We start from the raw sequence: 53,606 nt of genomic DNA, 5'->3' as shown, positions 1-53,606 counted from the left end.
GCTCCACCCAAAACCAGAACACGCATCACAACTCCCTCCCCCGCCGACGCTACACTCCGCCGAATCCGCCACCCGCCGCCTCACCACCCCACGGGTATCGCGACCACCCACCACCGCCACGCTATACTCGGCCTCGGCCAGTCGAGGCTGGTCCCCCGCCTTCGTAGCTCAGGGGATAGAGCACCGCTCTCCTAAAGCGGGTGTCGCAGGTTCGAATCCTGCCGAGGGCACCAACCTGCGACAGCAGATTTCAGCAGGTCAGCACGTTTTCCGAGTCAGCACGCTCCCTCGCGAGGCAACTGCTGGGCGCAAAAGCCCAGGTGAGGTGTTGCAGGTTCGATTCCTGGGGTCACGAACCTGCGACCGGAGATTTCCCTGGTCAGCGAATCTCGGTCCGGTCTACCGGGAGAGCGGCGTCTACCCACTCGCCAGACGTGAACTCGTCGGAGATGCCCCGCCAGCGCGGGCCTGTCAATTATGGTGTGGCGACCTCGCGCCAGAGTCGGCGTCCGGCGGTTGCCTGTAGAGCCCAGGATCTCCCAACGAGGCTTCGCGCCAAAACCACGGCCGGCAGTCGGTTACGCGGCCACGAGTGCCGGGCCAGGTACTGGGGTGAGCCAGCCGTGGGAGGAGGGGGCGGGCACGTAGCCGCAACCCACCGAGCCACCCAGTGTTATCGCGCTGACAATTCACCTTCCGCCGGGCGGGAATGTGCTGTCTGATCGATGGAGAGCCGAAACCAGGAGGTCAGTGGGCTGATGAAGCGCGCAGTATGGAACGGCGTGGTGCTCGCGGAGACACCACGAACCGTCCGGATCGAAGGTAACGACTACTTCCCGCCGGAGTCGCTGAACCGGGAGCACTTCTCCGACAGCCCCACGAGAACACTGTGCCCATGGAAGGGCATGGCCAGCTACTACAACGTCACGGCCAACGACGAGATCAATCCGAACGCGGCGTGGTATTACCCGCGGCCGAGTCCGTTGGCCCGCTCGATCAAGGGGCATGTCGCGTTCTGGAACGGTGTGCAGGTCGTCGGCGAATCCGAGAAGCCGACAGGCCGTGGCGGTCGAAGGTGGCTCGCTCGCTTCCGAAAGGAAGCGAACTCGGCGAACTCGGCGATCACGCCGATTCCGGTGTGGCGCATCGGAATTACTGGTGGGCTGGTCGGCATCGCGTGTTGTGTCGGCCCCACCGTGCTGGCATTGGTCGGAATCGTCAGCGGGGCGACCGCGCTGAGCTGGGCGACCGATCTCTACGACGACTACGCGTGGTGGTTCCGGCTGGGCGGCCTCGCGACTCTGGGCGGGTTGCTGTGGTGGTCTCTGCGTCGGCGTGACCAGTGCAGTATCGACGGCGCCCGGAAGCTGAAGTGGCGGCTACTGACCGTGCTCGCGATCGCGGTCGGCACCTATGTCGCGCTGTACGCGCTCACCACCTGGCTGGGCACTTTGGCTTGATCGCCCGTGTCGCGACACCAAGCCGGCTTGCCCGGTCATAGTGTCAGCGAGGGCACAGTGTTGCCGACGGACGCCGATTCGATCGACTGGGGTGGGACCACAAGCGACACAGATCGCCCATCGTCTGGTGGGCCGAAGCGGAGGTAGCGCGTGACATCGACCAGACAGGACCGCGACGAGGTCTTCCTCGAATACACCAAGAGCATCTGCCCGGTATGCAAGGTCGTCGTCGACGCCCAGGTCAATATCCGTGAGGGAAAGGTGTTCTTGCGCAAGCACTGCCGGGAGCACGGCCGGTTCGAGGCGCTGGTCTATTCCGATGCCGAGGCATACGTCGACTCCGCCCGCTTCAACAAACCGGGCACTTTGCCGCTGACCACCCAGACCGAGGTCCGTGACGGTTGCCCGTCGGACTGCGGTCTGTGCCCGGAGCACAAGCAACATGCCTGTCTGGGCCTGATCGAAGTGAATACCAACTGCAACCTCGACTGCCCGATCTGCTTCGCCGACTCCGGCCACCAACCCGACAGCTACTCCATCACCGTCGAGCAATGCCAGACAATGCTGGACGCGTTCGTCGCCGCCGAAGGCGAACCGGAAGTGGTGATGTTCTCCGGCGGCGAACCCACCATCCACAAGAACATCCTCGACTTCGTCGACCTCGCCCAGGCGACACCGATCCAGAACATCAACATCAACACCAACGGGATCCGCCTCGCCTCGGACCGCCGATTCGTCGCCGCACTGGGCGAACGAAATGGCCGCAACGGCAAGGCAGTCAACATCTATCTCCAGTTCGACGGGCTCGACGAACAGACCCATCGCAGCATCAGGAACCGGGATCTACGCGAAATCAAACAACGCGCTCTGGACAACTGTGCCGATGCCGGATTGACAGTGACGCTGGTCGCGGCGATCGAACGCGATGTCAACACCCACGAGATCGGCCCGATCGTGGCGTTCGGGCTCGAACACCCCGCCGTCCGCTCAGTGGCGTTCCAGCCCGTCACGCACTCAGGGCGCCACCTGGAATTCGATCCGCTGACCAGACTCACCAACCCCGACGTGATCGGTTTCCTCACCGAACAACTCCCCGACTGGTTCGTGGCCTCGGACTTCTTCCCGGTGCCGTGCTGTTTCCCGACGTGCCGCTCGGTCACCTACCTGATCACCGACGGCACCCCGGGTAGCTGGGACTTCAGCGTCATCCCGATCCCCCGGCTCGTGCAGGTCGACGAGTATCTGGACTACGTCACCAACCGGGTGGTACCCGACTACCGCATTCGTGAGTCGCTGGAAAAACTGTGGAGCGCATCGGCGTTCATGGGGACCGCGACGGTCGGCGAGAAGCTCACCCGCACCGCGGAGATCTTCGACTGCGGGCCCGGCGACGCGTGTGGTATCGACTTGCCCAAGGCGGCAAAGGAATTGGCTGATCGCGCATTCATGATCGTGGTCCAGGACTTCCAGGACCCCTACACACTCAACGTCAAACAGCTGATGAAATGCTGCGTCGAGCAGATCACCCCCGACGGCCGCCTCATCCCGTTCTGCGCCTACAACAGTGTCGGCTACCGCGAGCAAGTCCGCGCCCAGATGACCGGCGTTCCCGTCGCTGACATCGTCCCCAATGCCACCGAACTCGCCGGGGTGGTCACCGATTCACCCCATGGTTCCAAACAAGCAGCGAACGGACCGGGCCGAGAAAGTCGCGATGCGACCAACGTCGGTACACGAGCGGTGCCGCGATGACCGGACCCAATGATGCGCTCAAAGCGTGTTGCGCACAGGCCTATTCGCGTGACGCGGTAGCGCTGCTGCTCGGAGACTCCTACCGCCCCGGCGGGGTAGGGCTGACGCGTCATCTCGCCGGCGCGCTCGGTATCGAGGCGGGCGACCAGGTCGCCGACATCGCGTGCGGGCCCGGCCGGACCGCCCGCCTGCTCGCCGCGGAGTACGCCGCGCAGGTCGAGGCGATCGATCTGTCCGCCGAGACCGTCACCACAGCGCGTGCCACCGCCGAAGCAGCAGGACTGAAGCACCGGATCAGGTTTCAGGTCGGTGATGCGGAGTCGATCCCGTTGCCTGACAACAGTATCGACACGGTCCTTTCTGAATGCGCTTTCTGTCTGTTTCCCGACAAGCACGCCGCAGCAGCCGAGTTCGCCAGAGTCCTGCGACCGGGTGGGCGGGTCGGGATCACCGATGTCACCGTCGCCGACGCCGGATTGCCCCCGCAGTGGCACACGCTGACCGGCTGGGTGTCCTGCGTCGCCGATGCCCGCACCCTCGACGACTACACCCATATCCTCACCGAATCGGGTCTACGAGTATCTCTGGTCGAAACACACGATCACGTCGTCGCCGACATGCTCGGCCAGATCCGCGCCAGAGTCGGCCTGCTGGCGATCACGAGCACAGACCAACTCGCTGCCGCCGGCATCGACCTCGCCCTCGTCCGCGGCTACCTCGACATGGCTTGGCAGGCCCACCGCGACGGACTGCTGGGCTACGCCCTGCTCATCGCCGAAAAGGCAACCACTACCCACCGATGAACTTCCGTGACGTTGTCGCGTGGAGGCGCCTGCCATCTGAGGAGGCTGCTACGGATTGTTGGACATCTCTATCGCCCGGTGTAGGGCCGCCATCACCCGGTCCTGGGTCGGCAGGTCGAGACGGCACGCCGACACCGAAGACGCGGGTGCGGCCATGACGTCGAGGCCGTCGACGAGGACCGTCGGTGATGGAAAGTCGCCGATCCGGTGCACAATGTCGACGTCGAGGCCGAGCCGGGCCGAACAACGTCGCACCAGGTCCTCGGCGGCGGTCACATTGGGACAATCGGCGACGCTGCGAATTTCGACGACAACCATGGTCTCTCCTCACAACCGATCGCTGGTCACGCTCGGAATCTTGTCGCTCTTTCGTCGGCGACGGAGTCCGGCCGCACCGACCACGAGCACCACCAATGCGGCGGCCACGGCCAGCAACGTCACCGCGCCCATACGCTCGACCGCATCGGCCAGAATCTCCTGGATCCAGGCCGCGCCCTCGATGACCGGATCGTCGGCATCAGTGGCACCGGCGAACAGTCGCAGTTCGTACACGCCGCAATAGGCGACATACACACCGGCGACCACCATCAAGACTCCGCTGAGGCGCGACACATACGGCAGCACCTTGCGCATCCTCGTCACCGCCGCAGCACCCGCGAGGGCTACCACGAGCGCCAGAGTGCCCACGAGCAGCGCCATTCCGGCGGCATAGGCCAGATAGGCCGTGATGCCGCCGAGGACCGAGCCACTACGGAAGGTCGAACTCGTCACCGCGAGGAACGGGCCGATGGTGCACGACAGCGAAGCGATCGCATACGCGATGCCGTAGCCCAGCATCGACCCCAGCCGCGCGGTGGGGGCGCCGCGACCCGACTTGGGCAGCAGCACCACCAGTTCCCGCCCCGTCAGCAACCAGACACCGAGCCCGACCAGGGCTGCCCCGATCAGCACGGTGACCGCGGGCAGATACCGTTGCACCGTCGAGGTCAATGGTGCGATGAGCAAGCCGAATGTTCCGAAGACGAGCAGGAATCCCGTGGCCATCGCGGCGGTCGCGGTCACTGCCCGACCGAGGGCGGACACACGACTACGCTCGCCTTCGGTGCCGAACACCACCAGCGTCAGGTAACCGGGCAGCAGCGCGAATCCGCAAGGGTTCAGCGCCGCGACCAGACCGGCCGCGAACGCGAATCCCACTGTCTGACTGTTCATCTCATCCGTTCAGCCGCGATCGAGCTGCTGGATCCAGGTGGCCAGCTCCGACTCCGAGAGGCTGCCACGGAGCACGTCGACCTGACCATCTGCGCCGATGAACGCATAGGCGGGCTGTTGGGTGACGCCGAAGCGCTGCCACACCGTGCCATCGACATCGGCGAGATTCGGGAAGGACCCGAGATCGTATTTCGCGACGAAGTCGCGCATCGCGGGTTCGGAGTCCAACGCCGCCACCCCGACGAACCGCACATCGGAGTGCGCTTTCGCCGCATCGGCGATCCCCGGCGCTTCCCGCTGACAGGTCGGGCACCACGGCGCCCAGAACCACAACACCGCGGCCTCACCCGCCAACGACCCCCCCGAGAACTCACCACCGTCGACGGTGCGCGCGGTGAAGCGCAACTGCTCGGGAACCGCTGCACTCTGCGGCGCACTCGCCGACCCCGCTGGATCCGAGGCAGACACCGGCGGTGCCGGAGACTCGTTGCCGCCCGCCCCGCAACCCACCGTGAGCATCGCGGCGACCAACAGTCCCGCAGCCATCCGTCCGACCTTCACGAATCAACCTCCTCATCGTCGATCGACGCGCACGCCGACACCTCACACCGAGCATTGCAGCAACCCGCCCCGCTCGACGAGCACAGGCGAGTTGCCGCGATAGACGCAAGCTCAGCGGGTACCCGGACGGGCCGCGAGCAACAGACCCAAGGCACCACCGAAGAGCAGGTGCTCACCAAGGAAGGTCGGATAGCCGACCATGCTCGCCATGTCGGCGATCGGATCACCACCGCCGAAGATCGCCGCCGCCAGCGGCAAACCGATCCAGGCACTCACCGCGAAAACGACCGCACCCCACACCACCGCCGAGACGATCAGGGCCACGCCGTGCAAGCGCGCCATCCGGGCGATCACCGCGAACATCGCGCCGTACATCGCGCCGACCATCATGTGGATCACCGCGCCGAGCACGGCCGGACCGAACTCGAAGGTGAAAGTGGACCCGGAACCTGCTGCCATCATCGAGCTCATCATCGCGTCGGGCGCGATGAACGTCGAGGCGATGTGATAGAGCGGGGTGAAGAACCCGGTGTGCTGGTACGTAGCCGCCGCGATCATCGCGTACATTGCCATCACCAGCGACGCCACGACACCGGCGACAGCGCCGCGCAGGGCTGCGGTACCGATCGCGTGCACGCCGAGGCTTGAAGAAATCGGACTGCTCGAAGCCGAAGTTGCCATGACAGAACCCTCTCGATACGAAAACACGGTTGTGTAGTTCTCAGCCAATCGCGTTCGGTCGTCGAGGCGAGGACAATTGTCAGCGGGATGACAGGTTCACCCGCGAACCGACCAGGAGCCAGCGATGACCCCCGTCAACCGGACCTTCGACCATCTGATCCGCGCGATCGGCGGCGAGTCGTTCACCGACGACCAACTGCGCCACGCCGCCTGGGTCGCACGGTGCGTCGGCCGTGGGGCCGCCGCGCCACTGCACCCCAGCGACCTCACCGCGCTCGCCGACCGAATCGAACTCAAGACGATGGCCGCCGGGACCTCGGTGTTCGCGGCAGGCGCTCCACCGACCGGGGTGTGGATCGTGCGCCAAGGGCAAATGGAGTTGTCCGTCGGTTCGGGCAGACGACGAGCCGTCGTCGACGTGTTGCGCCCCGGCGACGTCGACGGCGACATCGCTCTGTTGCTCGACATGCCGCTGGCCTACACCGCGCGCACACTCACCGAATCGAGTTGCCTGTTCCTGTCGAACTCCGCATTCGAAGCATTGCTCGCCAGCCACCCCGCGATCGCGCGCCGATGGCTGTCCAGCGTCGCGCAACGCGTTTCAGCCAGCCAGGCACGGCTGATCAGCATTCTGGGTCGGCCTCTGCCTACCCAGGTCGCCCAGCTGCTACTCGACGAAGCCGTGGACGGATCGGTGCAGCTGGCCCAGCGCACCCTGGCCGCCATGCTCGGCGTGCAACGGCCGTCGTTGAACAAGATCCTCAAAGAATTCGAGCGAGACGGCCTGATCCGCCTGGGTTACGGAGCCATCGACATCGTCGATGCCGATCGACTCCGCGAGGCCTACCGAGCGCAATGACCCCGTCGTAAGGTCATTCGTCCCGTCCAGCGCCTCAGTGCGCACGACACCACGGGTGACACGGCCCTTCGGCGATGGCTCAGCAGCCCCGTCGATGCCACCAACGAGGCACTGAGGCGCCGTCACCGTGCACAGTCCGCAATACCTCGAGCGCACTCGGATTGACCATCGCCACCTCGCCGACGAACACCGTTGGTACCGTCTCGTTGCCGTCGGCGACCGATCGAACTCGTGCCGCGGCCTCGGGATCCGCCCAGATATTCACCTCCTCCAGCCGCAGATCGGTGCGCCGCAGCTGCCGCAGCAAGACCCTGCAGTACGGGCATCCCGGGCGCCAATACACCCGCACTACCTGCCGCGACGCACGCACATCGGTCATCGCTGCCTCCTTTCACTGCTCAGCCCTGGGCGGGCGACACTTCAGCACAACTGTCCGAGCAGGAATGCACACAGGATCTGTCGGCGCGCTGACACTTGTCGTGTGACGTCGGGACGCACGGTGGTTCACTGCGGATCGGCACAACGAACAGACCGATGGCAAGGAGCACGATGAAGCAACTGACCGGAATCGGTGACCGGATCGGCGAACTCGACTTGCGCGACGCCGATGGCGTACCCGTCGACCTCGACAGTCTGCTCACTTCCCCTGTGGTCATCCCCATGGTCCGCTACTACGGATGCATGCCGTGCCGGGACTATCTGCACCAACTCGAACGCCTGCACCCCGAGTTCGAAGCCGCCGGTGTAAGCCTTGTCGGGGTCGGCGGCGCCGCCGACTATCAAGCCCGCCACCTCATGGACAACGGCATCGGCTACCCACTGCTACTCGACCCGAACCACACCCTCTACCAAGCCGTCGACGTCCATCACATCGCCTGGTGGCAGATGCTGTCCCCACGAACCTGGTGGAAATACCTGTCCGCCGCCCGCCGGGCCCGCCAAGGCCGCATCACCGACCATCCGTTGCAGGCGCCCGGGCTGGTGATCGTCGGCCAGGACCGAACCGTGCAGATGCTGTACCGAGGGCGAACCCTTGGCGACTACCCGCCCGCCGCGGACGTGCTCGCGACGGCCCGACGAGTTGGCCAGCCCCGTCGCCCTGACTCACCGCCGAGCAACTAGTCGAGGTGCGTGGTTCTTCGACCCCGGAGGGAGGCTTACGCCGGGAGCGTTGTTGAAGGCACGAGCGCGAGTTTTCCCACTGTGGTGCGCGCTTCGAGGTCCTGGAGTGCTTGCGGGCCTTCCGACAATTCGCGCGCTGTAGGAGTGCCTGGGCCGAGGACCCCGCTCGCGATCAGGCCGAACATCTCTGCCATCACCTGGCCGAAGATGTGCGGTGCGGACTGGATCAGAATCCCGATGTTCAGCCCGATGAGGTGGACCTGGTGCTTGTAGACGAGGTCCCAGTTGGTGATCGAAGCCTGGCCGCTGGCGAGGCCGAACACGACGACGCGGCCAGTGATCGGCTTGGTGGCGTCCAGGCTCGCCTCGAAGGTGTCGCCGCCGACCGACTCCAGCACGAGGTCGACGCCCGCGCCGTCGGTCAGGCCAAGGACCTCGGTCGCAAGTTCGCTGCTGCGTGAGTCCAGGAAATAGTCGGCGCCCAGCTTCTTGACTACCTCGTGCTTGTCAGAGGACGCCACGGCGATCACCGTCGCGCCATAGTGCTTGGCCAGCCTCACGGCCACCTGGCCGGTTCCTCCAGCGGCCGCGTGGATCAGAACCGTCTGCCCCGACTCGAGCTGCCCCAACGGTTTCAGCGCGGCCAATGCAGTCGGCCAGGACACGACCAGCCCCAACGCCTGCTCGTCGGTCCAACCTGGTGGCAACGACAGTGTCCCAGCCGCCATCAGCACGGCGTACTCCGCGAAGGCCCCTCCCATGATGGTGATGCCGATGACGTGGGTGCCGAGTTCGACGCCGGAGACGCCTTCGCCGAGCGCGACCACCTCGCCGGCCGCCTCGATGCCTGCCACGTAGGGAGGTTGTGGGCCACCGGCGAACACGCCATGGGACTGCGAGATGTCGACGAAGTTGACGCCCGCCGCGCCGACCCGGATCAGCACCTCGCCCGGGCCGGGAGTCGGAACCTGCGCATCAGGTATCAGGCGAAGACTCTTGGGCCCGTCCAGGGACGACTGCTGTAGGGCGCGCATCGTTGCAGGAATACTCATGACCATCCGATCAGGTTTGTTTAGTGATTGACAAACAAACCTTGTCACGGAGGTTCAGAGCTGGTCAAGCTAATGTGGATCGAACGACAAACAAAGTTGGAGGCGCACTGATATGGCCAGTCGCGGGAGACCGCTCACATTCGACCCTGACACCGCCCTGCAGCGGGCGCTCGAGGTGTTCTGGGAGCGCGGCTACGAGAGCACCTCACTCAGCGACCTGACCCGGGCGATGGGGATCGCCTCGGCGAGCATCTACTCCTACTTCGGCAGCAAAGAGAGCCTCTTCCGCCAGGTCATGGACCGCTACGGCGCGACCGCCGGGGCACAGCCCCGCAACGCACTCGACGAGCACTCGGCCGTAAGAGAGGCGATCCAGGCCATGCTGCGCGCGACAGTCGACCAGATAACGCGGTCCGACGCTCCGCACTACTGCATGCTCATTCTGGCCGCACCTACGGGCGCGATCGAGAACGAGCCCATCCGCGAGTTCCTGGCTGACATCCGGCGGTCACAGTTCACGGCGATAAGGGATCGGCTGCAACGCGGAATCGACGAGGGCGAGCTCGACGCGAGTGGGGTCGACACCGACGCGGTCGCACGCTATTACGCCACTATCGTGCAGGGCCTGTCGATTCAAGCTCGCGATGGTGCGACGCGCGCCGAACTGGAAGACGTCCTCACAGGCGCGATGGCCGGATGGCCAGCGCTCACCAGAACCCCGTAGACACCCGTCCTGCGCGCGCTTGGGTGCCGACCGCTCCGTCGAGGCTCCCGACACCATCCGATCATCTGCCAGCTCCCAACCGGCGGCGGCCCGGCATAGTCATATCGAGTAAGAATCCGCGATGACCAGGCGTTTCCCGGTTGCCCATGTTTTGCGTGTCCTGCCGAGGGCACCAACCTCCGACAACGATTGTCGCAGGTCAGCAGGTTTTTGGGTCAACATGCCCCAGCGCGAGGCCGCCGCTTGACGCAAAACCTCAGGTCAGGGGCCGCAGGTTCGATTCCTGGGGTCACGAGCCTGCGACCGGAGTTTCCCCTGGTCAACAGAACGCTCAATACGGGGAGTCGGCGTGGGCGGTGTTGCGGGGGTGCGACGACACCACCGCGAAAATGCCCTCACGGCGCGGTCACAACCCCAAGCGGTGCACCCACACCCATTGCGGCAGAAGCGGACCTGCGACGGCACAGATAAAGTCGGGCATGACCCGGAAGGCAGGTATGACGCCCCTCACCCTCGAGCTCGCCGGACACCGCGTGCACCGCCTCGGCCTCGGCGCGATGCGATTGCCCACCGAACCGACCGATGCCCGTGCTACCTCGATCACCCTGTTACGCAAGGCCGTCGACCTCGGTGTCACTCTCGTAGACACCGCGCACCTCTACGGCTGGGGTGCCAACGAGGAACTCGTCGCCGAGGCCCTGTACCCCTATCCGGACGGCCTGCTGGTCGCGACCAAACTCGGCGTCGAGCGCCGCCCCGCCGCCGCCGACGGCGCGGTCTACAACGGCAGCGAGGCGTTCCTGCGCAGCCAGGTCGACGACGCCCTACGCCGATTGCGGGTCGAGCGGATCGATCTCATGCAACTGCACCGCGTCGACCCGGCCGTCCCGCTCGCCGACCAGGTCGGCGTCCTGCGCGATCTACGCGCGGAAGGCAAGATCGGCCACATCGGCCTGTCCGAGGTATCCGCAACGCAATTGGCCGAGGCCCGCGCGACCGTGGAGATCGCGAGCGTGCAGAACCGCTACAACATCCTCGACCGCGAATACGACCCCGTGGTCGACGCCTGCGAAGCGGCGGGCATCGCCTTCCTGCCCTGGCGCCCGGTGGTCGCGGGCGGTGCGGACGCGACCGCCGTGATCGCCGCGCTCGCCCGCGAACTCGACGTCACCGCCACCCAGCTCGCCCTCGCCTGGCTGCTGCGCCGCTCGCCCGTCATCGTGCCCATTCCGGGCACCGCCTCCACTGCCCACCTCGCCGAGAACCTCGCGGCGGCGCGGCTGGAACTCACCGACGACCAGTACGAACTCCTCAACCGCGCCGCTCGGGCGGATCGATGACAGACGGCTCCGCGAGGTCGCGGGTGCGCGCTCAGCTGGTGCCGTCGTGCACCGGGTAGTCGATGACGACCACACCGCCGGTGGCGTAGTTGACGACATCGGCGGCCAGCCGCTGGCCTTGCGGCGACGCCCGCGCCGCGGCCAAGGCGGCGGCGTCGGCGAAGTCGCCTTCGAAGACCGCGAAATACGGCGCTTCTCCCTCGGCTGCCGCCACGTCGAAGCTGTAGCGCCACGCAAGCAGGCCGGGCCACTTCCTGACCAGCGGCAGGTGGTTGGTCACGTAGTAGTCGCGGAAGTGGTCAGGGTCGGCGGGCTGGGGGTATAGGACCACCGTTTTATGCATGACTGCCTCCTGCACATACCGCGGTCGGGTGAATCGTCATATGCGCAGGTTAGGGCTTGATGTGTGGTCGAGGAAAAGACCAGTACGCGATAGACTCAGAACGGATCGTTATCAATCGAGGAGGGCACGTGGCGCCCGATACGGTGAGCCTGCGGTACTTCCTGGTGCTGGCGCAGGAGTTGAACTTCACCCGCGCGGCCGCACGGATCGGTATCGCGCAGCCCGCGCTCAGTGCCCGGATGCGCCGTTTGGAGTCGGAACTCGGTACGAGCCTGCTGGTTCGCAACACACGTAGCGTCGTATTGACCACGGCTGGTACGGCTTTGGCGGAGTCCGCGCCGCCCGCGCTGGCGGCGCTGGACCGGGCATGGGACACCGCCCGGAATGCGGGGGCCGGCGAACTGGGCACGCTGCGCATCGGATACAGCCTCAGCACGGGGGCCGAGACGGCACCGGCCCTGGTGGACAGGCTCATTCGCAGCAGCCCGGGACTCGTGGTCGGCGCGGTACCGATGGCGACACCGGAGATCTCCCCCACGGTCGCCGACGGCCGCATCGATGCGGGGATCACCCGTGGTGAACAGCCGGGTCGTGGCGTGCGCCGGTTCCTGCTTCGGCGTATGCGCGTCGGGGTCCTGTTGGCACAGCATCATCCGCTGGCCGAACACCCGGAGATCGAGATCGCCGATGCGGCCACGTATCCGCTGCGACTTCCCGACCGTGCGGCCAACCCCGTGGTCCACGATCAGCTGTCCGCACTGTTCCACGACACCCGGCCGAGCCCCAGATTCCACACGCCCGCAGTCTCTTTCGACATGTTTCAGCGCGACCTACGCGACGGGCTCACCCTCGCCCCGGCCGGTGAAGCCGCGGTCACGGCACTAGCGGCCGGCCTCACGTGGCGACCGCTGCAGGGCGCACCCGGCCTGACCATCCACCTGGTCCTCCCACGCGAGCAGTCGCCACTACACCGCCGCATCCGTACCATCGCCAAAACCCTGGCACACGAGCTGCACTGGCTGCCGGACCAAGCGCCCGAGCACTGGACGGCGGGGTCCCGGCCCGGTGGCTGACCGCGGACGGAAGCCTACGGTTGCGACTACAAGTTCCGGACCTGGCCCGAAACACGCCACATCGGGTACGTGGTGGCGGTGCCACGCAGCCAGAACATCCCAGCCGAGTGTCAGTTGCTCTTCGCCTCCCAGTCGAAGAAGACGGATTCGCGTGCGGGCTTCCACGGCAGGAATATCGCCACCGCCACCGCCACCGCCAGTGAAGCCGACACCGTCACATACGACGCGAGCTCGAACCCTTCCAGCGCCGCGGACTTCATCGTGTAGATCAGATCGGCCTTCTGCTGCGCGAAGGCCGGATCCGTCGGCCGTTTGACCATTTCGATCACCGCGATCACGCTTTCGCGGGCAAAGCCCTTCTCGCTCTGGGTCATCAGGAAGTCCGGGATGGCGTCGATACGCGGGCCGACCTCGGTCGTGTACACCGAGGCCATGACGGACCCGAGCACTGCGACGCCGAGCGTGCCGCCGGCCTCGCGCGTGGTGTCGTTGACCGCCGAACCGGCGCCCGCCTCGTCGAGTGCGACCGACGACATGATCGATTCGGTGGCCGGTCCCTGCACGATCGCCATTCCCAGCCCCATGAGCACCATCGAGATCAGGACCGGGCCCAGGTATGGCGTCTCCACCTTCACTTGACCCGCGATGAGCATGCCCGCGCTCATCACCACCAAACCGAACACGATGACCGCGGTGGTTCCGACCTTCTGGGCGATCATCGTCGACAGGGGTGCGCCGATCGCGATCGAGATGGCGAAGGGTAGTGAATGCAGACCGAACTGCAGTGGTGAAAGCTCCATCACCCCCTGGAAGTACTGGGTGATCATGAACAGGAAGCCGAACATGGAGAAGTAGCCGACCGTGATCGACAACGCTGGCAACGAGAACCGCCGGATCCGGAACAGGCTCATGTTCAGCACCGGTACGGGTGTGCGCTGCTCCCACCGGATGAATGCCGCGAAGCACAGAACCGCGAAGGCGAAGCCGACCAGGCTGGTCACCGAGAGCCAGCCGCGGTGCGGCGCCTCGATGACCGTCCACACCAATACCGTGACGCTCACCAGCGACAGCGCGATGCCGACGATGTCGAGCTTGCCGGTGTGCGACGCTTTGGACTCGGGAACGAACAGGTAGGCCAACCCCAGCACAATCACCGCGACCGGGATGTTCGCCCAGAACACCGCGTGCCAGGAGAAGTGCTCGAGCAGCCAGCCGCCCGCGGTCGGGCCGATCGCGATGGCGAAACCGGCCATCGCCGTCCACGCGGCGATCGCCATGGCTCGTTCCCTGGCGTCGGTGAAGATATTGATGATCATCGCCAGGGTCGCCGGGAACACGGCCGCGGCGAAGACACCCATCGCCGCGCGGGCGGCGATCACCTGTCCGAGGTCGGTAGCCAGTGCGCCGCCCAGCGACATCACGGCCACGCCCGCCAATCCGAGCATCATCACCTTGCGCCGCCCGTAGCGGTCACCCAGGTGACCGAATGCGAGCAGCAGACCAGCGAAGGTCAGCGTGTAGGCGTCGACGACCCACTGCAATCCGGCGAAGCCGGCCTGCAGTTGCACACCCATCGACGGCAACGCGACATTGACGACGGTGTTGTCGAGGACGACGAGCAATTCCGCGGCGCAGATGACGGCCAGCGCCAACCATCGCCCTGGTGAGCTCGAAACGGGCGGACTCGCCGCCCTCGCGGCGGATTTCGAGACAGCTGAATTGGACATGAGAGTTCACTTCTCCTCGTTGCGATGTGGACGAACCAGGCAGCGGCGGGACGTCGCGCAGAGCAATGGCAATGGGCTTCGGGGGATCACCGGACATGGCGGTGGGTGCGGTAACTAGCCTGGAACCTGCAGAGAGACGGGAGTGACAATGGCGGCAGACGCACGGGGACGCCTGATAACGAGCGCCATCGCGCTGATCCGACGGCGCGGGGTCGCCGGCACGGCAGTTTCCGACCTCCTCGAGCACAGCGGCACCGCGCGACAGTCGATCTACAAGCACTTCCCCGACGGCAAGTCCGAATTGATCGAGGAGTCCGTCCGAGTCGCGGGCACGATGATCGAGCAGATGATCGAGCAGATGACGGAGACGCTCGCCCCGACGGAGATGTTGCGCGCACTCGTCGATTACTGGAAATGGGTGCTGACAGACAGCGACTTCCAGGCCGGCTGCCCGATCGCGGCCGCCGCGTACGCCGGCACCGATGCCCCTGGCGCTCGCGATGTTGCCAGTCGGACATTCCATCGATGGGAAGACCGCCTGGCCGAGAATGCCATCGCCCAGGGCATAGCCGCCGACCGAGCACACACACTCGCGACCACCGTGATCGCCTCGATCGAAGGGGCCATCATGATGTCAGTCGCAGACCGCAGTTGCGTGCCCCTCGACCGAACACACGATCAACTTCACGACCTACTCGACATGTATCTCGGAGCCGGTTCCACGCCGGCACAGCCGGCGCTGCGGCGAATGGCCATGGGCTCGGGAGATCTCAGCGGCGGTGCGCCGAGCGTGCATCCGACGCCGAGCCCTTCGCCCGCACCTGGGCGAAAGCAGTCCTGATCAAGCCCTGGCTCGCCGATGCGGTTCGAGACGGTAGCGGGTGGCCGGACCAGCGATGCTGAACAATCTGTCGATGTCGCGATGGGGATCGCAGCGTTGATGGACCGATCCTTGACGCAAGTAGCGCCACCGTGTCGGCACAACCCTGGTCATCGGTGACGTCGAGCCCGGAACGGGCCCGGCTGGACTGGATCGCCATTGATCTCTCCTCCGCAGTGTGCGTTACTGGACGTAACAGCTACAGTCACGTTAGTAGAACGTACGGTCTATAGCAAGCTTTTCGTATGAGGACGCAGCACCACAGGGTTCACGCCGAGATCCCCGTAATCAGTCGGCCGACGGCAGATATCGCTCGGCCAGCTCGATTCCCACCCGCCTGAACACAGCCGCATCCCTGGCGTCGCGAGACGCTCCAGCACCTGGGGACAGGAAGTGATCCTCAATGCCAACACGATCGAATACATGACAAAGCTGCGGGTGGTGGTCCCGCAGCTTTGTTGTGCGATCAGAGCGAAACGTCGGCAGGGCGGCCGAGCGTTTCGAGGACGCGAACTCGTTTAACCGCTGGCGGAGTCGAGGAGGTCCAGGATCGGGTTGGACTCGGTGACCTCGACTTGGCCGTTGAAGGCCTCGATCCCGTGCGGGTTGATCAGGCAGTGCTCACCCTCGGCGACTTGCAAGACCACCATGACATGGTGGCTGCCGGGTGCGACATCGGTGATGACGAATTCGGGATTGTCGGCTTGAGCCAGTGGCTTCTGCAGTTCACCGTCGATCAGGGCGTACGCGCTCCAGCACGGGAAGTCGGACTCCGCCGACACGGTGATTTTTCCGGGGCCCCCGGTAACATTCGCGGTATCGGCGGCGGCAGCGGTGGCAGGTACCGCGAACATCATCGTCGCGGCGGCGAAACCTGTTACAGCAGTGGCGATCTTGGAATTTCTCATACACATCTTTAGCACAACGAACATCATCCGAGAAACGCGCTCACCTCGGTGACACGTAAACAATGTCCAACCGAATAGAAGTAACGAGTGCTCGACTGTGAGCGAAGATCAATGTGACAACGGAGGAGATCCCATGAAAAAGGCAATTGTTGCCGCAGCTCGTGTCGCAGCCGCTGGTGTTTCGGGTCTGGCCGCTGTCGCGGTCATCGGGACGGGGGCCGCTCAAGCGGCGCCGCAGGACTGCGTGGTTCAACGAGATCTCTTCGGGGCTTCGGCCGTCTGCCAGCCCGACGGGGGCAGCAACTACGTACTCAAGGTCGAATGTGTGGGCCTCTACGCCAGTGGGCCCTTCCCGATGTACGCGGTCGGGCCATACCACACCCTGAGCTACCCGTTCACCCCGGAAGGCCAGCATATTTCCGCGGGCTGCACCGGCATGGGGCCGGGCATCGTCGCCGTCACCACCAACGCTTACGTCGAGGTCTACCCCGGCTGACCCCTTTAGAATCGGGGTGTGGGATTGGTGTTCGGGGGCCGGGGGTCGGACTCGCCGTGGGTGTCCACGGTGTGGACCTGCCGCAGTGAAGAGGTCACACAGATGACCTCGGTGGCCGCCGAGACCTGGGGATTGGTGTTCTGGGAACAGGACGGAGTACGCGGGGCAGCCGTGACGGGACCGGAGAGCCGGGCAGGAACGGCACCGGTCCCGGAGGGAGCCGGCTTCGTGGGGATCCAGTTCGCGGTGGGAACCTCGCTACGAACGGTGGCGACGCCGACGCTTCTGGACGGCGGGATCGCGCTGCCGGATGTCACCGAGCGCGGCTTCTGGCTCGACGGAACACGCTGGGAGACACCACATCCCGACGACGCCGAAGCGCTCATCGAACGGCTGGTGGCAACCGGGACAGTCGACCGCGACCCGCTGGTCGCCGACGCCCTGCGCGGTGGGCGGCCCGCGGTCGCCGAACGAACTCTCGAACGCCGGTTCCGGGCCGCGACCGGGCTCACCCAGGGTGCGGTCCGCCAGATCGAGCGGGTACGTACCGCGGCCATGCTGCTGAGCGCGGGCGAGACCGCGGGTGACGTGGTCGTGAAACTCGACTACTACGACGAACCCCACCTCGCCCGCGCGCTGCGCCGCTATGTCGGACGCACGGCGCGGCAGTTGCGAGAAGGCTCGGGCGGCGCGATCGCGCTCGGTCAGCGCACCACGTCGTAGACGAGTTTGGCGACACCGTTGCGGTAGGTGTCGGACTCCCGAAGACGCAGTTGCCGCTTGGGCCGGTCGCTGTGACTGAACAGGCTTTTGCCCGCACCCAGCAGAATCGGGAAAACCAGCAGGTTGTAGCGGTCGATCAGGTCGGCGTCGCCGAGGGTACGGGCCAGTTCGGCGCTGCCGTGGACGAAGATGGCGCCGCCGTCGGACTGCTTGAGCTTCTCGACGCCGGCGATGTCGCGCACGATGGTGATCTCACCCCAGCCGTCGATCAGGTCCGATTCCGAAAGCGTCGAGGAGACAACATATTTGGGAATGTCCTTGTAGGCGGCATGGTCCTCGGAATCGCGCCAGATCGGGGCGAACGCCTCGTAGCTGCGGCGGCCGAACATCAACGCCGTGGTGTCGGCCAGCTCCTCACTCTTGAGTGAGTACGCCTCGGGGACGAACTCCGTCTGCATCACCCAACCCCCGCTGCGGTGCCCCTCGGCGGTACCGCCGGGCGAGTCGAGCACACCGTCGAGCGACATGAAACCCGTGTAGACCAGTTCGCGTGCCATCCGAATCCTCCTGTAGGTGCGGTTTGAAACTGCACTCAGCCTAGAAGGCACTCAGGGCGCGTGTCTTGGACGAAACCGGCACGCTCATGGGCCAAGACCGGCGGCGGTCGTGGCGCAGGATGATCGAAGCACGCGTTAGGCGCACTGCGATCCGAATCGGAGCGCGGCCACGAGCCGCGAGGTCGGCGATCTCGTTCAACGTGGCATCGACATACAGCAGCCGCTGATCGGTCCTCGAATCGTTCATGCGGCGAAGGCGTGCAGCTTCGGACCGCGATCGACACCCCGGCGCAGCAGCTCGTTCGACTCCAGGTCAGTCGTGGTCACGACGTCGACAGGGCAGCCCAAGACCTGAGCGAGCTCCTCGTCCAACTCGAGAATGTCGATGATCGAGGCATCCGGCATCAGTTCGACCAGGAGGTCCAGATCCGAATCAGGCCGGTCGTCGCCGCTGGCGACCGACCCGAAAAGCCACACGTTCGCGATCGGGTAGCGCGCGAGTACAGCCGCGAACTCCGCCTGATTCTCTGCCAACAGCAGACTGGGACGAACGGCATTCATCAATGTCGTGCTCAGTCTGAATCCGGCAGCCGCCAGCAATTGCTCCACCATCGCGAAAGACGGCTGCCGCCGACCGGCTTCGATCGTGGCCACTGTCGACTGCGCAACACCCGCCCGCTTGGCCAGCTCACGCTGCGACAACCGCCTACGATGCCGGGCATCGTGGACCAACCGCCCGGCAGCTGATCGCGGAGCCCCAAGGGCCTCATCCATATACCCATGATAGCGGATTCGCTATCACCAATGGGGCTCGACGCCCGACTAACCGGACTGTGGACCGAGTATGCGGTTGAGGTCGCCGGCGAGCTGTCGCATCTGTTCGCCCGCCTCGAGCACGACCGTTGCGCAGGCCGTCCAGTTGCCGTCCGCATACCGCCACGGCGCTACTGTCCAGGTCAGGCTCACATAGCCCCGGGACTCGAAGACCGCCTCGACACGCAGGTCGCGGTCCATACTTTCCCAGACACGGGAACCTTCCCAGCCAGTGAATCTGCCGGTCAGATCATCGAAGTAGGTGAGCAGATCACAGTCACCCATGACTGACAACGTCACTTGGTGCACAACCGCCAGTAGCCCAGGAGCACCGAGCTGGACGCAGGCTTCGATCGAATTGTCGCCCCAAGGGTCGACCCGGTTCCGGATACTGACCCACGCCCCGTCACCTGGAGCACCGAGGGATACCGCAATGTCCGGGTCCGCGATCATCCGGTCACAGTCACAGGCCATCGCCGAATGTTATCTACAATTCATACGTCCAGGATTGTGGCGATCTGCTCTGCGGCGATGGCCGCTTTGCTGTCGCCGAAGGCGATCAAAGCCCGACAGGCCGGGGGTGCGCAGCGCCGCAGGGAACGGCATTCGATCGAGGACATGCGTCGGGCGCCTCGGCATGTCGGCGGTCAGTGACAGAACGTGCGTGGCACGTCGACCCACGGCCTTGCGGGGCGACGCACCGACACGATGGATCTACATGTGCTGGTCAGACCGGCACCAGTGTCAGGATCGGGTCGAGGCCCGCGAAGTCATCGATGTTGGCCGTGTAGAGCGGGAGATCGTTCGCTGAGGCGATCGCCGCGATCATGAGATCCATCTTGCGCGGCTTGGGGTTTCGGCCGCCTGCTACGACCAGCTTGGACATGGTCGTGAATCTGCGCGCAGCGGCTGAGCACATCGGCAGCGCGTCGAAAGCGTGCTCCACCTCCAGCAGGCGCTCCGTTCGCAGGGCGAGTGTTTTCGGATCGGCGGCCAAGGCGATGCCGAGCCCCAATTCAGCCAGCGTGATCGTGCTGATGCGCGAACGCACCGGGAGCTTGGCATCGTCGATACGCGCAATATCGATGAGAACGCACGTGTCGAGCAACCCGATGGGATGCCGCTCGGTCAGTGCCTCAGTCATCGAGGCGGTCCGCACCGAACGCCGCATCCAGTTCCGCACGCTCCTGCTCCGCACTGCCGGCAGCCAAGAATCGTGCGAGTCGCGCCTTCAGGTCGGCTGTGGCGACATCACGCTCGGCGCGGATCGGGCGCAGTTCGCCAACCGGGCGCCCATTTCGGGTGATGATGAAATCGTCGCCCGCTTCGAGCGCGTCCATCACTCCCGCGCTGCCATTTCGCAGCTCGGCCTGCGTAATCGTCCTACTCATACGCCAAGGATAGCAACCAGTGCTATGCGTTGCTAGTAGGCCGGTATCAGTCGGTCCGACCCATTGGCGAGCATGTCCCGGAGCGAATCGGCTGCTCAGCGCCCTCCAGTACGGTGGAGGGCGAGCGACTCAGGTGGAGGACTTCATGCGGATCGGTGAGCTGGCGGCGGCCAGCGGTGTCACGGCGAAGACGATCCGGTTCTATGAGCAGGAGGGGCTGATCGCGGAGCCCGCGCGCACCTCCGCCGGCTATCGGGACTACGACACCGACCACATCGCCCGGTTGCGATTCATTCGGCAAGCGCAAGCGGCGGGGCTGACCCTTGCCCATGCTCGCCAGATCCTCGGCATCGTCGATCGCGGCGATCTGCCGTGCGGGCATGTCGAATCAGTACTGGCAGCCCGGCTGGCCGATATCCGCGCGAAGATCGTTGAACTGACCGCCCTGGAAACCCGGCTCGCGGACTTGCTCGACACCGCGCACCGGGGTTCGGATTCCGTTGCTCACGAAGAGGCGGAAATCTGCTGGATCCTGGAATCGAGTCCGCCGCGCTGACCCGGTGTGTGACAGGGCTGGAGCCCGGGTCGGGACGACGTAGCAAAGCGCCGACCCGACCCGGACGCTACCTACATCATCGGGCAGGACCCCATCATGCTGCACAACCATTCGCAGATCATCATCATCGGATTCATGGAAATCACCTCCTTCCGCAGAGTGCCGTGGCCGACCGGCGGACCGGGCTACTCGTCGCGCACCGCGCGATAGCCGAGCTCGCCGATCGCGAGGATCACCTGGTCGGGGCTGGTCACCGCGGGATCGATGTCGACGGTGGTACGAGCCTTGCGCATCGAGGTCCGGGTGCTGCGCACGCCGGGAAGGTCCTCGAGAGTGTCGTCGATGAGCAGCGCGCAACTGCCGCAGTGCATGCCCTCGATCCGGAACACCTGTGTGGTCATCGGAGTCTCCTTGCTGGTCAGATGATGGTGATGCGGCCGGAGTACATGCCCATGCCGCACGTGTAGTCGAGGTGGCCGGGCGCCAGTACACCGAGGTCGATGCGTACCCGGCCACTGGTCGGCAGGATCTTCTGGACATTGAGGCTGGGGACGACCAGCGATCGGACGCAGCCCTGAGTGCGGTCGGTTTCGACGACCAGGGTGGTCGGGACGCCCGACCGGGCTTCGATATTGGCGGGCAGGTAGGCGCCGGTGCGGGCGGTGACGGTTACCGTCTGCACGCCGTCGGCCATCGTCGAGGCCGAGGCATCGGCCGGTGGCGTGCCCGCACCGAGTGCCGCGGCGATGCGTCCGGCCGACAGGGGTGAGCCGGCCAGCTCCAGTCCCCCGTTCAGGGTGTAGAGCCCCATGCCGACCACCACCAGGCCGGTCGCCATGGCCAGGCGACCACGCCATGCGGTGGCCGCGAGCCTGGCCGCGTACCCCAGCACGGCGAACATCGGCCCGGTGCCGAGGACGAAGACCGCCATGATCGCCGCGCCCTCGACCGGGGAGCCGGTGGCCAGCGCCAGCGCCGCCACCGACAACGTCACCCCGCAGGGCAGCAGGACCGTGGCGATGCCGAGGATGCCCGGTGCCAGTGCCGTGCGCAGGCGGGCGCCCGTGCGGACCGTGCGCAACCACGAAGCGGGCGGCTCGATCACGATGCCGCGAAATCCTGGCACGCCGAGCTGGGCCAGGCCGAACACGATGATCAGCACACCGGCGCCGATCTGCAGCCAGGTGCGCAACCCGATCGACAAGGCGAAGACACCACCTAGCACACCCAGCAAGGCACCGAGGATGGTGTGCGACAAGAGCTTTCCGGCGAGAAAGCCACCGACCGGCGCGAGGTCGCTACCGAGCCGGGACAGACCTCGCGGCGCCGACACCGCCGCTCGCTGACGGGTGATCACACCCGTCAGCAGCCCGCCTTGGACTGCGGCACACGAGATACCACCGGCGAACAGGCCGGTGACGAGGACAGGGACAAGGTTCACGAAACGAGCTCCTGCGTGGGAGGTACGGACATGCGGATGCGATTCCCTGTGGCGAGCGCGCACGACAGGGTCGGGCCCGGTCGCGAGGACCGGCCCGTGACATCAGCGGTTTATGTCCGCAGCACGCAGAGTTCGGCGAGGCTGGGTGGTCGCGGCGGCGCCGACCGCGGCCGCGAGCGCTCGGCGGTGACGGGGCGGCGGCCGCGCCACCCGGAACCGGGTCGCCGCAACAGTGCGACGGCAGCCGAGAGCGCGAGGAACATCGCCAGACAGGCCATCATGATCCCGGCGGGTGCGGCCGGTCGATCGCTGTCGACCGGTTGCTCGACCGCGCTGTCCATCGCGACGGCCGGCGCCGTGCTCACGGCGGGTGATGATTGTTCGGAAGCATGATCGGAATCAGTGGCGGCCATGACCGGCGACGCCATCGACATGTTCATCATCGGGCCCGCCTGGCAATGCCCGGTCTGCATCAGCGCGAACCCGACCAGCGCCGCCAGAACGAGCATGAGCCGTAGGAGCCCACCTCGCTGCGAAGCCGTCGAAGCGCTGATCACGGCGACGATTCTACTTCCCGTGCGCATGCCGGCAGGTCACCCGGTCCAGGGGCTGGTCAGCAGAGCCGCATGCGCCTGCTGGTTGATCGCGAGCACCACCAGGACGCGCAGAACGATCCGGGTCACCGGCGTTCCGCCTTGCGCACCCAGTGCTCGACCGCCCGTTCCAGTACATCGCGTTCTTCGGTGAGTGCCGAGACTTCGCTGCGCAGGCGCAGGAGTTCGGCGTCGTCGGCCTGATCGGTGCGCGCGGCAGCGGGTGCCGAGGCGAGGGCCACGGCGCCTTCGCTCGCAGTCGCGCGGAAACCACGCAGCCGCAGGCTGTTCGACACGACGAACACGCTCGACAATGCCATCGCCGCACCGGCGATCATCGGATTCAGCAAGCCGAGTGCCGCGATCGGCAACGCCGCGACGTTGTAGGCGAACGCCCAGAACAGGTTTCCCTTGATCGTGCGCAAGGTGGTGCGCGCCAAGCGGATCGCGTCGACCGCGGCCAGCAGATCACCGCGAACCAGGGTCAGATCGGCGGCTTCGATGGCGACATCGGTGCCGGTGCCCATGGCCAGCCCGAGATCGGCCGAGGCCAACGCGGCCGCGTCGTTGACGCCGTCACCGACCATCGCCACCACCCGGCCCTCCCGCTGCAACCGGGCCACGACGTCGGCCTTGTCGGCGGGCAAGACCTCGGCGATCACGGTGTCGATGCCGACTTCGGCGGCGACCGCCCGCGCCACTGTTTCGTTGTCACCGGTCAGCAGCACCGGACGCAACCCGAGCGCGCGCAGGTGCGTGACCGCTTGCGCGGACGTGGCTCTGACGGTGTCGGCCACCACCAGTACCGCCTGGGCAACACCGTCGACGGCGAGAATCACCGCGGTCCGGCCGAGTGCTTCGGCCCGGTGCTGATCGGCGGTCAGCGCGACGGGCAGGTCGATACCGTGCCGTTCCATCAGCGCGGACCTGCCGACGAGCACGACCCGGCCGTCGATGACGCCCCGCACGCCGAGCCCTTCGAGGTTGGTGAACTCCGATACCGGCGCGAGCTCACCGACGCGCTCGGCGGAACCGGCGGCGATCGCCCGCGCGATCGGGTGCTCGGAAGCATCCTCGAGGGCCCCGGCCAGGCGCAACGCCTCCGATTCCGGGACATCGGCCGCGGTGTGGACCCCGGTCAGCGTCATCTTTCCGGTGGTGACGGTGCCGGTCTTGTCCAAGACAACAGTGTCGACGCGCCGGGTCGACTCCAGTACCTGTGGGCCTTTGATCAGGATCCCGAGTTGCGCACCGCGGCCCGTCCCGACCAGCAACGCGGTCGGTGTGGCCAGCCCGAGCCCACACGGGCAAGCGATGATCAACACCGCCACCGCGGTGCTGAACGCGACCGAAGCGCCGGCTCCGATACCGAGCCACACCAGCAGCGTGCCGAGCGCGAACGCGATCACCACGGGCACGAACACCGCCGACACCCGGTCCGCGAGCCGTTGTACTTCGGCCTTCCCGGATTGGGCTTGTTCCACCAGCTGCGCCATCTGGGCGAGCTGTGTATCGGCGCCGATCCTGGTGGCCCGCACGACCAACCGACCGCCCGCGTTGACCGTGGCGCCGACCACTGTGTCGCCGGGACCGACTTCCACGGGGATCGATTCACCGGTGAGCATGCTGGCGTCGACCGCGGAACTGCCCTCCGACACGACTCCGTCGGTGGCGATCTTCTCGCCGGGGCGCACCACGAACAGGTCATCGACCCGCAGTCGGTCGATCGGAATTCGCTCTTCTCGGCCCGCCCGCAGCACCGCGACCTCTTTGGCACCGAGTTCGAGCAGCGCGCGCAGTGCCGCGCCCGCCCGGCGTTTGGCGCGGGCTTCGAAGTACCGACCGGCCAGGATCGCCGTGGTCAGCACGGCGGCGACCTCGAGGTAGATGTTGGCCGAGGCCGTCCCGGACCGCACGGCCAGCGAGAACTCGTGGCGCAGACCGGGCTGCCCGGCCGCACCGAGGAACAGCGCATACAGCGACCATCCGAAGGCGGCCAGCACACCGACCGAGATCAGGGTGTCCATGGTGGCCGCACGGCGCCGCAGGTTCTGCCACGCGGCGCGGTGGAACGGCCACGCGCCCCAGACCGCCACGGGAGCGGCGAGCGTCAGCGACAACCACTGCCAGTGTTCGAACTGCCACGGCGGCACCATGGCCAGTAACACCACCGGGATCGCGAGCCCCGCCGACACCAGCATGCGCCGGCGCAGTGCCGCGGTGTGCTCGTCGAATTCTGCGGTGGGCTCGTCGGTGTCGGGCGTGGGCGGGCGGACGACGGTGTATCCCGCATCCGCTATCGCCGCGACGATCGTCTCGTCGGCGATGTCGGCCGGCAGCTCGAGCACGGCCTTTTCGGTCGCGTAGTTCACTGTCGCCACGACGCCGTCGATCTTGTTCAGGCGGCGTTCGATCCGCGCGGCACAGGACGCGCACGTCATACCGCCGATCGCGAACTCCCACCGCCGCATGGCGCGGACCTGCCCGTCATCGACGCTCATCTCGCTCACTCCGACCTCCGTGTCCCACGCGGTCCGCGTGCTGGGGTCAGCATCAACCTTCCAGTGGGGTGGAAGGTCAAGTCGGCACGGATGACGGTCAGGGCCCGGCCGGGAGGGCGCGCGCGGTTCGGTGCGGAGGAGATGTCACAGGATCGGTGCGGGCGGCGTCTCATGGGCGCACACGTATAGAAGGAGAAAGCCGTGAATCTCGCACTGTGGATCTGCGCAAGCCTGCTGGCTGCTGTTCTGCTGCTCGCCGGGCTCGGGAAGCTGATCGTGCGGAAGGAGAAGATGGTCACCCTGCCGAATGCGGGGTGGACCGGACATGTGAGTGTCGGGGTCTACAAAACGCTCGGCGCGCTCGAGGTGGCCGGCGCCGCGGGGTTGGTTCTGCCCGCCGTCACCGGCATCGCCCCGGTGCTGGTCCCGATCGCCGCGGTGTGCACCGCGCTGCTGATGGTCGGTGCGGCCATCACTCACTCGCGGTTGCACGAGCCCAAGGCCGTACTGGCGAATCTGGTCTACCTGGGGCTGGCGGTGTTCGTGGCGTGGGGCCGGTTCGGACCCGAGGCGTTCCTCAGTTGAGGTCGCGTCCGGAGTCGCGGCGCCGGCGGGCGGTCACGCACAGGGCGGCGCCCGCCGAAATCGACACGACGACGGCGATGACCAGCAGGGTCAGCGACATGGTGGAGACGGTTTCGGTGGGGCCCGCGCCGCTGTGGCGGATCAGCAGGGCCGCGACGAGGGGTCCGATCATGGCGAGGCCCACCGCGATCATCAGCAATCCACCGGTGATCAGGTCCACGGCATCCAGGCGCATCGTCGCCAGTGCACGCGCAGGTCTGGCATGTACGGACATGACCTCCCCTTTCGTCGGTACTCAAAACGTACCGTGTCGAGCCGGAAAACTTGCTCGCGTGAGGTCCGACTCTCTGAGGACGGTCTCAGCAATCCCATGGCGACCGGTTTGCCACTGCCTCCATCACGTAAAGGACACTCTCGCGACACTCAGCTGCGGGCATGCCCACTTCCGCGCCGGCTACGCGGGCCGGATGAGCTCTACTCGGCGTGGGCCCGGCGGTCGAAGCGGATACGCGCCCGGTCGTGCGCTGTTCGGAGCAGCTCGCGGACGGTGCCGGTGGTGCGTTCGCCCGGGTTCACCACGGCGAGCCAGTGCGCGGCGGCGTAGGTCGGGTGGGCGATGAGAGTGTCGTCGGCGGGTGCCCGGCCCGCCCAGGTGGCGAAGGCATCTTTGCCCGCCGCGATGTTGACCCGGAAGGCACCGGGGCGGTCCAGGCCGGCGGCGGGTTCGCCGGGGTAGTTCTTGGTGGTGATGGTGGCGAAGGGCTGGGTCTTGGGTACGACACCGTCGGGCGCGTAGTAGAAGAAGGTGTCGCCCCAGCTGATCGGCGGCCATTCGCTGCCCGCCTCCGGGGTCACGGTCAGCACTGCGCCGAGTGTGCTCACGTATTCGGTGATTTCCGCTATCGTCATGATTCGAGCGTCCCATTGAAGTGCTTGTGTGGACTTTTGCCGCGATGACGAGGAGTTCTGGGTGGTGAACCTCCACTCCCCGGTCGGCCGGACGGTCGACATCGCGCGGGCCGCGGGGTACTCGGCGCAGCAGGTGCGCAACCTCGAACGCGACGGTGTGCTGCCGCCCGCGGATCGCACGCCGGGCGGTCACCGGGTGTACCGGGAGGCCCACCGGCGTTCGGCACTGGCCTACCGCGCCCTCGCGGCGGGCGCCGGACCCGTCGAGGCCAAGCGAATACTGCGGTCTGTGCACGCCGGCGACCCGGGCCGTGCCTCGGCTCTGCTCGACGAGGCGCACGCCCGCCTGCACACCGAACGCGTAGACCTGGCGTTGGCGGCGCGCGCGGCGCAGGCCATCTCGACCGAGCCGATCGGCGATGTGCGCGGTGCCGACGCCATGAGCATCACCGAACTCGCCGGCGCACTGGGGGTGCGCACCTCCACCCTGCGCCATTGGCACGCAACAGGTTTGGTACTGCCCGGACGCACTCCCCGTGGTGCGCGGCAGTATTCACCCGAGCAGGTGCGCGATGCCCGGCTGGTCCATCAACTGCGTCTGGCCGGATATCCGGTTACGCAGGTGCGCAAGGTATTACCGCGATTGCGACACACCCCGGACCTGCGAACAGTGCTCGCCGCCCGGGAGGCCGATATCGTCACCCGCTCGCTGGCACTGCTCGACGGCGCGGCAGCCCTGGCCGACCTGATTCAGCCGCGCAGTCGCGCCAGCGCGGAGTCGGTGGGCGAACCCGGTGTCACCGTGTAGACCACCAGCAACTGGTCCTGGTCGCCGGGCAATTCCAGTGCCTCGTAACCGAATTCGAGCCGACCCGCCGCCGGGTGCTGGATCAGCCGTGCGCCGTGGGGTTGCGCGGGACGTGACTGCGCCGACCAGATCCGATGGAACTCGGGGTTTTCGGCGGTGAGTTCCTTGATGAAAGTGGTGAGCCCGCGGTCACGCGGGTAGCGCGACACCTGGCGGCGCAGGTAGGCGGCGGCCTCCGTGGCGACCGGCTCCCAGTCGGGGTAGAAGGTGGGCGCGGCGGGATCGAGCACCGTGAAGCGGGCCAGATTGCGTTCGGATTCGGTCATCGCGGCGAAGCCGGAGACCGAGTCACCCAGGGCGTTCCAAGCCAGCACTTCCATGCGCCGGCCGAGCACGAAGGCCGGGGTGGCGATCGAGTCGAGCAGCAGCCGGGCGCCGGGGCGGACGGTGGGGGTGTAGTTGTCGTCGGGGTCGGCCGGGCGGACCAGGGTGTAGAAGTGGTCGCGTTCGGCGGCGTCGAGGCGCAGCGCCCGGGCTACCGAGTCGAGCACCGAATCGGAGAAGTCCGCCCCGCGCCCCCGCTCCAGCCGGGTGTAGTAGTCCACACTCATCCCGGCCAGCCGGGCGACTTCCTCACGGCGCAGACCGACCATCCGGCGGCGTCCGTATTCGTTCAGGCCGACGGCGGCCGGCTGGATACGGGCACGCCGGGTACGCAAGAACTCGCCGAGAGCGGGAGACGACATGGTAATAAGCGTAGAAGTCCGCGAATTGCGTGGTACTTCGGGACCCACACAACCCCGCTACCGGGCGGTTCTCAACAGCTCGAACAGCGCCGTGACGCTCTGCTCACCGCGCCCCTCGGCCATCGCGCGGCCCAGCAACTCGTGCATCGGGGCGTGCCAGGACAGGTCGACCCCGGTTTCGGCGGCCAGCTGCGCGTCGTCGGTGGCGGCGGTGTGGAACAGCTCGATCGAAGAGCCGAGCCGGGTGTAGTCCTTTCCGTCGATCTCGGTGGCCAGGATCGGTAGCAGCGACTCGATCATCTGCAGCCACTTCACCGAGTACGGGACCATCGTGTGCGCGGGCAGACCGCGGGAGGCCAGGATCGCCGCGCCTTCGAAGAAGCCGAGCAGGGCCGGCAGCAGCGTCGCGCCGACAGCGGACTCGTACAGCGCGGCGAGATCTGGTTCCGCGCCGAGGAATCGGCGGTCGCCGCCCAGCACGCGCAGGGCGTCGGCGTGCGTGTCGAAGACCTGACGGTCGCCGCCGAAGTAGAGCAATGTGTCCGGATCGCCCACGGCGGCCGGGACGTTCTTGATCGCACCACCGAGGTAACGCGCCCGCAGGCAGTGCGCGAACTCCGCGAATTCTCTTGCCTGGACCGGGGTTCCGCTGTTGAGCGTGATGAGATCGCGGCCGGCGAGTTCTTCGACGCCGACCAGGGTGTCGCGGGTGGCGGCGAAGGTGGTCAGGGTGGAGATGATCACCGGGCTCGCGGCCACGGACTCGGCTACCGCGCGGTGCGCGAGGGCGCCCGCCTCAACCAGTGGGACGGTGCGTTCGGGACTGCGGTTCCAGACGTGCGTGCGGTAGCCGGCGGCCAGGAACGCGGCAGCCACCGCGGTGCCCATGGACCCGGTGCCTAGCACGGTTATCGACTGTTCAGTCATCTTCATGCCTCCGATCAGGGAATCTCTACCCGAGTGTCGGCGCGGGCCGGGCCGGTGAACAAGTACCCACTTTCACCATCCGTTGCGCACCTGTGGGTAACCGTCCAGGTCATCGGCACCGACGCGCAGGACACTGAGCCACGCGTCACGCCGTGCGGATTGTGATCGAAGACAAGGCCGCGAAGAGGTCCCCTCGGGCGCCGGGCAGCGTCGTAGAGTTTCGGGTATGTCCGACGCCGAGATAACCGAATTGGTGCAGCGCAATGTCGACGAGGCACTGCTCGGTGGTCCGCGGCGATATACCAGGCACCAGGTGGCCGAGCAGTCGGGCGTACCCGAGTACGAGTCGCGACGGCTGTGGACAGCCCTGGGCTTTCCGGCCAATGACGACGACGAGGTCGACTACGCGCAGGTCGACATCACCGCCGTGAGCAACTTCCGCAGCATGAAAGTTGTCGCCGCCTCCGATATCCGGCAGCAGGCCGCCGCGGCAAGGACCATCGGTCAGGGGATGGCGCGGCTGGCCGAATGGCAGGCCGACCTGGTGCTGGCCGAGATCAAGGCGCGCGCCGCGGCCGGCGACCCGGCTGTTCCGGTGGCCGAACGGGTGCGGGCCGCGACCGAATCCACGATGGCGAGCATCGACCAGTTGCAGTCCTATGTGTGGCGCAGGCACCTGGCGGCCGCGGTCGCCCGGTCCATCGACGACACCACCACCGGTGGCGGGTCGACGCGGACCCTGGCCGTCGGGTTCGCCGACATGGTCGGCTTCACCCGCCTCACCCGGCACCTGCACCCCGACGAATTGTCCACGCTGCTGGAGGCTTTCGAGTCGACGACCACCTCGGCCATCACCGACAACGGCGGCTGGGTGATCAAGAACGTCGGCGACGAAGTGATGTTCGCCGCCGAGACAGCGGCCGACGGCGCCCGGATCGCCCTGGCCATCCAGGAGTCGACCATGCTCGTCGGCGGCACCCCGGAACTGCGCGTCGCGTTCGCCTACGGTGAGGTGCTGCAACGCTTCGGTGACCTCTACGGTTCGGTCGTCAACATCGCCGCCCGCCTCACCGGTGTGGCGCGGCCCGGCAACATCCTGATCGACGACGCCGCCGCCGAAGCCCTCGCCGACCATGCGGATTTCGGTATCCGCCACCTGCGCAGTGTCCGGGTGCGCGGATTCAACCGGCTGCGACCACACCGCCTGCGCCGCGCCTGACCGCGAGCCGGACTGGCCGTGCGGGCACGGGACACCGTTCTCTAGGGTGTCGACGTGGAGATGGACTGGCAGAGCGTACTGGCCGAGTGCACGGTGTTCGCCGACGACGCGGTGGTGGCACTGAACAAACCGTCCGGGATTTCGGTGACCGGGGAACGCCACGACACCGATCTGGTGGAGTTGGCGCAGGCCGCGGGCACGCAGGTGTATCCGGTGCACCGGATCGACAAGGTGACCTCGGGGCTGGTGTTGCTGGCCACCGACCTGGCCGCGCACGGACAACTCACCCGCCAGTTCAACCAGCAGACCGCGCGCAAGTCCTATCTGGCGATCGTGTCCGGCGCGGAACTGCCCGAGCACGGGGAGATCGATCTGCCGTTGAGTGTGGGCCGCAAGAACCGGGTGCGGATCGCGGCACCGCGCGAGGCGATCCAGCGCACCGGCGACCGGTGGTTCGTCGAGGAAGCCGAGTTGCTGCCCGCCAAGAACTATCCGTCGCTCACCAGGTTCGTCACCGTCGCGCGCCGCGGTGAGCACACGCTGCTCGCCCTGCGCCCGGTGACCGGGCGACGCCACCAGATCCGGGTGCAACTGGCCTGGATCGGTCAGCCGATCCTGGGCGACCCACTCTTCGACCGCACCGGCACCCACCCCCGCACCCACCTGCACTCCTGGCAGCTGCGGCTGACCGCCGATTGGCTCACCCCACCGGTCCTGGAGCCGACGGCCACACCCGGCGCGGACTTCTGGACGCCGTTCACCGATGACACCGAGGAGAGTGCGCAACTTCTCCACACCGCTACACAGCTGATTTCCACGTTGCCGCAGAACTGACGATCCGGCTCGCTGAGATACCGCTCAACTCTCGAGCCCGCTCAGCCCAACGCTTCGGCCGCCCCGCTAGCCCGACAGTTCAGCCGCCGCAGTCAGCCCTACAGGTCTGCCGCCCGCTGAGCCCTATGTCCCAGGCAGCCCCGCTCAGCGCGACCGCCCGGTCGACTCGACGGACCGCTCAGCACCATGACGTGCTCAGCAGGGCGGCCCGCTCAGCGCGACGGCCAGGTCAGCACGACGGCCAGGTCAGCACGACGGCCGGGCCAGCAGGTCGATTCGACAGCTCGGTTCAGCTCGGCAGCCATTCCGGTGAGCGGCCCAGCAGCCGCAGGATGCGGTCCAGCGTCGTCGGTTCGCCGGAGGGTTCCAACGCCGGACCGAACGCGGCACCGGGCTGTTCGCGCGATTCGCCGCTCGGCACCGCTTCGGCGATGGCCAGCGCGGTCTCTGCCAGGCCGGGCTCGAGTTCGATGTGGTGACCGACGGAGCGGGCCACGTCCCAGGCGTGGACGACACTGTCGATGAGGTGGAACCCGAGGGCCATCGGTGCGGGGAAGCGACCGGGCGGCAGTTCGGGGAGCGCCAGGGTGCCGACTCGGGGAGCGGCGAAGGCGGACACGACCTCTTCGGCCGAGGCCAGGTAGTCCGCGATCGGGTCGGTGGCGGGGCGGACCTCCCAGACAGCCGGGTCTTCCTCGCCGCGCGCGGCCGCCGCGAAACCACGGTTCTGGGTGCCCATGTGTTCCAGTAGGTCGCGCAGATCCCAGCCCGCGCAAGGGGTTTGGATGGTGAGTGGCGAATCGGCCGCCGCGTGGACAGCGTCGGAGCTGAGCCGGACGGCGCTTTCGTGGTGCTCGCGCATCAGCGCAATAGTAAGCATGCTCAGATAGTATGTGCTTGCTTATCATCTGCCAAGGGTTACCGATCGCCGTGCTGGTGGCAGTAGATTCCGACCATGCCGAAAGCAACCCGCCCCGACCTCGCGGCCATGCTCGTGCCGCTCGGCCGCGCCCTGACCGAGGCGGAGCGGCCCGTACTCGACCGGCACGGACTCACCATGTGGGCCTACGTGGTGCTGCTCGGTCTCGACGAAGAACCCGTGCACACCCAGGCCGCGCTCGCCAAAGCGATACGGGCCGACAAAACGCGCATCATCCCCGTCCTCGACGACCTGCAACAGCGCGGCCTGATCCGCCGCGAACCCGACCCGGCCGACCGCAGAGTGAACCTCGTCCAGCTCACCGCCGCGGGCGCGCACCTGCGTGACCGCGCCCAGCACGACATCCAGCAGCAGGAACAACAACTGCTCGCCGACCTCCCCACCGCCGACCGCAACACGTTCCTGCGGGTACTACAACTGCTCGCCGAGCGCACCGGAACCGCCGAAACGCAAGCGTGAACAGTGACACAGACCACTGCGCAGGTTTTCACCGGTGGTACGCCTCATGCAGACGGATAAGCGCAGGTCTTCTAGCCTTGAGAGGGTGTCGATGAGTCATCCCGGCACACTCTGACGCAACGGAGCGATCCCAGAGAGAAAGCGACTGCCGATGATCCTGGCGGCTCAGCTCAGCGACACCCACTTCGACCTCAGCGCGCGCAACACCGAACGAGTCGAGGCGGTGATGGGTTACCTGGCCGATCTTCCCCGCCGCCCCGATGTCATCCTCGTCACCGGTGACATCACCGACTCCGGCCGGCCCGAACAGTACGTCGAGGCGCGCGCGGCTCTGGCCGCCGACCTGCCCGTGTACCTGCTGCCCGGCAACCACGACGACCGTGCCGCCTTCCGCACCGAACTACTGGGCGAACCCGCCTCCACCGCCCCCATCAACAGCGTGCACCGCGTGGGCACACTCACCGTGATCATGCTCGATTCCAGCATCCCCGGCGAACCCAGCGGCCGGCTCTCCGAGGAAACCTACGCCTGGTTCCGCAGCGCCCTGGCCGGAGCCGCACCCGAAGGCCCCATCCTCGTAGCCCTGCACCACCCACCGAAACCCCTGTTCAGCCCCGTGGTCGACGTGATCGCACTGGCCGACCCCGGCCGCCTCGCCGCCGTGATCGCCGGCGACCCCCGCATCATCGGCGTCCTCACCGGCCACGCCCACTCCCCCATCGCCACCACCTTCGCGGGCAAACCCCTGATCACCGGCCCCAGCACCGCCTCGGTCCTCGGCGGCACCTGGGAAGTAACCCCACCCCACCGCGTAATGGACTACGCCCCCGACCCGGCCATAGCCCTACACGTCATCGACTCCCACACCCTCACCACCCACTTCCGCACCGTGCCAATGGGCGGCTGGCTAGCCGAACCCCCATCCTGAAGCCGGCCCGGCCGCCCACCACTTCCCAGCCCGATCACGGCCTTCCCACCCCGGACGTAATCGTGCAATCCACCGCCGCCAAATCAGAAAACTGACTGCCAACAGCCCGATTGCACGATTGCACGATTGCACGATTGCACCGACGGACCCCCCACACCCGCCGCCTACCGCGCTTTCAACCACCCGGCGCAACTCGAGTGCGCCGCCCTCCCGCACACCCAGCCACCCGGCACCCCGAAGTACGCCACCGCGCCGCACACCCAGCCACCACTCGAGTGCGCCACCTTGCCGCACTCCCAGCCACTGCGCCCCCAGAAGTCCGCCGCCCCGCCGCACTTCCAGCCCCCGGCATCGCCGAAGAGCGCCACCCTCCCGCACTTCCAGCCGCGCCCGGCACCCCCCGCAGTCCGCACCTGCCGCACGCCCAGCCGCCCGGCACCCCCACAGTCCGCACCTGCCGCACACCCAGCCGCCCGGCACCCCCACAGTCCGCCACCTACCGCCCGCCCAGCCACACGGCACCCCCACAGTCCGCACCTACCGCACGCCCAGCCACACGGCGTCCCACACTCCCAGCCACACGGCATCCCCCGTGGACGCCGGCTCCCGCACTCCCAGCCCCGCACGACCCGACCTCGAGGAGGGTCCGCCGCGAAGCGGCGTAGCGGCCCGGCCGCGAGTTAGCCGCCGTTGCGTCCGCGGCGCAGCCGCCAGCAACGGCGGCTAACTCGCGGCCCTCGGGGGCCGCGCTCGAGCGCGCCAGCGCTCCAAAAACACAGCCCACACCGTTTCCCCACACCACACACCAGAAGTCCCTCATCCACGGCCCAGCCCTACGGTCACCCGATCCGCCCCAAAACCAACTCCCCCGGCTTCCCCTCAGGCGCACCCTCTACCCCCACAGCCCCGGCCAAAGCCTCGATCGCCCGCGAAAACGCCTCCGGCGTATCCGTGTGCAACGTAAACAACGGCTGCCCCGCCACCACCGAATCCCCCGGTTTGGCATGCATCTCGACCCCAGCCCCCGCCTGCACCCGCTCCCCTTGCCGAGCCCGCCCGGCCCCGAGGCTCCATGCGGCGATCCCCACCCCCATCGCGTCGAGCCGAGTGAGCACCCCACTGGTTTCAGCACGCACGATCTCGGTGTGCCGCGCGACCGGCAGCGCAGCGTCCGGCTCACCGCCTTGGGCGGAGATCATGGCCCGCCAGTGGTCCATCGCCCGTCCGTCGGCGAGGGCGTCGGCGGGGTCGGTGTGCAGCCCGGCTTGGGCGACCATTTCGCGGGCGAGGGTCAGCGTCAGTTCCACCACGTCGGCCGGGCCGCCACCGGCGAGCACTTCGACCGATTCGGCCACCTCGAGCGCATTACCGGCGGTTCGCCCGAGCGGGGTGTCCATCGCGGTCAGCAGCGCGACGGTCTGCACTCCGGCGTCGCGGCCCAGTTCGACCATGGCGGTCGCCAGTTCGCGGGCTCCGTCGAGGGTTTTGAGGAACGCCCCGGAGCCGACCTTGACGTCCAGTACCAGCGCGGCGGTCCCTTCGGCGATTTTCTTGCTCATGATCGAGCTGGCGATCAGTGGGATCGATTCGACGGTGCCGGTCACATCGCGCAGGGCGTAGAGGCGTTTGTCGGCCGGGGCGAGGTCGGCGCCCGCCGCGCAGACCACCGCGCCGATGGCGGGGTCGGTGAGGATTTCGCGCATGCGTGTCACGGTGAGGTCGGCTTGCCAGCCGGGGATGGCTTCGAGTTTGTCCAGTGTGCCGCCGGTGTGGCCGAGCCCGCGCCCGGACAGTTGTGGCACCGCCGCCCCGCAGGCCGCGACCAGGGGTGCCAGTGGCAGGGTGATCTTGTCGCCGACTCCGCCGGTCGAGTGCTTGTCGACGGTCGGCCGGGGTAGGTCGGTGAAGTCCATCCGGCTGCCGGAGGCGATCATCGCGGCGGTCCACCGGGCGGTTTCGCGCCTGCTCATGCCCCGCCACAGGATCGCCATGGCCAGTGCCGACATCTGCTCGTCGGCCACGTTTCCTTTGGTGAATGCGTCGACCACCCAGTCGATCTGCGCGTCGGACAGCTCCCCGCCATCCCGCTTGACCGTAATGACCGAAACCGCGTCCAGTGCCGTCATTCGGCCAGTTTGGCACGGGATGTTCGCTACGGCACCCGACGCTGTGGCGTGGCATCGCACAAACGCACACGTGTTGGGCTCTGGAGCACTACGTCGGCTCGATGAGCCGGTCGGCGCACTCGTCGGTGCCACCCTGGCACACACCATCAGGCCGGTATCGGACCGTGCCCGCCACTGTCCCGGACGCGCGAGCGGCCCGAGCGGCTACCTCACCGCTGTCCGGCCGCCAGGTCTTCGGGCCCGAACGCGTAGGGCAGGAGTTCACTCAACGCCTTGGGCCCGGCGGCGTGGGCGACGAGTAGCTCGCCGCCGCCGTGCTCGAACAGGAGCTGACGGCACCGCCCGCACGGCATCAGGATTTCGCCCCGGGAATCGGTCACCGACACCGCAATGAGACGCCCGCCACCGCCGGTGAATAAGTTACCGACGAGTACGCATTCAGCACACAGGGTTAACCCATATGAGACATTTTCCACATTGCAGCCGCTCACAATTCGACCGTCCGCCGTGAGAGCCGCCGCGCCGACCGCGAACCCCGAGTATGGCGCATACGCCGCCCCCATTGCGCGAATCGCCATGTCGTGCAACATATTCCAGTCGATTTCGGGCATCGCAAACCTCCGGCCGATCACGCCGAACACGTCGATTCAAGGGCTCGCGCACCAGTATCCGGCATCGAGAAAGGCAAACCTAACTCGGCTCTTTTGCACGCAACGCACGGCACGCCGAATTAGTTCCGCGAAACAGAGAGGATTAGAGTTCACCGAAGATCGGTTCAGGTTCCCGGCGGCGGGCCAGCGCTCGAGAACACAGCGCAGCCACCTGGGCATTTGCCTCTCCACGCAGCCGGCGTCGGATCTGTGACCGGGTCCATCAACGACGTTGGAGGCACCGCACTCTATGACCACGATAGAAGCTCCGGCTCCGGCCCAGCCGAAGCGCAAGACGCTGTACCGCGGCGACCCCGGCATGTGGTCCTGGGCACTGCACCGGATCACCGGCGTCACGATCTTCTTCTTCCTCTTCGTGCACGTGCTGGACACGGCACTGGTCCGGGTCAACCCGGTCACCTACAACCAGATCATCGAGACCTACAAGAGCCCTCTGGTGGCGCTGCTGGAGATGGGTCTCGTGGTGTGCGTGCTGTACCACGCGCTCAACGGCGTCCGCGTGATCCTCATCGACTTCTGGTCGCAGGGTCCGCGCTTCCAGAAGCAGATGCTGTGGATCGTGCTGGCCATCTGGGTTCTGGTCTCCGCCGCCGGCGTCGGCCGCCAGTTCTACTACCTGCTGACGGAGCACTGATCATGACTGCACCCATCCTCGGCAAGTCCTACGACCGCCCGGCGAGCCTCGACGCACCCCGCGCCCCGCGCGGCGGCGCGAACAGCAACTTCGAGAAGTACGCGTGGCTGTTCATGCGCTTCTCCGGCCTGCTGTTGATCGCCTTGGTGCTCGGCCACCTGTTCATCATGCTGATGATCGACGGCGGCGTGAAGCGCCTGAACTTCGGCTTCGTGGCCGGCCGGTGGGCCAGCCCGTTCTGGCAGCTCTGGGACCTGTCCATGCTGTGGCTGGCCCAGCTGCACGGCGGCAACGGCCTGCGCACCGTCATCGACGACTACTCCCGCAAGGACTCCACCCGGTTCTGGCTCAAGACCATCCTCGCGGTCTCGGTGATCCTGGTGACGGTCGTCGGCACGTACGTCATCTTCACCTTCGACCCCAACATCACCGGTTAGGAACAGGCCACCTCGCATGAGTGAAACCCGTCCGATTCAGGAACATCGCTACGACGTGGTCATCGTCGGCGCCGGTGGCGCGGGCATGCGCGCGGCGATCGAGGCCGGTCCCCGCGCGCGTACCGCGGTCCTGACCAAGCTCTACCCCACGCGCAGCCACACCGGCGCGGCCCAGGGCGGCATGTGCGCCGCACTGGCCAACGTCGAAGAAGACAACTGGGAATGGCACACCTTCGACACCGTCAAGGGTGGTGACTACCTGGTCGACCAGGACGCCGCGGAGATCATGGCCAAAGAGGCCATCGACGCGGTCATGGACCTGGAGAAGATGGGCCTGCCGTTCAACCGCACGCCCGAGGGCAAGATCGACCAGCGTCGTTTCGGTGGCCACACCCGGGACCACGGCAAGGCGCCCGTGCGTCGCGCGTGCTACGCCGCCGACCGCACCGGTCACATGATCCTGCAGACGCTCTACCAGAACTGCGTCAAGCACGACGTCGAGTTCTACAACGAGTTCTACGTGCTGGACCTGGTGATGACCGAGTCCGACCGGGGCCCCGTCGCCACCGGCGTCGTCGCCTACGAGCTGGCCACCGGCGAGATCCACGTCTTCCACGCGAAGTCGATCGTGTTCGCCACCGGCGGCTCGGGCCGCATGTACAAGACCACCTCGAACGCGCACACGCTGACCGGCGACGGCATGGCGATCGTGTTCCGCAAGGGCCTGCCGCTCGAGGACATGGAGTTCCACCAGTTCCACCCGACGGGCCTCGCGGGCCTGGGCATCCTCATCTCCGAGGCCGTCCGTGGTGAAGGTGGCATCCTGCGCAACGCCTCCGGTGAGCGCTTCATGGAGCGCTACGCCCCCACCATCAAGGACCTCGCGCCGCGTGACATCGTCGCCCGCTCGATGGTGCTCGAGGTGCTCGAGGGCCGTGGCGCCGGGCCGAACAAGGACTACGTCTACATCGACGTGACCCACCTCGGCGAGGACGTGCTCGAGGAGAAGCTGCCCGACATCACCGAGTTCGCGCGCACCTACCTGGGTGTGGACCCGGTCAAGGAGCTCGTGCCGGTCATGCCGACCTGCCACTACGTGATGGGCGGTATCCCCACCCGCATCCGTGGCGAGGTGCTGCGCAACAACACCGATGTGGTCCCCGGCCTCTACGCGGCCGGTGAATGCGCCTGTGTGTCCGTGCACGGCGCGAACCGTCTCGGCACCAACTCACTGCTCGACATCAACGTGTTCGGTCGTCGCGCCGGTATCGCCGCCGCCGAGTACGCCCAGCGCAGCGAGTTCGTCGAGATGCCGGAGAACCCGGCGCAGATGGTGCAGGACTGGCTGACGCTGATCCTGTCCGACCACGGCAACGAGCGCGTGGCCGACATCCGCACCGAACTGCAGTACACGATGGACATGAACGCCGCCGTGTTCCGCACCGAGGACACCCTCAAGCAGGCCCTCACCGACATCCACGCGCTCAAGGAGCGCTACACCCGGATCACGGTGCAGGACAAGGGCAAGCGCTACAACAGCGACCTGCTCGAGGCCGTCGAGCTGGGCTTCCTGCTCGAGCTGGCCGAGGTCACTGTCGTCGGCGCGCTCAACCGCAAGGAGTCGCGTGGCGGCCACGCCCGCGAGGACTACCCGGATCGCGACGACGTGAACTTCATGCGGCACACCATGGCTTACAAGGAGGGCCCGGAACTCATCTCCGAGATCCGTCTCGACTTCAAGCCGGTGGTGCAGACCCGCTACGAGCCGATGGAGCGTAAGTACTGATGACTGCCGTAGTCGAAACCACCAAGCAGAAGCCGGCTCCGGTCCCCGAGGGCTCGGTCATGGTCACCGTCCGGGTGGCCCGGTTCAGCACCGAGAACGACAAGGGCGCGTACTGGGATTCGTTCCAGGTGCCGGTCCTGCCGACCGACCGCTTCCTCAATGTGCTGATCTACATCAAGTCCTACCTCGACGGCACCCTCACCTTCCGGCGTTCCTGCGCCCACGGTGTGTGCGGCTCCGACGCCATGCGGATCAACGGTGTGAACCGGCTGGCCTGCAAGGTGCTGATGAAGGACATGCTGCCCAAGGGCGACAAGACCCTCACCATGAGCGTCGAGCCCATCCGCGGCCTGCCCGTGGAGAAGGACCTCGTCGTCGACATGGAACCGTTCTTCGACGCGTTCCGTGCCGTGAAGCCGTACCTGATCACCTCGGGTAACGAGCCCACCCGCGAGCGCATCCAGTCCCAGCACGACCGCGCCCGCTTCGACGACACCACCAAGTGCATCCTGTGCGCCTGCTGCACCACCTCCTGCCCCGTGTACTGGAGCGACGGCAGCTACTTCGGCCCGGCCGCGATCGTGAACGCCCACCGCTTCATCTTCGACAGCCGTGACGAAGCCGCCCGCGAGCGCCTCGACATCCTCAACGATGTCGAGGGTGTGTGGCGTTGCCGCACCACGTTCAACTGCACCGACGCGTGCCCCCGTGGCATCGAGGTCACCAAGGCGATCCAGGAAGTCAAGCGCGCCCTGCTGTTCGCCCGCTGATCTCCCCCCGGTCACCGAAGGCCGTCTTCATCGAAGGATGAAGACGGCCTTCGTCGTATGCGGACCTACGCGAAAACCTCCGCCAACGAGTCAGCGGTCAGCACCCGCCTGACCCACACGTGAAGTTCGTCGGCATCGGCCGCCCGAACCCGCTCGGACACAGTGCTCGGCAACGGACCGAATTTCACAGTCAACTGCTCGACCAGCGTCTCACACATCATCGAGCAGGAACTCGAACCGCCCGCTGATCGCCCCTTTCCGCAAAAGGCCGCCCGCATCGAAACGTGCGGGCAGTCAACAAGCCGCAGGTGGTCTCCGCAGCGCCTGGCTCGAACGGCAGTTACCTTCTAGCGCAACAGCTTCCATTGCAGTGCGGGATTGTTGTGGGTAACGTTCCACAGTTGCACCGGAGGACGAGAGTCGCGCCGCGGCTCGCTGGCGGTGCTCGAAGGATGTTGTTCTCGTGCAGAAATCTCCTAGCAATGTGTGGCAGCGACCGGACGGTCGGGCGGCTATCGCGTGGGCCCTGGCCATGTTCGGTGGACCGTTCACGATCGTGGTGGCGGTTCCGCTCGCCGGGCAGGCACTCACAGTGTTGAACAAGGACGATCAGAACGGACGCGACCTGGCCATCGGTGCGCTCATCGCCGCGCTGGCGTGGGCGATCGTGCTCGGCTTCTACCTGATCAACCTGGGCTGAACGACTTTCAGCTGACGGTAGTGCGCTGCGGCGTCCAGGACGGCGCAGCCGAACATGACTGCGGAGGCCAGCAGTATGTGTAGTTGATGGAGTGGGATCCGGGATCGCCACTCCGGCGCCAAGGGGTAGATGTCGTTGTAGGCGGCGATGATTCGAGGTAGATAAAGGGGGCTGCCGAAGAGGCAGGGTGTGGCGAGGTCGGTTTTCGCGGTGGCTGCCCTGCTCCGCGGGGTCGATCCCGGTCGACGAAGGCCAGTTTCCTCGAAAGATGAAGGTGGCCTTCGTCGTTCCCACACACTGTGATTGCCCTTTCTGGCTACTCTTCCTGCGCGAGGTGGGCTTTCGCTTCCTCGTATGACCCGCTCGGCGCGGCGTCGTCCTTGGTGTAGACCGAGTGCAGCACCCCGGTCCCGAATGCCTCCGATGACAGCAGGCGCAGCGGAATCGTCGTCCCCTCCTCGAACAGCCGCTCGCCCTTGCCGACCACGATCGGGTGCACCAGCAGGTGCAGTTCGTCCAGCAGTCCCGCGACCAGCAGCTGACGCACCACCGACACCGAACCACTGATGGCGATATCCCCGCCCGGCTCTTCCTTCAGAGCGGCCGCGGCAACGGTCAGCTCACCGTCGAGCCGCTCGGAGTTGCGCCACGAGAGGTCCCGGTCCTGGTGGGTGACCACCAGCTTTCGCGCGTCGCCGAGCTTCTTCGCGAACGCGGCGTCCGCCCCGCCCTCGGCTTCCCGGCCGGGCCACGCGTCGGCGAAGCCGTCGTAGGTCACGCGGCCGAGCAGCAGCGTGTCGGTGCTGCCGAGCTGGGCGTCGACGGCGGCGCCCATGGCGTCGTCGAAGTAGGGGAAATGCCAGTCCTGCGGGTCGGCGACCACGCCGTCGAGGGACATGAACAGGCCGGCGGTGATCTTCCTCATCGATACTTCTCCTCCGTGGGCGGCGAGTATTTCGATTGTTAGGACGGTGCGTGGCCGCCGAACTAATCGCAGCAACGAACCCTGGGCTCCCATGGGCACTTCGTGTGCTCGCCGACTTGACGAACTGATGGATAGCGATACTATCCATAGTAGACAGTGCCACTATCTACTATGGAGTCGCCGTGATCGTCATCGTTCTTCTCGTCTCACTCCTCGGATTCCGGGCATTGGGTGCGTTCGGCGTCGGCCGGTTCGCCTCCTGGCCCGCATCCGCCGCGCACGCGCTGGCCGTCATGCTGATGATGACGGGGACCGCGCACTTCATGCCCGGAAGCGTCACCGTGATGCCGAACTACGACGACCTGGTGGCGATGGTGCCACCGTTCGTCCCGTTCCCCGGGCTCATGGTGCTGGCCACCGGCGTTCTGGAACTGCTCGCGGCGATCGGCTTGATCGTCACCCGCACGCGGTGGATCACCGGGTTGGCGCTCGTCCCGCTGTTCGTACTCTTGTTGCCCGCCAACATCTACGCCGCGATCAACGACGTGCCCTTCGCAGGCGAACCAGCGTCACCGCTGTGGCAGCGGATTCCCGAACAGGTGTTGTACATCGGTTTCGCGCTCTGGGCGACGCGATCGGTGGTCCGCCCCGCGGTGCGGCGGCACGAATCGTCGGCTGCTTGAGCGCGATTCCAAACCTCTAGTGCGCCATCAGCTTTGCGCGCCGAATAGGCTCATCGGGTATCGGCCTCTTGGATGACCTCGCCGCGCCGGAAGAAGCACTCCGACCTGGGGCTACTGGCGCGTCGCAGCCGATGACGACAAGTAGCCGGCCGAACCAGCAGGGCCCGCCCGGGATCGCTGCGTTCAACTCGCTCGGGCTAGCGGTAGTGAGCGGCGGCGTCGAGTACCGCGGAGCGGTAGGTGCGGCCGAAGAGGACGGCGTGGACCAGGAGGATGGGGAGTTGGTGGAGGGGGACGCGGGAGCGCCAGTCGTGGGCGAGGGGGTGGGTTTCGTTGTAGGTGGCGAGGATTCGGGGGAGGTGGGGCGCGGCGCCGAAGAGGGCGAGGGTGGCGAGGTCGGTTTCGCGGTGGCCGCCGTGGGCGGAGGCGGGGTCGATCAGCCAGGGGGTGTCGGCGATACCCCAGAGGACGTTGCCGGGCCAGAGGTCGCCGTGGATGCGAGCGGGAGGTTCGGCGGGGGCTTCGATGTGGATGGATTCGACGGCGGTGGCGTCGGCGGGGTCCAGGGCGCCCGCGTCGACGGCGAGCTTCACGTAGGGGTGGATGCGGCGGTCGCGGAACCAGGTGCGCCAGTCGTCGCCGGGGGTGTTGTCCTGCGGGAGGCTGCCGAAGTAGCCGTCGGCGGGGGCGCCGAAAGCGGGAGCGCCCGCGCGGTGCGTCAACGCGAGACCGCGGCCGAAGCGCTCGGCGGCGGCGGGGGTCGGTTCGCCGTGGCCGACCCATTCCATGAGCAGCAGTTCGTCGGAGGCGGCGTACACCCGCGGCACCGCGACACCGTCCGCATCGCGTAACCAGCGCAGCCCCTCGGCCTCGGCGGTGAAGAATCCCGGCGGTGCGGCGGCGGGGGCGCCGTCGGTCGGGGCCGCGGAGACGCCGCCCGGCCAGGTCTTGAGGAACAACTGCGTGCCGTCGTCGAGCCCGACGCGTTCGGTCACCGCGATCGACCCGCCGCCGACGGGCGTGGTGCGCAACCGCTGGTGCGCGAGGAAGGTCGGCAGCAGGTGCGGGTTCGCGCGCAGGTACGGCAGGTCCACGTCGCCATTGTGCCCATCGACGTCGGCGGCCGCGACGAATCGGCTCATCTGCCGCAACAGTGCCTTTTCTGAACAGGTATTACTAAATGCTGTTCATAAATCGTCGGCGCGTGTTCTCATCGATTCGAGCGTGTCCCACATCACGTTGTGGCGTCCCGCGCACCGGACCGAAGGAGACAAGCCGTGACCAGCACAAACATCCCAGCAGGGTTCGATTTCACCGACCCGGACCTGCTCGCCGAACGCCTGCCGATCGAGGAGTTCGCGCAACTGCGGCGCACGGCGCCGGTCTGGTGGTGCGCGCAATCGGACCGAGCCAGCGGCTTCGACGACGGCGGCTACTGGGTGGTGTCCAAGCTCGCCGACATCAAGGAGATCTCGAAGAACCCCGAAGACTTCTCCTCGCACGACAACACCGCGATCATCCGGTTCAACGAGGAGACCACCCGCGAGCAGATCGACATGCTCGGCAATATGCTCATGCTGAACCTGGATCCGCCACAGCACACCAAGATCCGGCGGATCGTGTCGAAGGGATTCACCCCGCGCGCGGTGGAGAACCTGCGCGCCGCGCTCACCGACCGGGCCGAGCGGATCGTCTGGGAAGCCAAGAAGTCCGGACGGGGCGATTTCGTGCAACAGGTCGCGTGCGAACTGCCGCTGCAAGCCATCGCCGAGCTGCTCGGCGTGCCGCAGGAAGATCGCATGAAGCTGTTCGACTGGACCAACCAGATGATCTCCTACGACGACCCCGACTTCGAGGGCGATCATCACACCGCTACCGCCGAGGTGATGAGCTACGCCTGGCACCTGGCCGAGCAGCGGCGCGGCTGCCCGGCCGCCGACATCGTCACCCAACTGGTCAACGCCGACATCGACGGCGAGCACCTCGGCTCCGACGAGTTCGCGTTCTTCGTCATCCTGCTCGCGGTGGCGGGCAACGAGACCACCCGCAACTCGATCACACACGGCATGAAGGCATTCGTCGACAACCCCGAACAGTGGGAGCTCTACAAACAGCAGCGCCCGCGTACCGCGCCCGACGAGATCGTGCGCTGGGCCACGCCGGTGCACGCGTTCCAGCGCACCGCCACGCGCGACCTCGAACTCGGTGGGCAGCAGATCGAACAGGGCCAGCGCGTCGGATTGTTCTACAGCTCGGCCAATTTCGACGAAGACGCCTTCACCGACCCGTTCGGCTTCGACGTGCTGCGCAACCCCAACCCGCACGTCGGCTTCGGCGGCACCGGCACGCACTTCTGCGTGGGCGCCAATCTCGCCCGCCTCGAGATCGACCTGATGTTCAACGCGATCGCCGACGCCATGCCGAACCTGCGCCAGGTCGCCGAACCGGTACGGCTGCGCAGCGGCTGGCTCAACGGCATCAAGCGCTGGGAGGTCGAATACGCTTGAGCCGACACATCATCGAGGGGGTGGCGGGGTGACGGGTAAGCCGCGCGGGCGGACACCGGTGGTGACCGATGCCGACATCCGGCGAGTCGCGCGGGAGTTGCTGGCCGAGCTGGGTCCGAACGCGGTGACCCTGCGAGCCATCGCGCGCGAACTCGGGGTCACCGCACCGGCGCTCTACCGGCACTACGCCTCACACGACGAGCTGATCGAACGGCTGCGGGTGGAGTTCTGCGGCGATCTGGCCGAATTCCTCTCCGCTCAGATCGCGGTGCTACCCGACGACGGCGCGGTCCAGTTCCTCGCCATCTGCCGGGGGTTCCGGCGGTGGGCGCTGGCGAACCCCAGACAGTTCACCCTGGTGTTCGCCTCCCCCGCCGCCGGCGGCTCCATGTTGCGCCGCTTCGACGAACCGTTCGGCCGGATTTTCCTCGCCGCCGCGGGCCGGCTGCTGGCAAACTTCGAGATCGCCACCCCGCCGGGTGAATCCATCCCCACCGAGCTGCGCGACGACCTGATCGCCTTTCAGACCGAACTGCTCGCCGTGCTGTCGGAATCCGGCCAGAAGTTCCCCGCGGAGAAGCTGGACCTGGGCGTCACCTACCTGATGGTGCACACCTGGGCCCGCCTGTTCGGCCACGTCACCCTCGAGGTCTTCGGCAACTACCCCATCCCGCTGGCCGACCCGGAGGTCATGTTCGACGCGATGCTCGCCGATCTGGCCCGCACCACCGGTTTCGCCTAGTTGTCGCCGTTCGGCAAAGATCGATCGACCGCACCCGGCTGCACGGTCATCGCCGGCTCACCGATGCGTACCTACTGGCTCTGGCTGCGGCCGAAGGTGGGCACTTCGTCCCGTTCGATACGGCTATCTCGACGACCGCGGTCCGCACGGCCGACGACGCGGATCTGCTGGTTCTCTGACGCGGATCTGCTGGTTCTCTAAGGACAGGGTGGGGCCGTGGACCAGGTTTCGCCCGCGACGACGAGGTGGTCGAGATAGCGCAGGCCGACGGTGGTGGCGGCCTGGTGGAGCAGGGTGCTGGCGCGGCGGTCGTCGGGGCTGGGTGTGGGGTCGCCGGAGGGATGGTTGTGGACCACGGCGAAGGCTCGGCCGTCGTGGCGCAGGACGGTGTTGAGGATCTCGCGGACTGGGACGGCCACCTGATCGATGGCGCCTTCGGCGACGAAAGCGCGGTGACGCAGGCGGTTCTGGGTGTCGCAGATCAGCACCAGGAGGCGTTCGACCCGCGCCCCGCCGAACAGCGGGATCGCGACGCGGGCGATGTCGTCGGGGGTGGTGAGCTGGGGTACGGCGGCGGTCGGGGTGCGGGAGCGATGGCCCAGGTGGAAGGCGGCGACAACGGCGGCGGCTTTGGCCGGGCCGATGCCCGCGCGGTCGGCCAGTTCCTCCGGGCGGGCCGCGGCCAGTTCGGCGACACCGCCGTAGTCACCGAGCAGCTGGGCGGCCATTTCCAGCGCGGACTGGCCGCGGGTGCCGTGGCCGAGCAGCAGGGCCAGCAGTTCGCCGTCGCTGAGCGCGTGTGCGCCGAGTATGAGCAGCCGCTCGCGCGGGCGCTGGGCGACAGGCAGATTCGCGATCGGTACCGACATCTCTCCCCCTCAGGATCGGTGACTGCACCGATCCTGACAGCAGGTACCGACAGGTTCGCCGGCCCCGGCGAACCGATACCGCGCTAGGCGGTCGAACCCGTGCTGAACACCGAGTCGGCCATCAATCGTTCCAGATTGCGTAGCTGCCGTTCGTGCACCACGATGCGCCGCAGCGCTTCGTTGACCGTGGTGTTGCTGTCGGCGGTGCCCATGATGTCGGCAGCGGCGGCCAGCAGGTCCTGATCGAGATCTATCCGCAGGGTTCGCAAGCATCCTCCTCGGCTACGTTCGCAATCTTGCGGGATGGGCGGCGGACGCGTGCGCTGATTCACCGCGTCGTTACCGAAACCAGGCGTTCGCAAATCCGCACACTGTCCACGAGAACCACCCGCGGCAGCCCGTCGCCGACCGGAACAGCCCCGTCCGAACCGCCCGAACTGTGCAGTTTGCGCAGTTGCGCACGGTGTTGTTGTCGCGGCGCGCGGGCAGTGCTTGCCTGGAGACATGTTCACCGAGGCGCAGCTGTACTCGCCGGTGACGCGCGAGCGCGACGGCGACGTCACGGTGCACCTGGACGCGGAGCACCCCGGTGTGCGCGACGAGCAGTACCGCGCCCGCCGCAACGCCATCGCCGCGCTGGCACTGGACCACACGCCCGGTGCCCCGGCACCCCGGATCGACTACACCGACGCAGAACAGCGGGTGTGGCGCATCGCCGCGACCGAACTGGCCCGCAAACACCAGGTGTACGCCTGTCGCGAGGTACGCGAAGCGGCGGCGCAGCTGGCGCTGCCACCCGAGCACGTTCCCCAGCTCGACGAAGTGTCGCGGCGGTTGGCCCCGCTCACCGGGTTCCGGTATGTCCCCGCCGCCGGGCTGGTACCGCTGCGTGAGTTCTTCGGTTCCTTCGCCGAACGCACCTTCCACTCCACCCAGTACCTGCGCCACCATTCGGCCCCGCTCTACACGCCCGAACCCGATGCGATCCACGAGATCATCGGCCACGCCAATCAGCTGGCGAGCCCGGCTTTCGCGGCGCTGTACGAGACGGTGGGGCATGCGGTGGCCCGGCTCGAGACCGAGGCCGCGCTGAAGTTCCTCGCCGACGTGTTCTGGTTCTCGCTGGAATTCGGGGTGGTGCGTGAGGAAGGTGAGATCCGTTGTTACGGCGCCGGATTGCTGTCTTCCTACGGTGAGATCGACGAGTTCCGCCATGCCCGGCTACTTCCGCTCGACGTGGCGCGAATGGGCACCCGTACCTACGACATCACCCGCTACCAGCCGGTGCTGTTCTGTGGCGAGTCGGTGGGCCAGCTCGTGGACGTGCTCGGCGAATTCTTCGCGACGATGGACGACGAGACCCCGGGCCGGCTCACCCACCGCACGCGCCCTGTCCCATGAGCGGGCCGAAGCCGTTGGTACAGAACACAGTTCACTGTCACGCGTTTCCCACTCGGTGAGATCGGGTAAGCGCGCGCGACGGGGCTGCTGTTAGGTTCGGGCGGTTCTTCAAGCTTTGCGAAAGGGTCGGGTAGACCGAAAATGACTGTGGACGTAACGGATACGCAGGAGCAGAATCCCGAGCCGGAGGCACCACTGTGGCTACAGGGCCGGGAAGCGGTGATCGCCGCGGCGACCCCGGACCAGTGGCGCGGCAATGTCCCCGACTACGAGCTGAGCCATGAGGTGATCCCGCGCGAACGCGTCGCCGAGCACGCACCCGGCTCACTCGAGGCGATCGTCGAAGACCTGGTGAAGGTCTTCGAGATGGAGGTCTCGCACAAGGGCGACCCGGCCACCTGGCTGTCGGTGGTGGCCGAGCGGTACCGCGGCCGGGTCAACGGTGGGGTGTGGCAGGACGCCGACGAGTTCGCGCGGATCGGCAGCTACAACATCCTGATCGGCGACAACCCGTACTACGAGTCCGCGAACGAGACCTTCGAGTCCTCGCACAAGATCTTCCACACCGCCTTCCCCGGCGGCTTCTTCTGGGAGGTGCTCGAGGTGATGTCGGGCCCGCCGACGGTGAGCATGCGCTGGCGACACTGGGGCAAGTACGAGGGCGAGTACAAGGGCCACCAGCCCACCGGTGAGCAGATCGAGATGTACGGCGTGACCATCGCGCGCGTCACCGAGGACCTGCGCATCGTGGAGCTCGAGCACTTCTACGACAACAACCAGCTGCTCGGCCCGCTGGCCCACGGCTGCCCGGTGCAGCACGGCAAGTCCGAATAGGACCTCACGGCCTGCCGTTCGGCGCCTCGAACGGCAGGCCGGCCTGCAGCAGATCCAGGGCGTGGCCCACATTGGCCGAATTGACCGGGGTGGTGGCGACGATGGCCAGCATGGCGCCCACCATCGCCCCCGCGGCCACCCGTACCTCGAAGTCCTCGACGCCGCGACCGGTGTAGTCGGCCAGCAACTGAGCGGCCAGTTCGATGCTGCGCTGGAATTCCAACCCGACCGCCGGACGCAGATCTGGCACGTGATGCAGCAGCGCTTGGCGTTCCTGCTCGAAGGCCAGGTCGGCGGCCGACATGGCGCCATAGACCTGTTCGGTGGCGTTGCGGACCGCGGTGAGCGGGTGCTGGCCGCGCGGTTGCGCCGCCAGCGCCTCGATCATCAGCGCGTCCTGGTCGTCGGCCAGCACGAGTTGCTCTTTCGACGGAAAGTAGCGGAAGAAGGTGCTGGGCGAGACCTCGGCGGCCGCGGCGATCTGTTCGACCGTGGTCTCGGTGTAGCCCTGCTCCCGGAACAGGCGAAACGCCTCGTACCGGATGGTTCGGCGGGTTCGTTCCTTCTTCCGCGCACGCAACGACGACTCAACCGGCATGCATCGATTCTGCCGTATCCGCCGCCGTCTGCCCCGCCACCGGGCGCCGCTCGAGGCCGACGGCGACGACAACGGCCGCGATCAGGCACCCCACCGCGCACACACCGAGCATGGTGTCCATGCCGAAGACGAAGGCGTGCTGCACCCGTGCCAGCGCCGCTGGGTCGTCGGCGGTCGCCGCCACCGCGGCATTGACGCCGTCGGAGATCGGCGGGCGGTTCAGCTCACCCAGGTCCGACCGGTAGGCGGTGGCCAGCACCGTGCCGAGCACCGCGACACCGATGGTGCCACCGGCTTGCCGAATCGCTTGCAGCAGCGCCGATCCCGATCCCGACCGGGCGGTGGTGAGCTCGCCCAGCGCCAGCCCCATCGCGGCGGGCATCACCACGCCCATGCCCGCGCCGAGCACCGTCGTCCACAGGGCGGTGAGCCCGAAGCCGCTGTCGACCCTGGTGAGCGCGCCGAGACCGACACCGCAGGCCAGCACCAGGAAGCCCGCGGTGAGCACCACCCGCGCCCCCAGGCGCGGCAACAGCAGGTCGACGAGCCTGCTCCCGACCACCAGACCGCCGATCAGCGGCAGCAATCGCAGTCCGCTGCCGAGCGCGTCGACGCCGAGCACGGCCTGCAAGTACTGCGGGAGAGTGAAGAACATTCCGAACATGGCGAAGCTGACCACCAGCGAAAGCGCTGTCCCCCAGCGGAACCCGGGTGCGGCGAACAGGGCGAGGTCGATCAGCGGGTGGGAGCTGCGGCGCTGCCACCACAGGAAGGCCCCGAGCAGCACGACGCTCGCGGCGATCACCGACCAGGCCCCCGGGTCGCCCCAGCTCCGTTCGCCGATCCGGATGAAGCCGTAGGTGAGGCCGAGCATGCCGGTGGCCGACAGCGCCGCACCGAGCCCGTCGACGCGGAGGCCGGTCTCGCCGCGTGATTCGGGCACCAGGGCCGCCACGGCGACGGCGCCGAGGATCACCAGGGGCACGTTGATCAGGAAGACCGAGCCCCACCAGTAGTGCTGGAGCAGCCAGCCGCCGACGACCGGGCCCAGCGGCAGGCCGAGGGCGGTGGCGGTGACCCAGATCGTCACCGCGCGCTGGCGCTGGGCCGGGTCGGTGAACAACACCGGCAGCACCGCCATCGACAGCGGTATCAGCGCGGCGGCGGCGATGCCGAGCACCACCCTGGCCGCGATCAGCTGGCCGGCCGAGTCGGCGAACGCGCAGGCGAGCGAGGCGAGGCCGAACAGTACGAGGGCAGCCAGCAGTCCCTTCTTGCGGCCGAAGCGGTCGCCGAGCGCGCCGGCCGGCAGCATCAGCGCGGCCAGGGCGAGGGTGTAGGCGCTGCTGAACCATTGCAGCGCGGAGATATTCGCGTCCAGTTCGACGGCGAGCGTCGGGATGGCCACCGTGAGCACAGTGACGTCGAGTCCGATGGTGAGCATCGCCAGGGCGAGCGCGCCCAGCGCCAGCCAGCGGCGGGTGTCGTCGGTCCGCATAACTCCTCCAAACTGAAAGTGACTACCTTTTGATAGTAACTACCATTTCGGACTGACTGTCAATACTTCGCGGGCTTCGGCGCGAAACACGCGCGGCGGCTCGCTAGTCTCATCGGTGATGAAGCTCCGCGAAATCGGCGTGCGCGCCGCGTGTCACCTCGGCGCCGCCGTCACCGCGGCCGCTCTCACCGCAGCGACAGCCGGTGCCGCGCCCAACGCCGGCACCGGCCCGCCCGGTGGGTCGAGCACGACCACCACTGCCCCGTTCACCACTCCGAACACCGACGACTGCCCGCAGCGCACGCGCACACCCGCGGCCATCGACAGCTCCGAAGTACCGGCGCCGGGCGAACCGACCCCGACCGACCTACCGGTACCCGCGCCGCCGATCGGCGGCCAACGGCTGGGCGAGTGCGGCGTGGTCCTGCCCGTCGGCGCACCACCGCCGCCCGCCGACATCTCGGCCACCGCCTGGCTGGTCGCCGACCTCGACACCGGACGAGTGCTGGCCGCCAAGGACCCGCACGGGCGCTACCGCCCAGCCAGCACCATCAAGGTGGCGCTGGCCATCGTCGCCCTGCGCACCCTCGACCTGGACGAGGTGGTCACCGGCACCCAGGCCGACGCCGATGTAGAGGGCACCCGGGCAGGGATCGGCCCCGGCGGGCGCTACACCAACCACCAGCTCATGCAGGCGTTGATCATGAGCTCTGGCAACGACGCCGCGCACGCCATCGCCACCCAGCTCGGTGGTGACAAGGCGGCGGTCGCACAGATGAACGCGGTGGCCGAAACGTTGCGCGCGATGGACACTCGCGCGGCCACCCCCTCCGGCCTGGACGGGCCCGGCATGACCACCTCGGCCTACGACCTGTCGGTCCTGTTCCGCGAGGCGATGAGCATCCCGCTGTTCGCCGAGCTCATCCACACCGAACAGGTCGATTTCCCCGGCTACCCGGCCGACCCGAAGATCCCCGGCGACGAAGACCGCCCCGGCTTCCCGATCGGCAACGACAACCAGCTGCTCTACAACTATCCGGGCGCGATCGGCGGCAAGACCGGATTCACCGACGACGCCCGCCAGACCTTCGTCGCCGCCGCCGAACGCGACGGCCACCGTCTCGTGGTCAGCCTGCTCCAGGCCGACGTGCGACCGATCCGCCCGTGGGAGCAGGCGGCCCGGCTGCTGGACTACGGTTTCGCCCTCGACGCCGACGCCAGGATCGGCAAGCTGCCCGAATCCGGCAGCGCCGCAATCGAGCCCAGTGTGCTGTTGGCCACCCCACCACCGCGCGCCGGCGACACCCGCGCGGCCGCGGAGCAATCGCCGCACCAGGGTGCGCGGGTGGCGACCCTGATCGGCGGACCGATCCTGCTGGTGGTGCTGCTGCTGGGCGTGCGGCGGATGCGCCGGCGCGGCCGCTGAGTCAGCGGCGTCTGCCGAACAGCAGCAACGCCAGCGTCGCCACCACACCGGCCCCGAAGTACGCCGCGCCCGCGGCACCGGTCGACATCGGATGTTCGACCACGCGCGGGGCGATGATCACCGGTTGCGGCGGGGCGATGTCGCCTGCGTGGTCGTTGTCGGTGGCGGTCGCCGCCCAGGCTGTGGCGAACAGCATGATGCGGAAGCTGATGTAGCTGAACACCATCAGACCGATGATCGCACCGAAGGTGGCGCCGGCCGGACTCGACAGCACGGTGCGCAGGTAGATCGCGGCGATGAACTTGAACACCTCGAACGCCACCGCGGCCAGCGCCGCCGCCTTGACCGCACTGCGCAACGACACCGGTTCGCGGGGCAGGCGCGCGATGATCCAGACGAACACCGCCCAGGAGGCGAGCATGCCGAGCGCGATCGACAACACCGACAGCCCCACCTTCGCGCCGGGCAGATTCTCGAAACCGAGCGCCTCGAGCACCCGGGCCACCAGCCCACCGGAGCCGATGGCCGAGAGCCCGAGCGAGACGACGAAAGCCAGCCCGAGGCCGATCAGCGCACCCAGATCCGACAGTTTCGTACGCCACCACGGCTTTTCAGGGCTCTTGGTGGCCCACTGTTCGGTGAGCGCCGCGCGCAGGTTCGCCATCCAGCCCAGTCCGGTGTAGAAGCCGGTGAGCAAACCGAGCACACCCACGGTGCCGCGGGAGTCGATCGCCTGGTCGATCAGGTCGTTGATCTGATCACCCATCGACCCGGGGATGTTCTCCACGACCTTGGCCTGCAGTTCGTTGAGCAGGTCGGGTTGCCCGGCCAGGATGAAACCGGCCACGGCGAAGGCGATCATCAGCAGTGGAAACAGCGACAGCACAGTGAAGTAGGTGATGCCCGCGGCGAAGTAGTCACCACGCTGCTGCTGATACCGGCCACCGGCCCGGACCAGATGGTGCAACCACGGCCTGGTCTTCACCTGCTTCTCGACGGCTGCCGAGATGTTGTCGATCAACTGCATGACACGCGCCCCTTCAGCGAAAACCTCAGGTGCGCGACGGGTCAGCGGG

At 67.1% G+C, this 53,606-nt stretch carries 62 protein-coding genes, 1 tRNA gene and 3 pseudogenes (1 of these 66 only partly in view); 32 read left to right on the top strand and 34 right to left on the bottom strand.

The genetic code is table 11. The annotated features are described in order from the left end of the window. Positions 1-26, bottom strand: the beginning of a protein-coding gene (locus ACFO5K_RS25050) for a saccharopine dehydrogenase family protein (protein ID WP_378567884.1). Its footprint begins 1,186 nt before the window's first position; only the first 26 of its 1,212 coding nucleotides appear in the window; it begins with the start codon at positions 24-26; its stop codon lies beyond the left edge, outside the window. 131 nt (positions 27-157) lie between these two features. Here ACFO5K_RS25050 and ACFO5K_RS25045 point away from each other — a divergent pair. The 5 genes and pseudogenes from ACFO5K_RS25045 to ACFO5K_RS25025 all read left to right on the top strand — a co-directional run bounded on the left by ACFO5K_RS25045 (position 158) and on the right by ACFO5K_RS25025 (position 4,015). Continuing rightward, positions 158-233 (top strand) — tRNA-Arg (locus ACFO5K_RS25045). Positions 234-758: 525 nt separating this feature from the next. Then, positions 759-1,088: pseudogene (locus ACFO5K_RS25040) on the top strand (DUF427 domain-containing protein); the annotation flags it as partial. A gap of 42 nt (positions 1,089-1,130) precedes the next feature. Then, positions 1,131-1,460, top strand: a pseudogene (locus tag ACFO5K_RS25035) (hypothetical protein); the annotation flags it as partial. Positions 1,461-1,610: 150 nt separating this feature from the next. Beyond that, positions 1,611-3,212: a radical SAM protein gene (locus ACFO5K_RS25030; RefSeq protein WP_378567881.1), complete on the top strand. Its 1,602-nt coding sequence runs from the start codon at positions 1,611-1,613 to the stop codon at positions 3,210-3,212. Beyond that, the gene (locus tag ACFO5K_RS25025; RefSeq protein WP_378567878.1) at positions 3,209-4,015 is read left to right on the top strand and encodes a class I SAM-dependent methyltransferase; all 807 of its coding nucleotides are present in this window, start codon (positions 3,209-3,211) and stop codon (positions 4,013-4,015) included. The genes ACFO5K_RS25030 and ACFO5K_RS25025 overlap by 4 nt, the downstream gene beginning before the upstream one ends. 48 nt (positions 4,016-4,063) lie before the next feature. On the opposite strand, the gene ACFO5K_RS25020 is transcribed toward ACFO5K_RS25025, so the two are convergent. From ACFO5K_RS25020 to ACFO5K_RS25005, 4 genes are all read right to left on the bottom strand, one after another. Further along, complete coding sequence (locus tag ACFO5K_RS25020) at positions 4,064-4,333, bottom strand: alkylmercury lyase (protein ID WP_378567875.1); 270 nt, start codon at positions 4,331-4,333, stop codon at positions 4,064-4,066. Positions 4,334-4,342: 9 nt separating this feature from the next. Then, positions 4,343-5,227: a cytochrome c biogenesis CcdA family protein gene (locus tag ACFO5K_RS25015; protein ID WP_378567872.1), complete on the bottom strand. Its 885-nt coding sequence runs from the start codon at positions 5,225-5,227 to the stop codon at positions 4,343-4,345. Positions 5,228-5,236: 9 nt separating this feature from the next. Next, positions 5,237-5,746 carry a redoxin domain-containing protein gene (locus tag ACFO5K_RS25010; RefSeq protein ID WP_378568323.1) on the bottom strand — a complete coding sequence of 170 codons (510 nt, stop codon included), beginning with the start codon at positions 5,744-5,746 and terminating at the stop codon, positions 5,237-5,239. A 153-nt stretch (positions 5,747-5,899) separates the two neighbouring features. After that, on the bottom strand, positions 5,900-6,469 hold the full coding sequence (locus tag ACFO5K_RS25005) for a hypothetical protein (protein ID WP_378567869.1): 570 nt from the start codon (positions 6,467-6,469) through the stop codon (positions 5,900-5,902). Positions 6,470-6,593: 124 nt separating this feature from the next. Here ACFO5K_RS25005 and ACFO5K_RS25000 point away from each other — a divergent pair, with 124 nt between their 5' ends. Beyond that, positions 6,594-7,328 (top strand): Crp/Fnr family transcriptional regulator, encoded by a 735-nt coding sequence (locus ACFO5K_RS25000; RefSeq protein ID WP_378567866.1) that lies wholly within the window; start codon positions 6,594-6,596, stop codon positions 7,326-7,328. A gap of 79 nt (positions 7,329-7,407) precedes the next feature. Here the strand turns inward: ACFO5K_RS25000 and ACFO5K_RS24995 are convergent, their stop codons facing one another. After that, entirely contained in the window at positions 7,408-7,707 is a 300-nt protein-coding gene (locus tag ACFO5K_RS24995) for a glutaredoxin domain-containing protein (protein WP_378567863.1), read from the bottom strand. 170 nt (positions 7,708-7,877) lie between these two features. On the opposite strand from ACFO5K_RS24995, the gene ACFO5K_RS24990 reads away from it, so the two are divergent. Continuing rightward, positions 7,878-8,450, top strand: a complete 573-nt coding sequence (locus ACFO5K_RS24990) for a redoxin domain-containing protein (protein WP_378567860.1) — start codon at positions 7,878-7,880, stop codon at positions 8,448-8,450. Between the two features lie 35 nt (positions 8,451-8,485). Here ACFO5K_RS24990 and ACFO5K_RS24985 read toward each other — a convergent pair whose 3' ends face one another. Beyond that, the gene (locus ACFO5K_RS24985) at positions 8,486-9,502 is read right to left on the bottom strand and encodes an NADPH:quinone oxidoreductase family protein (protein WP_378567857.1); all 1,017 of its coding nucleotides are present in this window, start codon (positions 9,500-9,502) and stop codon (positions 8,486-8,488) included. Positions 9,503-9,614: 112 nt separating this feature from the next. Here ACFO5K_RS24985 and ACFO5K_RS24980 point away from each other — a divergent pair, with 112 nt between their 5' ends. After that, positions 9,615-10,226: a TetR/AcrR family transcriptional regulator gene (locus ACFO5K_RS24980; protein WP_378567854.1), complete on the top strand. Its 612-nt coding sequence runs from the start codon at positions 9,615-9,617 to the stop codon at positions 10,224-10,226. A 479-nt stretch (positions 10,227-10,705) separates the two neighbouring features. After that, positions 10,706-11,566, top strand: coding sequence for an aldo/keto reductase (locus tag ACFO5K_RS24975; RefSeq protein WP_378567851.1), 861 nt, complete (start codon positions 10,706-10,708; stop codon positions 11,564-11,566). Positions 11,567-11,597: 31 nt separating this feature from the next. Here ACFO5K_RS24975 and ACFO5K_RS24970 read toward each other — a convergent pair whose 3' ends face one another. Then, positions 11,598-11,909, bottom strand: a complete 312-nt coding sequence (locus tag ACFO5K_RS24970) for an EthD family reductase (protein ID WP_378567848.1) — start codon at positions 11,907-11,909, stop codon at positions 11,598-11,600. Positions 11,910-12,037: 128 nt separating this feature from the next. Here ACFO5K_RS24970 and ACFO5K_RS24965 point away from each other — a divergent pair, with 128 nt between their 5' ends. Beyond that, positions 12,038-12,982, top strand: coding sequence for a LysR family transcriptional regulator (locus ACFO5K_RS24965; protein ID WP_378567845.1), 945 nt, complete (start codon positions 12,038-12,040; stop codon positions 12,980-12,982). Continuing rightward, positions 12,913-13,084: pseudogene (locus ACFO5K_RS27500) on the top strand (IS701 family transposase); the annotation flags it as partial. The gene ACFO5K_RS24965 and the pseudogene ACFO5K_RS27500, both read left to right, overlap by 70 nt. Positions 13,085-13,092: 8 nt before the next feature. Here ACFO5K_RS27500 and ACFO5K_RS24960 read toward each other — a convergent pair. Next, a complete protein-coding gene (locus ACFO5K_RS24960; protein ID WP_378567842.1) occupies positions 13,093-14,709 on the bottom strand; it encodes an MFS transporter in 1,617 nt (538 codons plus the stop codon). A 148-nt stretch (positions 14,710-14,857) separates the two neighbouring features. Between ACFO5K_RS24960 and ACFO5K_RS24955 the strand changes: the two genes are divergently transcribed. Then, positions 14,858-15,550, top strand: a complete 693-nt coding sequence (locus ACFO5K_RS24955) for a TetR/AcrR family transcriptional regulator (RefSeq protein ID WP_378567839.1) — start codon at positions 14,858-14,860, stop codon at positions 15,548-15,550. A gap of 557 nt (positions 15,551-16,107) precedes the next feature. On the opposite strand, the gene ACFO5K_RS24950 is transcribed toward ACFO5K_RS24955, so the two are convergent. Further along, positions 16,108-16,497: a hypothetical protein gene (locus tag ACFO5K_RS24950; RefSeq protein WP_378567836.1), complete on the bottom strand. Its 390-nt coding sequence runs from the start codon at positions 16,495-16,497 to the stop codon at positions 16,108-16,110. Positions 16,498-16,630: 133 nt separating this feature from the next. On the opposite strand from ACFO5K_RS24950, the gene ACFO5K_RS24945 reads away from it, so the two are divergent. Together ACFO5K_RS24945 and ACFO5K_RS24940 are read left to right on the top strand one after the other, a co-directional pair. Then, positions 16,631-16,993, top strand: a complete 363-nt coding sequence (locus ACFO5K_RS24945; protein WP_378567833.1) for a hypothetical protein — start codon at positions 16,631-16,633, stop codon at positions 16,991-16,993. 18 nt (positions 16,994-17,011) lie between these two features. Next, positions 17,012-17,716, top strand: a complete 705-nt coding sequence (locus tag ACFO5K_RS24940; RefSeq protein WP_378567830.1) for a helix-turn-helix domain-containing protein — start codon at positions 17,012-17,014, stop codon at positions 17,714-17,716. Here ACFO5K_RS24940 and ACFO5K_RS24935 read toward each other — a convergent pair. The 6 genes from ACFO5K_RS24935 to ACFO5K_RS24910 all read right to left on the bottom strand — a co-directional run bounded on the left by ACFO5K_RS24935 (position 17,698) and on the right by ACFO5K_RS24910 (position 20,426). Beyond that, complete coding sequence (locus ACFO5K_RS24935) at positions 17,698-18,273, bottom strand: dihydrofolate reductase family protein (RefSeq protein WP_378567827.1); 576 nt, start codon at positions 18,271-18,273, stop codon at positions 17,698-17,700. The genes ACFO5K_RS24940 and ACFO5K_RS24935 overlap by 19 nt on opposite strands. A 243-nt stretch (positions 18,274-18,516) precedes the next feature. Continuing rightward, positions 18,517-19,047, bottom strand: a complete 531-nt coding sequence (locus tag ACFO5K_RS24930; protein WP_378567823.1) for a nucleotidyltransferase domain-containing protein — start codon at positions 19,045-19,047, stop codon at positions 18,517-18,519. Between the two features lie 48 nt (positions 19,048-19,095). Beyond that, entirely contained in the window at positions 19,096-19,539 is a 444-nt protein-coding gene (locus tag ACFO5K_RS24925; RefSeq protein ID WP_378567820.1) for a DUF6228 family protein, read from the bottom strand. Between the two features lie 41 nt (positions 19,540-19,580). Further along, the gene (locus tag ACFO5K_RS24920) at positions 19,581-19,706 is read right to left on the bottom strand and encodes a hypothetical protein (RefSeq protein ID WP_378567817.1); all 126 of its coding nucleotides are present in this window, start codon (positions 19,704-19,706) and stop codon (positions 19,581-19,583) included. A 107-nt stretch (positions 19,707-19,813) separates the two neighbouring features. Further along, on the bottom strand, positions 19,814-20,257 hold the full coding sequence (locus ACFO5K_RS24915; RefSeq protein WP_378567814.1) for a type II toxin-antitoxin system VapC family toxin: 444 nt from the start codon (positions 20,255-20,257) through the stop codon (positions 19,814-19,816). Next, positions 20,223-20,426 carry a prevent-host-death protein gene (locus ACFO5K_RS24910; protein ID WP_378567811.1) on the bottom strand — a complete coding sequence of 68 codons (204 nt, stop codon included), beginning with the start codon at positions 20,424-20,426 and terminating at the stop codon, positions 20,223-20,225. Before ACFO5K_RS24910 ends, ACFO5K_RS24915 begins: the two co-directional genes overlap by 35 nt. Positions 20,427-20,622: 196 nt before the next feature. Between ACFO5K_RS24910 and ACFO5K_RS24905 the strand changes: the two genes are divergently transcribed. Further along, positions 20,623-21,033 carry a heavy metal-responsive transcriptional regulator gene (locus ACFO5K_RS24905; RefSeq protein WP_378567809.1) on the top strand — a complete coding sequence of 137 codons (411 nt, stop codon included), beginning with the start codon at positions 20,623-20,625 and terminating at the stop codon, positions 21,031-21,033. A gap of 185 nt (positions 21,034-21,218) precedes the next feature. Here ACFO5K_RS24905 and ACFO5K_RS24900 read toward each other — a convergent pair whose 3' ends face one another. From ACFO5K_RS24900 to ACFO5K_RS24885, 4 genes are all read right to left on the bottom strand, one after another. Beyond that, on the bottom strand, positions 21,219-21,434 hold the full coding sequence (locus ACFO5K_RS24900; RefSeq protein ID WP_378567806.1) for a heavy-metal-associated domain-containing protein: 216 nt from the start codon (positions 21,432-21,434) through the stop codon (positions 21,219-21,221). 17 nt (positions 21,435-21,451) lie between these two features. Beyond that, positions 21,452-22,474, bottom strand: coding sequence for a sulfite exporter TauE/SafE family protein (locus ACFO5K_RS24895; protein ID WP_378567803.1), 1,023 nt, complete (start codon positions 22,472-22,474; stop codon positions 21,452-21,454). 110 nt (positions 22,475-22,584) lie between these two features. Further along, positions 22,585-23,031 carry a hypothetical protein gene (locus tag ACFO5K_RS24890; protein ID WP_378567800.1) on the bottom strand — a complete coding sequence of 149 codons (447 nt, stop codon included), beginning with the start codon at positions 23,029-23,031 and terminating at the stop codon, positions 22,585-22,587. A 122-nt stretch (positions 23,032-23,153) separates the two neighbouring features. Next, positions 23,154-25,568: a heavy metal translocating P-type ATPase gene (locus tag ACFO5K_RS24885; RefSeq protein ID WP_378568321.1), complete on the bottom strand. Its 2,415-nt coding sequence runs from the start codon at positions 25,566-25,568 to the stop codon at positions 23,154-23,156. 201 nt (positions 25,569-25,769) lie between these two features. Between ACFO5K_RS24885 and ACFO5K_RS24880 the strand changes: the two genes are divergently transcribed. Beyond that, on the top strand, positions 25,770-26,153 hold the full coding sequence (locus ACFO5K_RS24880; protein ID WP_378567798.1) for a DoxX family protein: 384 nt from the start codon (positions 25,770-25,772) through the stop codon (positions 26,151-26,153). Here the strand turns inward: ACFO5K_RS24880 and ACFO5K_RS24875 are convergent. Further along, the gene (locus ACFO5K_RS24875; RefSeq protein WP_378567796.1) at positions 26,146-26,427 is read right to left on the bottom strand and encodes a hypothetical protein; all 282 of its coding nucleotides are present in this window, start codon (positions 26,425-26,427) and stop codon (positions 26,146-26,148) included. The genes ACFO5K_RS24880 and ACFO5K_RS24875 overlap by 8 nt on opposite strands. A gap of 200 nt (positions 26,428-26,627) precedes the next feature. After that, positions 26,628-27,062 carry a DUF6194 family protein gene (locus ACFO5K_RS24870; RefSeq protein WP_378567793.1) on the bottom strand — a complete coding sequence of 145 codons (435 nt, stop codon included), beginning with the start codon at positions 27,060-27,062 and terminating at the stop codon, positions 26,628-26,630. Between the two features lie 61 nt (positions 27,063-27,123). Here ACFO5K_RS24870 and ACFO5K_RS24865 point away from each other — a divergent pair, with 61 nt between their 5' ends. Continuing rightward, positions 27,124-27,870, top strand: coding sequence for a MerR family transcriptional regulator (locus ACFO5K_RS24865; RefSeq protein ID WP_378567790.1), 747 nt, complete (start codon positions 27,124-27,126; stop codon positions 27,868-27,870). On the opposite strand, the gene ACFO5K_RS24860 is transcribed toward ACFO5K_RS24865, so the two are convergent. Together ACFO5K_RS24860 and ACFO5K_RS24855 are read right to left on the bottom strand one after the other, a co-directional pair. Then, on the bottom strand, positions 27,813-28,616 hold the full coding sequence (locus tag ACFO5K_RS24860) for a helix-turn-helix transcriptional regulator (protein ID WP_378567787.1): 804 nt from the start codon (positions 28,614-28,616) through the stop codon (positions 27,813-27,815). The two genes, ACFO5K_RS24865 and ACFO5K_RS24860, sit on opposite strands and share 58 nt — an antisense overlap. Before the next feature lie 57 nt (positions 28,617-28,673). Further along, entirely contained in the window at positions 28,674-29,543 is an 870-nt protein-coding gene (locus ACFO5K_RS24855) for an NAD(P)-dependent oxidoreductase (RefSeq protein ID WP_378567784.1), read from the bottom strand. A gap of 226 nt (positions 29,544-29,769) precedes the next feature. Between ACFO5K_RS24855 and ACFO5K_RS24850 the strand changes: the two genes are divergently transcribed. Continuing rightward, the gene (locus ACFO5K_RS24850; RefSeq protein ID WP_378567782.1) at positions 29,770-30,762 is read left to right on the top strand and encodes an adenylate/guanylate cyclase domain-containing protein; all 993 of its coding nucleotides are present in this window, start codon (positions 29,770-29,772) and stop codon (positions 30,760-30,762) included. 60 nt (positions 30,763-30,822) lie between these two features. Next, complete coding sequence (locus tag ACFO5K_RS24845) at positions 30,823-31,596, top strand: RluA family pseudouridine synthase (RefSeq protein ID WP_378568319.1); 774 nt, start codon at positions 30,823-30,825, stop codon at positions 31,594-31,596. Positions 31,597-31,885: 289 nt separating this feature from the next. On the opposite strand, the gene ACFO5K_RS24840 is transcribed toward ACFO5K_RS24845, so the two are convergent. Next, complete coding sequence (locus ACFO5K_RS24840) at positions 31,886-32,476, bottom strand: TIGR03086 family metal-binding protein (RefSeq protein ID WP_378567779.1); 591 nt, start codon at positions 32,474-32,476, stop codon at positions 31,886-31,888. 75 nt (positions 32,477-32,551) lie between these two features. Between ACFO5K_RS24840 and ACFO5K_RS24835 the strand changes: the two genes are divergently transcribed. Together ACFO5K_RS24835 and ACFO5K_RS24830 are read left to right on the top strand one after the other, a co-directional pair. Further along, entirely contained in the window at positions 32,552-32,995 is a 444-nt protein-coding gene (locus ACFO5K_RS24835) for a MarR family winged helix-turn-helix transcriptional regulator (protein ID WP_378567776.1), read from the top strand. A 151-nt stretch (positions 32,996-33,146) separates the two neighbouring features. Beyond that, a complete protein-coding gene (locus tag ACFO5K_RS24830) occupies positions 33,147-33,923 on the top strand; it encodes a metallophosphoesterase (RefSeq protein WP_378567773.1) in 777 nt (258 codons plus the stop codon). A gap of 839 nt (positions 33,924-34,762) precedes the next feature. On the opposite strand, the gene ACFO5K_RS24825 is transcribed toward ACFO5K_RS24830, so the two are convergent. Together ACFO5K_RS24825 and ACFO5K_RS24820 are read right to left on the bottom strand one after the other, a co-directional pair. Beyond that, positions 34,763-36,049 carry a thymidine phosphorylase gene (locus ACFO5K_RS24825; protein WP_378567770.1) on the bottom strand — a complete coding sequence of 429 codons (1,287 nt, stop codon included), beginning with the start codon at positions 36,047-36,049 and terminating at the stop codon, positions 34,763-34,765. A gap of 209 nt (positions 36,050-36,258) precedes the next feature. Further along, positions 36,259-36,660, bottom strand: coding sequence for a cytidine deaminase (locus tag ACFO5K_RS24820; protein ID WP_378567767.1), 402 nt, complete (start codon positions 36,658-36,660; stop codon positions 36,259-36,261). Positions 36,661-36,949: 289 nt separating this feature from the next. Here ACFO5K_RS24820 and sdhC point away from each other — a divergent pair, with 289 nt between their 5' ends. From sdhC to ACFO5K_RS24795, 5 genes are all read left to right on the top strand, one after another. Further along, the gene (sdhC, locus tag ACFO5K_RS24815; RefSeq protein WP_378567764.1) at positions 36,950-37,354 is read left to right on the top strand and encodes a succinate dehydrogenase, cytochrome b556 subunit; all 405 of its coding nucleotides are present in this window, start codon (positions 36,950-36,952) and stop codon (positions 37,352-37,354) included. A gap of 2 nt (positions 37,355-37,356) precedes the next feature. Then, positions 37,357-37,791: a succinate dehydrogenase hydrophobic membrane anchor subunit gene (locus ACFO5K_RS24810; RefSeq protein WP_378567761.1), complete on the top strand. Its 435-nt coding sequence runs from the start codon at positions 37,357-37,359 to the stop codon at positions 37,789-37,791. A 16-nt stretch (positions 37,792-37,807) separates the two neighbouring features. After that, positions 37,808-39,577 carry a succinate dehydrogenase flavoprotein subunit gene (gene sdhA / locus ACFO5K_RS24805; protein WP_378567758.1) on the top strand — a complete coding sequence of 590 codons (1,770 nt, stop codon included), beginning with the start codon at positions 37,808-37,810 and terminating at the stop codon, positions 39,575-39,577. Further along, positions 39,577-40,347 (top strand): succinate dehydrogenase iron-sulfur subunit, encoded by a 771-nt coding sequence (locus tag ACFO5K_RS24800; RefSeq protein ID WP_378567755.1) that lies wholly within the window; start codon positions 39,577-39,579, stop codon positions 40,345-40,347. Before sdhA ends, ACFO5K_RS24800 begins: the two co-directional genes overlap by 1 nt. Positions 40,348-40,810: 463 nt before the next feature. Continuing rightward, the gene (locus ACFO5K_RS24795) at positions 40,811-41,047 is read left to right on the top strand and encodes a hypothetical protein (RefSeq protein WP_378567752.1); all 237 of its coding nucleotides are present in this window, start codon (positions 40,811-40,813) and stop codon (positions 41,045-41,047) included. Between the two features lie 316 nt (positions 41,048-41,363). Here ACFO5K_RS24795 and ACFO5K_RS24790 read toward each other — a convergent pair whose 3' ends face one another. Further along, entirely contained in the window at positions 41,364-41,972 is a 609-nt protein-coding gene (locus tag ACFO5K_RS24790) for a dihydrofolate reductase family protein (protein WP_378567749.1), read from the bottom strand. A 182-nt stretch (positions 41,973-42,154) separates the two neighbouring features. On the opposite strand from ACFO5K_RS24790, the gene ACFO5K_RS27495 reads away from it, so the two are divergent. Then, complete coding sequence (locus tag ACFO5K_RS27495) at positions 42,155-42,655, top strand: DoxX family protein (protein ID WP_449289695.1); 501 nt, start codon at positions 42,155-42,157, stop codon at positions 42,653-42,655. A 197-nt stretch (positions 42,656-42,852) separates the two neighbouring features. On the opposite strand, the gene ACFO5K_RS24780 is transcribed toward ACFO5K_RS27495, so the two are convergent. Then, on the bottom strand, positions 42,853-43,797 hold the full coding sequence (locus ACFO5K_RS24780; RefSeq protein ID WP_378567746.1) for a fructosamine kinase family protein: 945 nt from the start codon (positions 43,795-43,797) through the stop codon (positions 42,853-42,855). Between the two features lie 135 nt (positions 43,798-43,932). On the opposite strand from ACFO5K_RS24780, the gene ACFO5K_RS24775 reads away from it, so the two are divergent. Both ACFO5K_RS24775 and ACFO5K_RS24770 read left to right on the top strand, forming a co-directional pair. Continuing rightward, positions 43,933-45,162 carry a cytochrome P450 gene (locus tag ACFO5K_RS24775; protein WP_378567743.1) on the top strand — a complete coding sequence of 410 codons (1,230 nt, stop codon included), beginning with the start codon at positions 43,933-43,935 and terminating at the stop codon, positions 45,160-45,162. 28 nt (positions 45,163-45,190) lie between these two features. Then, positions 45,191-45,904 carry a TetR/AcrR family transcriptional regulator gene (locus ACFO5K_RS24770; RefSeq protein ID WP_378567740.1) on the top strand — a complete coding sequence of 238 codons (714 nt, stop codon included), beginning with the start codon at positions 45,191-45,193 and terminating at the stop codon, positions 45,902-45,904. 197 nt (positions 45,905-46,101) lie between these two features. On the opposite strand, the gene ACFO5K_RS24765 is transcribed toward ACFO5K_RS24770, so the two are convergent. Then, complete coding sequence (locus ACFO5K_RS24765) at positions 46,102-46,773, bottom strand: JAB domain-containing protein (protein WP_378567737.1); 672 nt, start codon at positions 46,771-46,773, stop codon at positions 46,102-46,104. A gap of 83 nt (positions 46,774-46,856) precedes the next feature. Continuing rightward, positions 46,857-47,042: a type II toxin-antitoxin system VapB family antitoxin gene (locus ACFO5K_RS24760; protein WP_378567734.1), complete on the bottom strand. Its 186-nt coding sequence runs from the start codon at positions 47,040-47,042 to the stop codon at positions 46,857-46,859. 235 nt (positions 47,043-47,277) lie between these two features. Between ACFO5K_RS24760 and ACFO5K_RS24755 the strand changes: the two genes are divergently transcribed. After that, complete coding sequence (locus ACFO5K_RS24755) at positions 47,278-48,174, top strand: phenylalanine 4-monooxygenase (RefSeq protein ID WP_378567731.1); 897 nt, start codon at positions 47,278-47,280, stop codon at positions 48,172-48,174. 141 nt (positions 48,175-48,315) lie between these two features. Further along, positions 48,316-49,008: an ester cyclase gene (locus ACFO5K_RS24750; RefSeq protein WP_378567728.1), complete on the top strand. Its 693-nt coding sequence runs from the start codon at positions 48,316-48,318 to the stop codon at positions 49,006-49,008. Positions 49,009-49,012: 4 nt separating this feature from the next. On the opposite strand, the gene ACFO5K_RS24745 is transcribed toward ACFO5K_RS24750, so the two are convergent. Continuing rightward, entirely contained in the window at positions 49,013-49,606 is a 594-nt protein-coding gene (locus ACFO5K_RS24745) for a TetR family transcriptional regulator (protein ID WP_378567725.1), read from the bottom strand. Further along, positions 49,596-51,104 carry an MFS transporter gene (locus ACFO5K_RS24740; protein ID WP_378567722.1) on the bottom strand — a complete coding sequence of 503 codons (1,509 nt, stop codon included), beginning with the start codon at positions 51,102-51,104 and terminating at the stop codon, positions 49,596-49,598. Before ACFO5K_RS24740 ends, ACFO5K_RS24745 begins: the two co-directional genes overlap by 11 nt. A 118-nt stretch (positions 51,105-51,222) precedes the next feature. Between ACFO5K_RS24740 and ACFO5K_RS24735 the strand changes: the two genes are divergently transcribed. Beyond that, positions 51,223-52,530, top strand: coding sequence for a D-alanyl-D-alanine carboxypeptidase family protein (locus tag ACFO5K_RS24735; RefSeq protein WP_378567719.1), 1,308 nt, complete (start codon positions 51,223-51,225; stop codon positions 52,528-52,530). 1 nt (position 52,531) lies between these two features. On the opposite strand, the gene yhjD is transcribed toward ACFO5K_RS24735, so the two are convergent. After that, positions 52,532-53,606 (bottom strand): inner membrane protein YhjD (gene yhjD / locus ACFO5K_RS24730; RefSeq protein WP_378567716.1); only part of this gene is annotated, 1,075 nt, incomplete at its 5' end.

It is taken from the genome of Nocardia halotolerans (assembly GCF_042650145.1).
GTDB classification, from domain to species: domain Bacteria; phylum Actinomycetota; class Actinomycetes; order Mycobacteriales; family Mycobacteriaceae; genus Nocardia; species Nocardia halotolerans.
This window is presented reverse-complemented; position numbering and strand designations above follow the sequence as displayed.

Bases quoted from the DNA above. Each gene is read 5' to 3' on its own strand.
- ACFO5K_RS24850 (WP_378567782.1), top strand. From the start codon at position 29,770: ATGTCCGACGCCGAGATAACCGAATTGGTGCAGCGCAATGTCGACGAG.
- ACFO5K_RS24810 (WP_378567761.1), top strand. From the start codon at position 37,357: ATGACTGCACCCATCCTCGGCAAGTCCTACGACCGCCCGGCGAGCCTC.
- ACFO5K_RS24980 (WP_378567854.1), top strand. From the start codon at position 9,615: ATGGCCAGTCGCGGGAGACCGCTCACATTCGACCCTGACACCGCCCTG.
- ACFO5K_RS24875 (WP_378567796.1), bottom strand. From the start codon at position 26,427: ATGTCCGTACATGCCAGACCTGCGCGTGCACTGGCGACGATGCGCCTG.
- ACFO5K_RS24970 (WP_378567848.1), bottom strand. From the start codon at position 11,909: ATGCATAAAACGGTGGTCCTATACCCCCAGCCCGCCGACCCTGACCAC.
- ACFO5K_RS24860 (WP_378567787.1), bottom strand. From the start codon at position 28,616: ATGTCGTCTCCCGCTCTCGGCGAGTTCTTGCGTACCCGGCGTGCCCGT.
- ACFO5K_RS25005 (WP_378567869.1), bottom strand. From the start codon at position 6,469: ATGGCAACTTCGGCTTCGAGCAGTCCGATTTCTTCAAGCCTCGGCGTG.
- ACFO5K_RS24990 (WP_378567860.1), top strand. From the start codon at position 7,878: ATGAAGCAACTGACCGGAATCGGTGACCGGATCGGCGAACTCGACTTG.
- ACFO5K_RS25010 (WP_378568323.1), bottom strand. From the start codon at position 5,746: ATGCTCACGGTGGGTTGCGGGGCGGGCGGCAACGAGTCTCCGGCACCG.
- ACFO5K_RS24935 (WP_378567827.1), bottom strand. From the start codon at position 18,273: ATGGCACGCGAACTGGTCTACACGGGTTTCATGTCGCTCGACGGTGTG.
- ACFO5K_RS24745 (WP_378567725.1), bottom strand. From the start codon at position 49,606: ATGCCGGTTGAGTCGTCGTTGCGTGCGCGGAAGAAGGAACGAACCCGC.
- ACFO5K_RS25025 (WP_378567878.1), top strand. From the start codon at position 3,209: ATGACCGGACCCAATGATGCGCTCAAAGCGTGTTGCGCACAGGCCTAT.
- ACFO5K_RS25000 (WP_378567866.1), top strand. From the start codon at position 6,594: ATGACCCCCGTCAACCGGACCTTCGACCATCTGATCCGCGCGATCGGC.
- ACFO5K_RS24945 (WP_378567833.1), top strand. From the start codon at position 16,631: ATGAAAAAGGCAATTGTTGCCGCAGCTCGTGTCGCAGCCGCTGGTGTT.
- sdhA (WP_378567758.1), top strand. From the start codon at position 37,808: ATGAGTGAAACCCGTCCGATTCAGGAACATCGCTACGACGTGGTCATC.
- ACFO5K_RS24840 (WP_378567779.1), bottom strand. From the start codon at position 32,476: ATGCTTACTATTGCGCTGATGCGCGAGCACCACGAAAGCGCCGTCCGG.
- ACFO5K_RS25020 (WP_378567875.1), bottom strand. From the start codon at position 4,333: ATGGTTGTCGTCGAAATTCGCAGCGTCGCCGATTGTCCCAATGTGACC.
- ACFO5K_RS24925 (WP_378567820.1), bottom strand. From the start codon at position 19,539: ATGATCGCGGACCCGGACATTGCGGTATCCCTCGGTGCTCCAGGTGAC.
- ACFO5K_RS24930 (WP_378567823.1), bottom strand. From the start codon at position 19,047: ATGGATGAGGCCCTTGGGGCTCCGCGATCAGCTGCCGGGCGGTTGGTC.
- ACFO5K_RS24915 (WP_378567814.1), bottom strand. From the start codon at position 20,257: ATGCGGCGTTCGGTGCGGACCGCCTCGATGACTGAGGCACTGACCGAG.
- ACFO5K_RS24960 (WP_378567842.1), bottom strand. From the start codon at position 14,709: ATGTCCAATTCAGCTGTCTCGAAATCCGCCGCGAGGGCGGCGAGTCCG.
- ACFO5K_RS24825 (WP_378567770.1), bottom strand. From the start codon at position 36,049: ATGACGGCACTGGACGCGGTTTCGGTCATTACGGTCAAGCGGGATGGC.
- ACFO5K_RS24855 (WP_378567784.1), bottom strand. From the start codon at position 29,543: ATGACTGAACAGTCGATAACCGTGCTAGGCACCGGGTCCATGGGCACC.
- ACFO5K_RS24755 (WP_378567731.1), top strand. From the start codon at position 47,278: ATGTTCACCGAGGCGCAGCTGTACTCGCCGGTGACGCGCGAGCGCGAC.
- ACFO5K_RS24820 (WP_378567767.1), bottom strand. From the start codon at position 36,660: ATGCCCGAAATCGACTGGAATATGTTGCACGACATGGCGATTCGCGCA.
- ACFO5K_RS25015 (WP_378567872.1), bottom strand. From the start codon at position 5,227: ATGAACAGTCAGACAGTGGGATTCGCGTTCGCGGCCGGTCTGGTCGCG.
- ACFO5K_RS24800 (WP_378567755.1), top strand. From the start codon at position 39,577: ATGACTGCCGTAGTCGAAACCACCAAGCAGAAGCCGGCTCCGGTCCCC.
- ACFO5K_RS24910 (WP_378567811.1), bottom strand. From the start codon at position 20,426: ATGGACGCGCTCGAAGCGGGCGACGATTTCATCATCACCCGAAATGGG.
- sdhC (WP_378567764.1), top strand. From the start codon at position 36,950: ATGACCACGATAGAAGCTCCGGCTCCGGCCCAGCCGAAGCGCAAGACG.
- ACFO5K_RS24955 (WP_378567839.1), top strand. From the start codon at position 14,858: ATGGCGGCAGACGCACGGGGACGCCTGATAACGAGCGCCATCGCGCTG.
- ACFO5K_RS24900 (WP_378567806.1), bottom strand. From the start codon at position 21,434: ATGACCACACAGGTGTTCCGGATCGAGGGCATGCACTGCGGCAGTTGC.
- ACFO5K_RS24885 (WP_378568321.1), bottom strand. From the start codon at position 25,568: ATGAGCGTCGATGACGGGCAGGTCCGCGCCATGCGGCGGTGGGAGTTC.
- ACFO5K_RS24765 (WP_378567737.1), bottom strand. From the start codon at position 46,773: ATGTCGGTACCGATCGCGAATCTGCCTGTCGCCCAGCGCCCGCGCGAG.
- ACFO5K_RS24845 (WP_378568319.1), top strand. From the start codon at position 30,823: ATGGACTGGCAGAGCGTACTGGCCGAGTGCACGGTGTTCGCCGACGAC.
- ACFO5K_RS24750 (WP_378567728.1), top strand. From the start codon at position 48,316: ATGACTGTGGACGTAACGGATACGCAGGAGCAGAATCCCGAGCCGGAG.
- ACFO5K_RS24975 (WP_378567851.1), top strand. From the start codon at position 10,706: ATGACCCGGAAGGCAGGTATGACGCCCCTCACCCTCGAGCTCGCCGGA.
- ACFO5K_RS24790 (WP_378567749.1), bottom strand. From the start codon at position 41,972: ATGAGGAAGATCACCGCCGGCCTGTTCATGTCCCTCGACGGCGTGGTC.
- ACFO5K_RS24985 (WP_378567857.1), bottom strand. From the start codon at position 9,502: ATGAGTATTCCTGCAACGATGCGCGCCCTACAGCAGTCGTCCCTGGAC.
- ACFO5K_RS24780 (WP_378567746.1), bottom strand. From the start codon at position 43,797: ATGAGCCGATTCGTCGCGGCCGCCGACGTCGATGGGCACAATGGCGAC.
- ACFO5K_RS24830 (WP_378567773.1), top strand. From the start codon at position 33,147: ATGATCCTGGCGGCTCAGCTCAGCGACACCCACTTCGACCTCAGCGCG.
- ACFO5K_RS24920 (WP_378567817.1), bottom strand. From the start codon at position 19,706: ATGTCCTCGATCGAATGCCGTTCCCTGCGGCGCTGCGCACCCCCGGCC.
- ACFO5K_RS24995 (WP_378567863.1), bottom strand. From the start codon at position 7,707: ATGACCGATGTGCGTGCGTCGCGGCAGGTAGTGCGGGTGTATTGGCGC.
- ACFO5K_RS24735 (WP_378567719.1), top strand. From the start codon at position 51,223: ATGAAGCTCCGCGAAATCGGCGTGCGCGCCGCGTGTCACCTCGGCGCC.
- ACFO5K_RS24870 (WP_378567793.1), bottom strand. From the start codon at position 27,062: ATGACGATAGCGGAAATCACCGAATACGTGAGCACACTCGGCGCAGTG.
- ACFO5K_RS24905 (WP_378567809.1), top strand. From the start codon at position 20,623: ATGCGGATCGGTGAGCTGGCGGCGGCCAGCGGTGTCACGGCGAAGACG.
- ACFO5K_RS24835 (WP_378567776.1), top strand. From the start codon at position 32,552: ATGCCGAAAGCAACCCGCCCCGACCTCGCGGCCATGCTCGTGCCGCTC.
- ACFO5K_RS24740 (WP_378567722.1), bottom strand. From the start codon at position 51,104: ATGCGGACCGACGACACCCGCCGCTGGCTGGCGCTGGGCGCGCTCGCC.
- ACFO5K_RS24950 (WP_378567836.1), bottom strand. From the start codon at position 16,497: ATGAGAAATTCCAAGATCGCCACTGCTGTAACAGGTTTCGCCGCCGCG.